The sequence below is a fragment of the Mesorhizobium sp. P2_A8 genome, from assembly GCF_056404935.1.
Genome location: NZ_JBFUDB010000015.1, coordinates 1 through 57,671, shown reverse-complemented (window position 1 = coordinate 57,671; position 57,671 = coordinate 1). Strand labels below are relative to the sequence as shown.

Annotated in this window: 49 protein-coding genes and 2 pseudogenes (1 of these 51 running past the window's edge); 16 read left to right on the top strand and 35 right to left on the bottom strand. The window is 59.9% G+C overall.

Annotation, left to right across the window (positions count from 1 at the left end):
* The 6 genes from AC1D10_RS33765 to AC1D10_RS33740 form a co-directional block, all read right to left on the bottom strand.
* Positions 1-630, bottom strand: the 5' portion of a protein-coding gene (locus AC1D10_RS33765; protein WP_477279395.1) for an ABC transporter permease. 369 nt of this gene lie to the left of the window's left edge; 630 of the gene's 999 nt are visible here — the first part of the coding sequence; it begins with the start codon at positions 628-630; its stop codon lies beyond the left edge, outside the window.
* 2 nt (positions 631-632) lie between these two features.
* Positions 633-2,531, bottom strand: a complete 1,899-nt coding sequence (locus tag AC1D10_RS33760; protein WP_477279393.1) for an ABC transporter substrate-binding protein — start codon at positions 2,529-2,531, stop codon at positions 633-635.
* Positions 2,528-4,423: an ABC transporter ATP-binding protein gene (locus tag AC1D10_RS33755; RefSeq protein WP_477279391.1), complete on the bottom strand. Its 1,896-nt coding sequence runs from the start codon at positions 4,421-4,423 to the stop codon at positions 2,528-2,530. The genes AC1D10_RS33760 and AC1D10_RS33755 overlap by 4 nt, the downstream gene beginning before the upstream one ends.
* A gap of 145 nt (positions 4,424-4,568) precedes the next feature.
* Positions 4,569-5,909 carry an adenylate/guanylate cyclase domain-containing protein gene (locus AC1D10_RS33750; RefSeq protein WP_477279389.1) on the bottom strand — a complete coding sequence of 447 codons (1,341 nt, stop codon included), beginning with the start codon at positions 5,907-5,909 and terminating at the stop codon, positions 4,569-4,571.
* A gap of 253 nt (positions 5,910-6,162) precedes the next feature.
* Positions 6,163-7,506 carry a nucleotide sugar dehydrogenase gene (locus tag AC1D10_RS33745; protein WP_477279387.1) on the bottom strand — a complete coding sequence of 448 codons (1,344 nt, stop codon included), beginning with the start codon at positions 7,504-7,506 and terminating at the stop codon, positions 6,163-6,165.
* A gap of 114 nt (positions 7,507-7,620) precedes the next feature.
* A complete protein-coding gene (locus tag AC1D10_RS33740) occupies positions 7,621-8,799 on the bottom strand; it encodes a DUF3095 domain-containing protein (RefSeq protein WP_477279385.1) in 1,179 nt (392 codons plus the stop codon).
* Positions 8,800-8,868: 69 nt separating this feature from the next.
* Here AC1D10_RS33740 and AC1D10_RS33735 point away from each other — a divergent pair, with 69 nt between their 5' ends.
* Both AC1D10_RS33735 and AC1D10_RS33730 read left to right on the top strand, forming a co-directional pair.
* On the top strand, positions 8,869-9,957 hold the full coding sequence (locus tag AC1D10_RS33735) for a glycosyltransferase family 4 protein (protein ID WP_477279383.1): 1,089 nt from the start codon (positions 8,869-8,871) through the stop codon (positions 9,955-9,957).
* Complete coding sequence (locus tag AC1D10_RS33730) at positions 9,954-10,718, top strand: polysaccharide deacetylase family protein (RefSeq protein ID WP_477279381.1); 765 nt, start codon at positions 9,954-9,956, stop codon at positions 10,716-10,718. Before AC1D10_RS33735 ends, AC1D10_RS33730 begins: the two co-directional genes overlap by 4 nt.
* Before the next feature lies 1 nt (position 10,719).
* On the opposite strand, the gene AC1D10_RS33725 is transcribed toward AC1D10_RS33730, so the two are convergent.
* The 4 genes from AC1D10_RS33725 to AC1D10_RS33710 form a co-directional block, all read right to left on the bottom strand.
* Positions 10,720-11,574, bottom strand: a complete 855-nt coding sequence (locus tag AC1D10_RS33725; protein WP_477279379.1) for an MBL fold metallo-hydrolase — start codon at positions 11,572-11,574, stop codon at positions 10,720-10,722.
* Positions 11,575-11,697: 123 nt separating this feature from the next.
* Positions 11,698-12,147: a cyclic nucleotide-binding domain-containing protein gene (locus AC1D10_RS33720; RefSeq protein WP_477279377.1), complete on the bottom strand. Its 450-nt coding sequence runs from the start codon at positions 12,145-12,147 to the stop codon at positions 11,698-11,700.
* A gap of 302 nt (positions 12,148-12,449) precedes the next feature.
* Positions 12,450-15,164 (bottom strand): ABC transporter transmembrane domain-containing protein, encoded by a 2,715-nt coding sequence (locus AC1D10_RS33715; RefSeq protein ID WP_477279375.1) that lies wholly within the window; start codon positions 15,162-15,164, stop codon positions 12,450-12,452.
* Between the two features lie 17 nt (positions 15,165-15,181).
* Positions 15,182-15,409, bottom strand: a complete 228-nt coding sequence (locus AC1D10_RS33710) for a hypothetical protein (RefSeq protein WP_477279373.1) — start codon at positions 15,407-15,409, stop codon at positions 15,182-15,184.
* A gap of 80 nt (positions 15,410-15,489) precedes the next feature.
* Between AC1D10_RS33710 and AC1D10_RS33705 the strand changes: the two genes are divergently transcribed.
* Entirely contained in the window at positions 15,490-16,164 is a 675-nt protein-coding gene (locus tag AC1D10_RS33705) for a class I SAM-dependent methyltransferase (protein ID WP_477279371.1), read from the top strand.
* Between the two features lie 91 nt (positions 16,165-16,255).
* Here AC1D10_RS33705 and AC1D10_RS33700 read toward each other — a convergent pair whose 3' ends face one another.
* From AC1D10_RS33700 to AC1D10_RS33655, 10 genes are all read right to left on the bottom strand, one after another.
* The gene (locus AC1D10_RS33700; RefSeq protein ID WP_477279369.1) at positions 16,256-17,452 is read right to left on the bottom strand and encodes a glycosyltransferase family protein; all 1,197 of its coding nucleotides are present in this window, start codon (positions 17,450-17,452) and stop codon (positions 16,256-16,258) included.
* Positions 17,449-18,693, bottom strand: a complete 1,245-nt coding sequence (locus tag AC1D10_RS33695; protein ID WP_477279367.1) for a glycosyltransferase — start codon at positions 18,691-18,693, stop codon at positions 17,449-17,451. The genes AC1D10_RS33700 and AC1D10_RS33695 overlap by 4 nt, the downstream gene beginning before the upstream one ends.
* 1 nt (position 18,694) lies before the next feature.
* Positions 18,695-19,909, bottom strand: a complete 1,215-nt coding sequence (locus AC1D10_RS33690) for a glycosyltransferase family protein (protein WP_477279365.1) — start codon at positions 19,907-19,909, stop codon at positions 18,695-18,697.
* Between the two features lie 128 nt (positions 19,910-20,037).
* The gene (locus AC1D10_RS33685; RefSeq protein WP_477279363.1) at positions 20,038-20,265 is read right to left on the bottom strand and encodes an Arm DNA-binding domain-containing protein; all 228 of its coding nucleotides are present in this window, start codon (positions 20,263-20,265) and stop codon (positions 20,038-20,040) included.
* 534 nt (positions 20,266-20,799) lie between these two features.
* Positions 20,800-21,663 (bottom strand): DUF2182 domain-containing protein, encoded by an 864-nt coding sequence (locus AC1D10_RS33680; protein ID WP_477279361.1) that lies wholly within the window; start codon positions 21,661-21,663, stop codon positions 20,800-20,802.
* Positions 21,664-21,672: 9 nt separating this feature from the next.
* A complete protein-coding gene (locus AC1D10_RS33675) occupies positions 21,673-22,311 on the bottom strand; it encodes a DUF1326 domain-containing protein (RefSeq protein WP_477279359.1) in 639 nt (212 codons plus the stop codon).
* 285 nt (positions 22,312-22,596) lie between these two features.
* On the bottom strand, positions 22,597-23,601 hold the full coding sequence (locus tag AC1D10_RS33670) for a YihY/virulence factor BrkB family protein (protein WP_477279357.1): 1,005 nt from the start codon (positions 23,599-23,601) through the stop codon (positions 22,597-22,599).
* A gap of 228 nt (positions 23,602-23,829) precedes the next feature.
* Positions 23,830-24,501 carry a hypothetical protein gene (locus AC1D10_RS33665; RefSeq protein ID WP_477279355.1) on the bottom strand — a complete coding sequence of 224 codons (672 nt, stop codon included), beginning with the start codon at positions 24,499-24,501 and terminating at the stop codon, positions 23,830-23,832.
* On the bottom strand, positions 24,482-24,895 hold the full coding sequence (locus tag AC1D10_RS33660) for a phage holin family protein (protein WP_477279353.1): 414 nt from the start codon (positions 24,893-24,895) through the stop codon (positions 24,482-24,484). Before AC1D10_RS33660 ends, AC1D10_RS33665 begins: the two co-directional genes overlap by 20 nt.
* Before the next feature lie 15 nt (positions 24,896-24,910).
* Positions 24,911-25,429, bottom strand: a complete 519-nt coding sequence (locus tag AC1D10_RS33655) for a hypothetical protein (RefSeq protein WP_477279351.1) — start codon at positions 25,427-25,429, stop codon at positions 24,911-24,913.
* Between the two features lie 363 nt (positions 25,430-25,792).
* On the opposite strand from AC1D10_RS33655, the gene AC1D10_RS33650 reads away from it, so the two are divergent.
* The gene (locus AC1D10_RS33650; protein WP_477279349.1) at positions 25,793-26,275 is read left to right on the top strand and encodes a pyridoxamine 5'-phosphate oxidase family protein; all 483 of its coding nucleotides are present in this window, start codon (positions 25,793-25,795) and stop codon (positions 26,273-26,275) included.
* A 93-nt stretch (positions 26,276-26,368) separates the two neighbouring features.
* Here AC1D10_RS33650 and AC1D10_RS33645 read toward each other — a convergent pair whose 3' ends face one another.
* Both AC1D10_RS33645 and AC1D10_RS33640 read right to left on the bottom strand, forming a co-directional pair.
* On the bottom strand, positions 26,369-27,769 hold the full coding sequence (locus AC1D10_RS33645; protein ID WP_477279347.1) for a phospholipase D-like domain-containing protein: 1,401 nt from the start codon (positions 27,767-27,769) through the stop codon (positions 26,369-26,371).
* Between the two features lie 730 nt (positions 27,770-28,499).
* A pseudogene (locus AC1D10_RS33640) lies at positions 28,500-29,099 on the bottom strand (cysteine hydrolase family protein); the annotation flags it as partial.
* Positions 29,100-29,271: 172 nt separating this feature from the next.
* Here AC1D10_RS33640 and AC1D10_RS33635 point away from each other — a divergent pair.
* Positions 29,272-29,481, top strand: coding sequence for a hypothetical protein (locus AC1D10_RS33635; protein ID WP_477279345.1), 210 nt, complete (start codon positions 29,272-29,274; stop codon positions 29,479-29,481).
* A 586-nt stretch (positions 29,482-30,067) separates the two neighbouring features.
* Here the strand turns inward: AC1D10_RS33635 and AC1D10_RS33630 are convergent.
* From AC1D10_RS33630 to AC1D10_RS33615, 4 genes are all read right to left on the bottom strand, one after another.
* Complete coding sequence (locus AC1D10_RS33630; RefSeq protein ID WP_477279343.1) at positions 30,068-30,430, bottom strand: hypothetical protein; 363 nt, start codon at positions 30,428-30,430, stop codon at positions 30,068-30,070.
* A 944-nt stretch (positions 30,431-31,374) separates the two neighbouring features.
* Positions 31,375-31,545, bottom strand: coding sequence for a hypothetical protein (locus tag AC1D10_RS33625; protein WP_477279341.1), 171 nt, complete (start codon positions 31,543-31,545; stop codon positions 31,375-31,377).
* Positions 31,546-31,950: 405 nt separating this feature from the next.
* Complete coding sequence (locus AC1D10_RS33620; protein ID WP_477279487.1) at positions 31,951-32,934, bottom strand: SMI1/KNR4 family protein; 984 nt, start codon at positions 32,932-32,934, stop codon at positions 31,951-31,953.
* 1,036 nt (positions 32,935-33,970) lie between these two features.
* The gene (locus tag AC1D10_RS33615; RefSeq protein WP_477279339.1) at positions 33,971-35,113 is read right to left on the bottom strand and encodes an extracellular catalytic domain type 1 short-chain-length polyhydroxyalkanoate depolymerase; all 1,143 of its coding nucleotides are present in this window, start codon (positions 35,111-35,113) and stop codon (positions 33,971-33,973) included.
* Between the two features lie 975 nt (positions 35,114-36,088).
* Here AC1D10_RS33615 and AC1D10_RS33610 point away from each other — a divergent pair.
* On the top strand, positions 36,089-37,099 hold the full coding sequence (locus AC1D10_RS33610; RefSeq protein ID WP_477279337.1) for an AI-2E family transporter: 1,011 nt from the start codon (positions 36,089-36,091) through the stop codon (positions 37,097-37,099).
* Positions 37,100-37,149: 50 nt separating this feature from the next.
* On the opposite strand, the gene AC1D10_RS33605 is transcribed toward AC1D10_RS33610, so the two are convergent.
* The 5 genes from AC1D10_RS33605 to AC1D10_RS33585 form a co-directional block, all read right to left on the bottom strand.
* The gene (locus tag AC1D10_RS33605) at positions 37,150-38,349 is read right to left on the bottom strand and encodes a mandelate racemase/muconate lactonizing enzyme family protein (RefSeq protein WP_477279335.1); all 1,200 of its coding nucleotides are present in this window, start codon (positions 38,347-38,349) and stop codon (positions 37,150-37,152) included.
* 9 nt (positions 38,350-38,358) lie between these two features.
* Positions 38,359-38,685 carry an NIPSNAP family protein gene (locus AC1D10_RS33600; RefSeq protein WP_477279333.1) on the bottom strand — a complete coding sequence of 109 codons (327 nt, stop codon included), beginning with the start codon at positions 38,683-38,685 and terminating at the stop codon, positions 38,359-38,361.
* Positions 38,686-38,790: 105 nt separating this feature from the next.
* Positions 38,791-40,149 carry a mandelate racemase/muconate lactonizing enzyme family protein gene (locus AC1D10_RS33595; RefSeq protein ID WP_477279331.1) on the bottom strand — a complete coding sequence of 453 codons (1,359 nt, stop codon included), beginning with the start codon at positions 40,147-40,149 and terminating at the stop codon, positions 38,791-38,793.
* Positions 40,150-40,198: 49 nt separating this feature from the next.
* Positions 40,199-41,365, bottom strand: coding sequence for a mandelate racemase/muconate lactonizing enzyme family protein (locus AC1D10_RS33590; protein ID WP_477279329.1), 1,167 nt, complete (start codon positions 41,363-41,365; stop codon positions 40,199-40,201).
* Positions 41,366-41,419: 54 nt separating this feature from the next.
* Positions 41,420-42,130, bottom strand: a complete 711-nt coding sequence (locus AC1D10_RS33585; protein WP_477279327.1) for a GntR family transcriptional regulator — start codon at positions 42,128-42,130, stop codon at positions 41,420-41,422.
* 215 nt (positions 42,131-42,345) lie between these two features.
* Here AC1D10_RS33585 and AC1D10_RS33580 point away from each other — a divergent pair, with 215 nt between their 5' ends.
* The 6 genes from AC1D10_RS33580 to AC1D10_RS33555 all read left to right on the top strand — a co-directional run bounded on the left by AC1D10_RS33580 (position 42,346) and on the right by AC1D10_RS33555 (position 48,818).
* Positions 42,346-43,824, top strand: coding sequence for an ABC transporter substrate-binding protein (locus tag AC1D10_RS33580; protein ID WP_477279485.1), 1,479 nt, complete (start codon positions 42,346-42,348; stop codon positions 43,822-43,824).
* A gap of 79 nt (positions 43,825-43,903) precedes the next feature.
* Positions 43,904-44,863, top strand: a complete 960-nt coding sequence (locus tag AC1D10_RS33575; RefSeq protein WP_477279325.1) for a carbohydrate ABC transporter permease — start codon at positions 43,904-43,906, stop codon at positions 44,861-44,863.
* Entirely contained in the window at positions 44,860-45,750 is an 891-nt protein-coding gene (locus AC1D10_RS33570; RefSeq protein ID WP_477279323.1) for a carbohydrate ABC transporter permease, read from the top strand. Before AC1D10_RS33575 ends, AC1D10_RS33570 begins: the two co-directional genes overlap by 4 nt.
* 10 nt (positions 45,751-45,760) lie before the next feature.
* Positions 45,761-46,858, top strand: coding sequence for an ABC transporter ATP-binding protein (locus tag AC1D10_RS33565; protein WP_477279321.1), 1,098 nt, complete (start codon positions 45,761-45,763; stop codon positions 46,856-46,858).
* A gap of 32 nt (positions 46,859-46,890) precedes the next feature.
* Entirely contained in the window at positions 46,891-48,054 is a 1,164-nt protein-coding gene (locus tag AC1D10_RS33560; RefSeq protein WP_477279319.1) for a mandelate racemase/muconate lactonizing enzyme family protein, read from the top strand.
* 23 nt (positions 48,055-48,077) lie between these two features.
* A complete protein-coding gene (locus tag AC1D10_RS33555) occupies positions 48,078-48,818 on the top strand; it encodes a ribonuclease activity regulator RraA (RefSeq protein WP_477279317.1) in 741 nt (246 codons plus the stop codon).
* A 383-nt stretch (positions 48,819-49,201) separates the two neighbouring features.
* Here AC1D10_RS33555 and AC1D10_RS33550 read toward each other — a convergent pair whose 3' ends face one another.
* The 4 genes and pseudogenes from AC1D10_RS33550 to AC1D10_RS33535 all read right to left on the bottom strand — a co-directional run bounded on the left by AC1D10_RS33550 (position 49,202) and on the right by AC1D10_RS33535 (position 52,062).
* Entirely contained in the window at positions 49,202-50,098 is an 897-nt protein-coding gene (locus AC1D10_RS33550) for an aminoglycoside phosphotransferase family protein (RefSeq protein WP_477279315.1), read from the bottom strand.
* 257 nt (positions 50,099-50,355) lie between these two features.
* Positions 50,356-50,536, bottom strand: a pseudogene (locus AC1D10_RS33545) (dehydrogenase); the annotation flags it as partial.
* A 68-nt stretch (positions 50,537-50,604) separates the two neighbouring features.
* The gene (locus AC1D10_RS33540) at positions 50,605-51,198 is read right to left on the bottom strand and encodes a DJ-1/PfpI family protein (protein WP_477279313.1); all 594 of its coding nucleotides are present in this window, start codon (positions 51,196-51,198) and stop codon (positions 50,605-50,607) included.
* A 165-nt stretch (positions 51,199-51,363) separates the two neighbouring features.
* On the bottom strand, positions 51,364-52,062 hold the full coding sequence (locus AC1D10_RS33535; RefSeq protein ID WP_477279311.1) for a GntR family transcriptional regulator: 699 nt from the start codon (positions 52,060-52,062) through the stop codon (positions 51,364-51,366).
* A gap of 171 nt (positions 52,063-52,233) precedes the next feature.
* On the opposite strand from AC1D10_RS33535, the gene AC1D10_RS33530 reads away from it, so the two are divergent.
* From AC1D10_RS33530 to AC1D10_RS33515, 4 genes are all read left to right on the top strand, one after another.
* A complete protein-coding gene (locus AC1D10_RS33530; RefSeq protein ID WP_477279309.1) occupies positions 52,234-53,463 on the top strand; it encodes an iron-containing alcohol dehydrogenase in 1,230 nt (409 codons plus the stop codon).
* A 25-nt stretch (positions 53,464-53,488) separates the two neighbouring features.
* Positions 53,489-54,970 carry an NAD-dependent succinate-semialdehyde dehydrogenase gene (locus tag AC1D10_RS33525; protein ID WP_477279483.1) on the top strand — a complete coding sequence of 494 codons (1,482 nt, stop codon included), beginning with the start codon at positions 53,489-53,491 and terminating at the stop codon, positions 54,968-54,970.
* Positions 54,967-55,791 (top strand): alpha/beta hydrolase, encoded by an 825-nt coding sequence (locus AC1D10_RS33520; protein ID WP_477279307.1) that lies wholly within the window; start codon positions 54,967-54,969, stop codon positions 55,789-55,791. The genes AC1D10_RS33525 and AC1D10_RS33520 overlap by 4 nt, the downstream gene beginning before the upstream one ends.
* Positions 55,792-56,481: 690 nt before the next feature.
* Positions 56,482-57,671, top strand: a 1,190-nt coding sequence (locus AC1D10_RS33515) for a VCBS domain-containing protein (RefSeq protein ID WP_477279305.1), incomplete at its 3' end; no start/stop codon positions are given.

Here is a 57,671-nt window from a genome sequence, read left to right as displayed (position 1 = left end):
GATCATGCTTGCCGTGCCCCCGGTGCCGATGATCAAGACCGGGATCCAGAGATGGGCGAGGATCGACTTCGCCTTGGCCCAGCTCATCGCCTCGCCGAGATATTGCTGGTCCATGAGATGGCCGATGGACGTGCCGAACCAGATGTTGGCGAAATACATCAGGATCAGCGCCAGCATGAAGTTCGGAATGGCAAGGCCGAGAAGGCCGAAGAAAGTCAGGCCGTAGTCGCCCCAGCTGTATTGATGCGTTGCGGAGTACATGCCGATTGGAAAGGCGATGAGCCAGGTGAAGATGATCGTGACGAAGGAAACCAGCACGGTCAGCCACATTCGGTCCCCGACGACGTCGCGAACGGGCAGCTCATATTCGAAGGAATAGCCGAAATCGCCGTGCAGCATCCCGCCGACCCAGTAGAAGTAGCGAACGACCGGCGGCTTGTCGAAACCATATTCCTTGCGCATCATCTCGATGCGATCCGAATCCACCCCCTCGCCCTGCGCCCGCAGCTCGGCGACATAGCTGTCGAAATAGTCGCCTGGGGGAAGTTCGATGATCGTGAACACCAGCGCCGATATGATCAGCAGCGTTGGAACCATCACGGCGATGCGCCAGACAAGATATCGAAGCACGCTCAGGACTCTCCAAGCCAGAATGTATCCGGCATATAGACGCCGAAATAGGCAGTCGGGTCGTAGCCGTAGAGCGCCTTGTCAGGCAGATTGCGGAGCCGCGAGGACGCCAGAACCGGCTGATGAGTTCCATTCACCGTGCCGATCGAAAATACCTGATCGGTGTAGATCGACAGCATTGAATTCCAGATTTCGGCGCGCTCCGTGGCTTCGGTCGATGCGTTCCAGCGCTTGAGCAAAGCCATCAACTCGACCACAGGGGGGAGATCGGGCGCCTCACCGAGCTTGCCACGAGACAAGTAGTGAGCACCCCAGAGCGGCCATTGCAGCTGGTCGTCGATGGTGGGGGCCAGCTGGTTCGGGTTCATGTCGGCGGTCGGCACGCCATTGTCGATACCCGACCACATCGACATCATGATCTGGCCGCCAACCGCACGGCTGCGGAAGATGTCGCGCTGCGACGTCCGGATGAACAGGGCGACGCCGATCTTGCGCCAGTGATCGGTGATGAGTTCGAGAGCGTCGGTTTCCAGCGTGCTTTCGCCGGCCGTCTCCACTATGATCTGCGCCGGGCGTCCATCGGGAAGTATCCGCAGGCCGTCATCGTCACGCGCCTGAAGCCCGACCTCGTCGAGCAGGGCATTGGCCTGGTCGGGATCATGGGCGACCCAGGCTTTCGCGAATTCCGGCCGATAGAGCGGGCTCTCGGGCAGGACCGTATCGGCACTTTCCTGCGCCAATCCGTAGAACACAGCCATATTGATCTCGCGCCTGTCCACGGCGAGCGAAAGTGCGCGGCGCACGCGCACGTCGCGAAAAAGGCCGCGCCACACCTGGTCGGCACAATTCAGATTGGGCAGGAGTGCCAGCCGCGAACCCTGTGTGCGTTTCCAGAGATGAATCTTCACCGGGTATCGCTTCTCCGCATCCTTCAGGAAGGAGTAATCGGTGAAGTCAATTCCCATGCATTGCAGGTCGCTCTCGCCCGCACCGGTCTTGGCGGAAATGATCGCCGACGAGCTGACGTTCATGATAATCCGGTCAACATAGGGCAGTTGCCGGCCATTCTCGTCTATTCGATGAAAGAACGGGTTGCGCTCGAAGACGAACTGCTCAGCCGGCGGCTTGGTCCGGTTCTGCCAGGGATCGAGCGTCGGCAGCTCAGGATTCTCCGGGCGATACTGCCGCGACATGCGGATATGCAGGAGCGTCCATTTCTTGGCCCGGTTCTCCTTCATTAGGCCGGCGAGCCGGAATGGATCCTGGTATTTCTTGTGGAACTGCTTGAGATAGGCGGCTGGCAGAACAAGCGATAGCGGCGAAGCAGCAGCGAGCTTGGGCAGGAAGTCGGGATTGGGCGCATCCCAACTATAGCGGACCGTCAACGGATCGACGATCTCGAAGCGTGGCGGCTTGCCGTCCGCCAGCAGGGTCGGGGCAAGCCCACCTTGCGAAAGCTCATCGTTCAGCCAGACATCTTCCCAGCAATAGCGAAAATCCTCCGGCGTCAGCAGGCTACCGTCAGACCATTTATGCCCTTCCCGTATCTTGAAAGTGAAGACGCGATCATCCGCTACGTCGAAACTTTCGAGAATGTCGGCTTGCATGTTGAGCTTTTCGTCATAGCCGACCAGGCGAGCATATCCATAGATCGTCATCATCCGGATATCTTTCTGGCTGCCGATGATCGTACGCAGCGTGCCGCCATACTGGCCGGGCTGCCGACCCATCGCAGCGAGATTCACCGCGCGCGGGCTCTTGGGCAGGCGTTCGGCGAGTGCCGGCAGCGCCCTGGCCTTCAGCTGCGGCTGAAGAAATTCCGGCTCCAGATCGCCGGCGTGCAACGTGCCCGGTAGAAATGTCGATGCCATGAGGCCAAGGACGGTGCGCCGGCTGATCAATGGCGTAGCTCGCTGACATCTGCCGAACGTCGGGCCAGCACGAGGTGGCCACCGCCAAGATCGAGCGGCGACAGCATATCCTCGTCGCCTTCGTCGCGGAATTGCGGTCCCCATGCGCTGGTGTCGGAAGCGCCGCTGAGATTCAGGGTCTTGAAATCCATCGGCCTGTCGAGATCGGGGAAAGGTACTGCGGCGACCAGTGAGCGCGTATAGGGGTGCACCGGTTTCCTAAGCAGAATTTCGCGCGGCGCAAGCTCGACGATCCGCCCGCCGCACATCACCGCGATGCGGTCTGCCATGTAGTCCACCACCGCCAGGTTGTGGGATATGAACAGGTAGGTCAGGCCCAGTTCCTTCTGCAGGTCCTTCAGAAGGTTCAGGATCTGCGCCTGGACAGAGACATCGAGTGCTGAAACCGGCTCGTCGCAGATCAGGAGTTCAGGCCCCAGCGCCAACGCGCGCGCGATGCCGATACGCTGACGCTGCCCGCCGGAGAAACTGTGCGGATAACGCTTGATGAAGCGCGGATCGAGCCCGATTGCCTGCATCAGGCTCTTGACCGTGGCGAGTCGGGACGCGGCATTGCCACGTTGATGGATTTCCAGCGGCTCGCTCAAGATGTTCTCCACCGTCATGCGAGGGGAAAGCGACGAAACCGGATCCTGGAAGACCATCTGGATTTTCGCACGCAGCATGCGCAGGGCGTGTCCCTCGGCTTCCAAGACGTCGATCGGTCCATCGCGGCCGTTGAAGATCACAGAGCCGCCGCTAGGGGTGACAGCCCGCATGAGGATCTTGCTGACTGTGGTTTTGCCGGAGCCGCTTTCGCCGACCAGACCCAGGCACTCACCCCGCCTGATATCGAAGCTCACGCCGTCCACGGCGCGAACAGAGGTTTGATGATCCCCGCCGAACCATCCGGACTTGCGGGTGGTGAAGGTCTTTTCCAGATCCCTGACCGACAGCAGGATGTCATCCGGCCCTTTCGATGCCGGCGCCGTCTGCTTGCCGAGCAGGTTCCCGACATTCACCGGCACCTCTCGGAGCGCCTTTAGCCTTTCGCCAGGTTTCAGGTCGAAATGCGGAACGGCTGCCATCAGGCCCTTCAGGTAGGGGTGACCTGGCCGGCGGAATATCGCCTCGACAGGTCCCGCTTCCATGATCTCGCCATGGTAGATGACCACCACCTCGTCGGCGACATTGGCGACCACGCCGAGGTCGTGCGTGATCAGCAGCATCGCCATGTTCAGCTTGGTCTGAAGCTCGCGCAGCAATTGCAGGATTTGCGCCTGGATGGTGACGTCCAACGCCGTCGTCGGCTCGTCGGCGATCAACAGGGCGGGCCGGCAGATAAGCGCCATGGCGATCATGGCGCGTTGACGCAATCCTCCGGAAAGTTCAAAGGGATACATGTCATAGGCGCGCTTGGGATTGGGAAAACCGACAAGTCCAAGCATTTCCTCGGTCCGAGCTTTGCGCTCCGCCCGAGCCATGGACGCATGAATCTGCAGGGATTCGCTGACTTGGTTGCCGATCGTGTGCAGCGGCGACAGCGATGTCATCGGCTCCTGAAAGATCTTGCCGATGCGGCTGCCTCTCAACGCCCGGATTTCGGGTCCGTCACGCGACATCTGCAGGATATCCTGCGTCGTGCCGGGCTTTTCAGGATCGGAAAACAGGATACGGCCGCGGACATGGGCTGTCTTCGGCAAAATGCCCATCACTGCCTGGCTGAGAACCGATTTTCCGGAACCGGACTCGCCCACAAGCGCGGTAACCTTGCCGGGCAGGACGCGAAGATTTGCACGCCTGACGGCATGCAACGGTCCCCCGATAATGGCAAAAGAGATGCCAACATCTTCGATCCGCAGCAGATCAACACCCGAATTCATTCTCGCACCAGCCCCACTCTGGCAGCCTGCCGGGCGGCAGTCCCAGAAAGCGAGACTAGCGCATTGCCAGCCTAGAGCAACTTGGATTCGAAACGGCCGCCAGTTCGCTGGCGGATACCAAGGTGTTCGGATCAGATCGTGGCGGTTACTGGAGCTTCCTCGGGTCGCCCGCCGATAGCCGCGCGGCATCGCGATGAAGCAGCATGACCTGCTCGGCGTCCGATATTCGGTCGTGTATCGGCTCCAGCGCACCGTCCTCATCGAGTGCGAGAGCACCCGACAGATCGGGGGAAAGCACCGTCAGCTTCTGCTTGATGCCCGCCAGTTCCTCGTTGCCTAGCGTCAGCCAGCTGTTGGCGCCGCAATAGCTGGCGAAGTCTTTGCTGGCGAGAACGCCGTGCGGATATTTCTTGGTCAGGGTCTGGAGGCGCTGGACCTCGTTTACGGCCGAGCCGAAGACAGAGAATGTGAGCCGGTCGGTAAGTCCGACATTGCCGAACATCACATTGCCGACATGCAGGCCGATACCAAAGTTTATGTCGCTCAACCCCTGCTTCTTTCTGCGCAGATTGAGATCCATTATGCGCGCGGTGGCCTTGTGCGCTGCCGCAAGAGCAGCCTGGCAGGCGATCTCGGACTGCGAGCGGTGCCTTTCGCAAGGATAGACGGCAATGAAGCCATCCCCTATGAAACTCATGATCTGCCCGCCTTTGCGATTGAAAGGTGCAGCAACGGCATCGAAAAACTGGTTCAGCGTATCGATATAGATTTCGCGGCCGGAGGTTTCGGCAAGCCTTGACGACCCGCGCATATCGGCCATGACCAGTGCGGCCCGGATTGTATCGCCCTCGCCGCGCTTGATCTGGCCGTCCAGCACGCGCCTGCCGGCGTCGCCGCCGAGATACGTGGTCATCATGTTGTCGGCGAGCTTGGTGAGCACCGCCATCTTGGTTGCGATAGCGAGATGGTTCTGGATGCGCAGCAGCGCCGAAATCATGCTGTCGCTGAAGCCTGCAGCACTGTCGGTGGCCCAAGACCCCATCATGCCCTGACTGGCATTGCCGCTGAAGGGATGGACAAAAGCCATGTAATCGGTGACGCCCATCAGCCTGAGTTCATCGAAAACGGGAAACTCCGACGGCACCGACGGGTCGAACCGGCGCCGCAGATGGTCGAGCTTGTTGCTGAGCAGATGGTAGTATGGGCTAGTCAGGAACCTGTCCGACGGCACACCGCCCTCATTGCGGAAGCCTTCCACTTCCATGCCCTGGCCGCGAAACCAGGTGAAGCCAAGCGCGTCATAAAGCGGATGAAGCATCGAAAAACTCAAATGCACCCGCTTCAGCGGCAGGCCGGCAGCAGCCAGCCGTTCACAAAAGCCTTTTACCAATGTTTCCAGGTCGTTGCCTGCCAGCGCCGATTGGGCCAGCCAATCGGCAACCTTATCCATGAGAGTGGTGGAAATTTCTGCTTGCGCTGTGCTCATGCTATCTCGAAACCCGTCGAAGACGAGCCATTCTCCTTTGATCCGCTCCAACGCAGTCCGCCAACGACCCAAACATAGGGCCCTCGAAGTCAATGAAGCCTGCTTCGGCGGCAAAAGCCGGCGAAGGATTTCCCGAATGACTGTCCTTGCAGGCGTAGCTGCATCTATCTCCTGGCGCACTATGTGGCGAGGCTGCGGGCGGAGTGCAACACCGATCCTGACATCGGGCAAAAATTCGCTGGCTCAGGCGCCGTCAGGCCTTCACCACCGTCTCTCGGGCTAGCCCGAGACGGCCAAAAACATTGCGTGTGTCGATGATCAGAAGAGCGTGATCAGCGATCGCCCGATAGTCGATCGCGTCGTGGTCGGTTGCAACGACGACAGCATCGAAATCCCTCAAGGCCGCCTCGGTCAATTCGACCGAGCGACGCCCCTTGATCGCCATATGCTCCCGTGTGGTCGGGATCTCGGTAACATGCGGATCGTGGAATTCCGCCTTGCCGCCCCATTCCTCGATGAGTTCAATGAGCCGCAATGAGGGGCTTTCGCGGATGTCGGGCACATTCTTCTTATAGGCGAGCCCGATGATGAGAATGCGCGAGCGGCTGAGCGCCTTGCCGCAGCGCCGGTCCAGTGCCTTAGCCAGTTCATCGACCACATGACGCGGCATGGCTGTGTTGATCTCTGCCGCCAGCTCGATGAAGCGGGTCGGCAGTTCGAATTCGCGCGCCTTCCACGTCAGGTAGAAGGGATCGATCGGAACGCAATGCCCGCCAAGTCCGGGGCCAGGATAGAAAGGCATGTAGCCGAAGGGCTTGGTCTTTGCCGCCTCGATCACCTCCCAGATGTCGATGCCCATCGCACCGAGCACGACCTTCAACTCGTTGACGAGGGCTATGTTGACCGAGCGGAAGATGTTTTCCGTCAGCTTGACCGCCTCGGCGGTCGCCGTGGTGGAAACCGGAACGACGGTCTCGACCACGCCCTGGTAGAAAGCCTGCACGAGCGTCGCCGCTTCAATGCCGTCGCCTGCCACGACCTTGGGGATCGTCGCGACTTCAAAGCTGCGGTTGCCGGGATCCTCGCGTTCGGGCGAGAAGCCGAGGAAGAAGTCTATCTTCGACTGCAAGCCGGTTGCTTCCAGTATGGGCTTGATCACGTCGTCGGTGGTGCCGGGATAAGTGGTCGATTCCAGCACGATCAGCTGGCCGAGACGCAGATGCTTCGCGATGGTGCCTGCCGTGTTCCTGATGAAGGAGAGGTCCGGCTCACGGTGTTTCGTCAGCGGTGTCGGAACGCAGATGATGATGACATCGCAGACGCCCAGTTGGGCAAAATCCGCAGTGGCGCGGAACCGTCCGCTCGCCACCTGGCCAGCAAGGGCTGTCGACGTCACCGCCTCAATGTAGGATTGGCCGTTGTTCAGGCCCTCGACCTTCTGGGCTTCGATGTCGAAGCCGGAAACCGGGAAGCCGGCGCGTGCGATCGCAATCGCCAGCGGCAACCCGACATAGCCCAGTCCGATCACGCCGACTTGCGCGGCGCGCGTCGAAATCCGGTTCAGAAGACGGTCATATGTCGATAGTGAGGCGTCCAAAAATCTGCTTTCCCGTCAATTCGGACAGGCTGTCCGCTCCCGTGGCGAGGCTCACCTGGTGCCAAGAACCATGGCCGAGGCATATTGCGGAAGATCGATTTCCGCAAGCCGTCATCAGACCGGCACCTTCGCCTTCAGGCTGGCGGCAGCCATCGCATAGCCGCCAGCGGCGCCATCGATGAAATGAACGTGATCGCGCTGCAGCGGCGAGGCGACGAGGCATGTCATCAGGGCCGATTTCTGGCGGTGCAGGCCATAGTTGCAGATGCCCGCCTCTTCCGCCTGTTTCAGCCGGCTCTCGATCCGTCGCAACACATCCACGTCAACGTCGATGGTCATCTTCAAGCCGTCGTCGAACTTCCGAAAATCCGAATTGCTGGCCACATCGCGTTTGTAGATCTTCGGATCGAAACGGCCGATCGTCCAGCCATATCTATCGGTGACAGCCGTAAGCGTCATCAGGAACACTATCCACAGCTTCGATAGCCACCGCCATCCTGCCGGCGCCACGGCCCGCGCCTCGATATCGAGGCCGGCGGGCAAAAGACTGTAGGCCGGCCCGTCCACCGGAACCGGGTGGCCATCGCGTTCCTGCCTGCCGGCAAGGGCGATGATGTCGGAAGCCAGAAACTGAAAACCACGCAAGTCGCGCGACGCCCCCGGTATGGCTATGATCGAGACGATGTCGCCATGCCGGGCTTCGATCGGGTTCCAGCGGCAGGAGAGGCCTGTCAGATCCGGCCGCGCGCCGGCCGGTGCAGGATCGATCCGGTACCGCCCCGCTTTCATCTCGGCTTCCGCCCAACTGCCGCCACCGCCGGCGAACATGGCATAGAAGACCGCTTCGGAGGCCTGGAACCTCGCCACGCGAACGTCGAGGCCTTGCGCCCTTATATCCTTTATCGGCACGATCGCGGCACGCAAGGTCAGGTCCAGTTCGTCCGCCACCCATCTCTGGACAGCCGCCAGCGCGTTGCGGGCGATCTCCAGCGCCGAGCCGGGAAACGCCACGAGCGCGCCGTCGCCGCCGAAGACAAAGGGAAGATCTTGCCGACCCAGCGCATTGAGCAGCGCCGAAATGACGCTGGCGCCGGCCATATTGACGGTTTTATAGCGCCCAGCCTCGATCGCCTTGGTCGAGCCGACGATGTCGGCGGTGGCCAGCGCCCAGCCACCCGGGAGAGGCCGATAGTTGTCGATATCGGCAACGCTTTCGAACTTGGCGAAGACCGGCAAAGAAGCGATAAACGGGTCGGGCGCGGCAGCTGTTTCCATGAGCATCAGATAGCACATTCCACTGCTTGAAGGTCGATCATGCTTCGAAATTGACTTGCGCAGGCTTTCCGATGATAGGGTCCGGCAATGCGAATTGCCTTCTACGCGCCGCTGAAGTCACCCAATCATCCCGTTGCCTCCGGCGACCGCCAGATGGCACGGATGCTGATCAAGGCGATGGAGCATGGAGGGCATAGCGTCGAACTAGCATCCGAACTACGCATCTATCTACGCGAACCCGACTCGAAAAGTTTCGATGCGCTCAAGATTGAGGCCCGAGAGGAAGCCGCACGGCTGACCAAGCTTTGGGATCGTGACGGCAAGCCCGATCTCTGGTTCTCCTATCATCCCTATTACAAGGCGCCCGACCTGATCGGGCCCGAGCTGGCGTCGGCCTTCGCTGTCCCCTACGTGACAGCGGAAGCTTCCTATTCGAGGCGGCGCAACGCCGGTTTGTGGGCCGATACCCAAGCGATCGTGGTGCGAGCCATCGAACAGGCGGCGCTGAACATCTGCTTCACACAAAGAGATTGTCAGGGACTGACAGATGCGATTCCCGACGCTGCTCTCGGCATGCTTTCGCCCTTCATCGACACATCTGTATTCCGGGAAATGCCGGCACGGGGTTGTCCGACGCGCCTCATTACCGTCGCCATGATGCGCTCGGGCGACAAAGTCGAAAGCTATCGCATGCTGGCGCAAGCGCTCGGTTCGATCGGCCACCTGCCCTGGACCATGTCGGTCGTCGGGGACGGGCCTGCCCGTGACGAGGTCAAAGCGCAATTCGCCGGCTTACGCGCCGACCGTATCGAATGGCTTGGCGCGATTGAGCCGGCCGCCGTGCCGGATGTCCTCTTCGGTGGGGGAATTTACGTCTGGCCGGGTTGCGGCGAGGCCTATGGCGTTGCCTATCTAGAAGCACAGGCCGCCGGCCTTCCCGTGGTGGCTCAGGACATCGCCGGCGTGCCGGAGGTCGTGCGGAATGGCCAGACCGGTTTTCTCACCCCGCCGGGCAATGTGGCGGCGTTCGCATCTGCCATTGAAAGGCTTCTGGCCCGTAACGATGAAAGAACCATCATGGCCGCAGAAGCCCGACGTTTCGTCCTGGAAGAACGCTCCCTCGGTGTTGCAACGGCGCGTCTGGCCGAACTTCTTTCGAAGATCCCCGTCTCATGACATCCGATCAGATCTGGCAGCCCTTGGTTGAAGAACTGGCGCGACGGCAACGGGCGGACCGTAAGGCAGAGTTCTGGCTGCGCGACGATGACGCCGTGGATCCGACGCCTGCGCTTGATCGGCTGCTCGACCTCACCGGAGAATTCGCGGTTCCGGTCACTCTGGCCGTCATTCCGGCCCTGACTGATGAGAAGCTTGTCGCCCGGCTTGACGAGGCACCGCATGCCACGGTCGCCATCCATGGCTGGGCGCACCGAAATCATGCGCCCGAGGACCAGAAAAAGCAGGAACTCGGCGCGCATCGGCCACGCGAGACGGTGCTCGATGATCTGGCTCGCGGGCTGTCGCATGTAACCGGCCTGCACGGCGCACGTGCCGTTCCGATGCTGGTGCCACCCTGGAACAGGATCGACGCCGGCTTGGTAACCGACCTTGGATCGATAGGATTTGCGGCATTGTCGGTCTATGGGCCGCCTAGGCCGGCTTCACTGGCGGTCATCAACAGCAATGTCGACATCATGGATTGGCATGGCACGCGCGGCTGCCGCGATCATGGCCTGTTGGTTCAGGCTATCATCGCGCAATTGCAGCAAGCATTCGACGGCGGCGAACCGGTCGGCCTGCTCACCCACCATCTCGTACATGATGAATCGGCCTGGCTTTTCCTCGAACGGCTGTTCACCATCACCGCGCAGACCGAGGCCTGCACATGGCTTCCGATCAGGACATTGATCGGGCGCGGCGCCGGTAGAGGAAAATAGCTCAGCGCTTTTTGCGCAATGAGACTGGAAATTTGAGCGTCTGGCCATCCCGCGCGGCAAAAGCGCCGGCAAACCTGTCTTTGGCCAATTTCTCGATCTCGTCCAGTTCCTCGTCGGTGCGTGTCGGATCGTGGTGAAACAGCGCAAGCCCCCGCGCACCGGCCGCCTCACAGAGCTTGACGCCCTGTTGCCATGTCGAGTGCCCGTGACCGCGGCGGCGTTCCATTTCCTCCTCGGTGTAGGTGCAATCGTAAATGACGAGGTCGGCATCTCCGATCAGGCCGAGTACCGCCTGATCGAGTTTGTCCGGCTCGTGCTCAGTGTCTGTGATCACCGCCACGACGCGGCCGCCCCATTCGACCCGGTAGCCTATGCAGCCGCCCGGATGAACAAGACTGCCGGTTCGCACCACAACCCCTTCGCGCGGCCGAAGCACGTCTCCGGATACGAAATCGCGGCAGTCGAGGCTTGCCTTGCAGATCTCCAGTGTCACCGGAAACCACGGTGGACGCATGAACTCATCGACTATCTGCCGGGTTGTCATGCGTCCTGCAAGATGCCCGGACCAAAGCGTAACCTTGACGCTCCGGTCATAGATCGGCGCAAAAGACGGCAGTCCGATGATGTGATCGTAATGGCAATGGGTGAAAAGCAGGTCGAAATCGGTCACGCCCGACGCCAGAAGCGCCCCGCCGGCAGGTCGTAGGCCAGAGCCCGCGTCGAACAGAAGCGTATGCTTGCCGCATCGCATCTCAATGCAGATTGTGTTGCCGCCATAGCGAGAGAATTCTGGCCCCGATACCGAAATGCTGCCGCGTACGCCCCAAAACCTGACCAGGAAAACGTCGTCGTCCATGCTACCCTTCGCTGTCCCCGCCGCCCATCGTAGCCAAACAACTGCTGCTAGGCGAGACAGGTTTTCTCCGGGTGACCTTCCGAGGTGCCATCACGACAGCGAGGATTGAGCTCACCTCATTCGTTATTTGGCGCTTCGTGCGTCGATCAGATCCGCGGTCGTATGGCTTAGGCGGTCGGCAAGAACCCGCAATATCTCGATGGTCATTTCCGGGTACTCCTTCATAAGCCTCAGGAAATGATCCTTGCGGATTCTCAAGGCTTCCAGCGGACTTGCCGCTCTGACGGTGGCAGTGCGAGAGCTGTTACACAATATGGCGATCTCGCCAACAATCGAATTTGGCACCAGTTCGGCAACTTTTATCGGTCCGCTGTCGGAATCGACCAGAATATCCGCCCTGCCTGAAAGGATGACATAGGCGGCGTCTCCCTCGTCGCCCTGCCGGAAAAGGATCTGGCCGGCGCTGTAGCTCACGCGATCGGATGTGAACGCAAGGAGCTTGAGCTTTGTCGACTCGATGCCGGAAAACAAGGGAATGCGTTGCAGCATTCCAACTTCATCCTTGAGCAGCATTGTCGCAAACCCTCCCAAACTCGCGTTTGCCAGACTAGAGCAACGGACGCCCAGATGGAATCAATTCTGTTTCCGTGATGGCGTAGGCGAACCACGCGGTGGCGAGCCCGATGTCGTGCGATCGGGCGATGCTGCCTGACAAAGTGGGCGTCCGCCAGCCGGAACCTGAAGAGCCGGATGAATTTGCGGCAAATCCTTCGGGTTTCGGCGCGGATGTAGTCCCGCTACGCCCTTCTCCGAATTCCTTGACCCTGCAGCAAATTCCCACCGGCACAATGATCCCATCTGAAAAGTCCGTTGCTCTATGACAGCAGTTCCTTGAAGATACCGTTCCCTGCCAAAAGTGTCTCGTGTGTTCCGTCTTCCACCAGTTGACCCGAGTCGAAGACGACAACGCGATCGAACATCATCGCCATTGCCGGATTCGTCACGACCCACACAATTGCCGGCGAATTGCCGTCGCGCCTGGCTTCATCGAGCACGTTTCGCAGCACCTTATCCTGCATGCGCTGGTCGAGCGCCGACAGCGGCCGGTTGAGAATGAGAAAATCGGGACGCTTGAGCAGGGCCCGGGCAACATCGAGCTTCTGTCGCTGTCCACCGGTCAGCCGCCTGCCACCGGAGCCGACGTTGAAGTCCAGGCCGACATCCAGAAGTTCGGCATAAAGCCCCAGTTCGTCAAGAATGTCATAGACGATGGAGCGTATGCGGTCCGGCGCATCGGGATGGTTGTTGCCCACACGCCCGAACAGGACATTGTCCATGACGGTGGCCGCGGCGATGTATTTGGCAGGATCATACCGTTCGATTGCATTTTGCAGCTCGGGCGGCAGGTTTTCATAGAACCGGTTTCGTGCAGCGACGATCTTGCTCATCAGCTCGTCGCTCAGCAGGCCGAAGCGGTGCCGGGGCTCGATATAGGCAAAGCTCAAGGTGACGATCATGGCGCGGTCGTTCTCCGAAACCGCCTCGTGGGGACGGTTCTTGAGCCGTTGCAGCAAGGTTTCGTAGGCGGGTATCTCCTCGGCGCTCATGAAGGCGAGTTGCTGGAAGAACTGGTGATCGGGCGGCAGGTCGGCAAACAGCTCGATCGCCTGTTTGGCGATCTCCATGCCCATTTCGTAGAGCGTGCGGTCGAGGCCGGCTTGTTTCAGCACAGAAGCAAAATAGGGATTGGCCGCCAGAGCCCTGTCGGCCAGTTCGGGGCCGGCGGCGGCGCCGAAGAGCAGGTTTTGGCCGATCGTTGCTTCCTTGTTGTAGGCGCCCGGTTCGAAAGGAACCACCAGTCCGCTCAACCCTTCGTGTTCCAGCCGGGTTCGCAGCGCCGCACGCAGTTCGACGATCCGCCTGGCAAGCTCCGTGTGACGCGTGAGGTCGGCCGAAGAGCGCAAGCCAAGGTCCAGAATATCGCGCGACAGAACAACCGCGTCGAGCACCCGGCGCACGGCTTCAAAGAGGTCGTGCGGACCGGCAGCGCCGGCGGAAGCGTAGTCGACCCAGTCGCTGCGGATATCAAGCTCCGGATTGCCCGATCGGCGCGCTTCGTGCACGTTCCAGCGGCGCTGGTCTGCCGCAGCACCGTCATAAGTCACCGATGTCAGCGGCGCATGCTTCAACCCGTAAAGCAGGTTATCGCGAAGGCTTGCCTGGAACAGGAAAACATCCGACGAGGCATATGACATGCGCCGGCCGGTCACTGCTTCAGGGAGTTCAAGCAGGTCGTCGGCGCCCGAAGTGACCCTTCCGCTGTCCGGCCAGTTCAGCCGCGCGAAGGCTTCTGCAAGCGCCTCCGCTCCACCTGTTGCGGTACTGACCAGCGCCACCGTCTCACCCGGCTTGACCTGGAGGGAGATACGGTCGAGGAGCATGGCGCCGCCATCGTCTGCTATGGACAGACTGATCGCCGACAGCGGGTTGGTCATCGGATCGGGATTGTCGATCGTCAATGCCCCGATTCTCGGCGCAATGAGATCGTCTACGGTGAACTGTTCAACGACCTGCTGATATTTGACCTGGACATCCTGCCGCGCCTGATCCCAGTCGATCAGTTCCTTCATCGGTCCGGGCAAGTCCTTGTAGGCGCTGATCACGGCCACGAGCTGGCCGACGTCCAGCCGCCCCTGGATGACCAGATACCCGCCGATCATGTAGAACAGAAAGGGCGTGAGCTGCGCGAGAAAATTGTTGAGGAACTTCACCATGAATTTCCATTGGTAAAGATCGAAACGTATCTTGAAGATGAGCCCGAGCCGGGCAGCTATGTCGGCGCGCTCATAGTTTGATGTATCGTGGACGTGAACCGTGCCGATGCCGTCGACGATTTCGCCAACCCGGCCCGAAAGCGCGCGCGCCGTCAACTGCCGCTCGCGGCCGAGCACGATCAGTCGCCGCCGCATTCGCGGGATGAGCACGATCTGGATCACCACGATCACGACCGCTATCATTCCGAGCCAGACGTTCTGGACCATGATGAACAGCATGGCCGTCAGCGCCTGGCCGCCGAGCAGTACCGGCTGCAGGAATGCATCGCCGATGAAGCCGCCCATCGGCTCCACCTCGTCCTTCACCATAGTCGCCACTTCGGCGGATTTCACCCGCTTGAAGTAAACCGGCGGAAACCGCAGCACACGATCGACCAGATCGAAGCGGATACGCCGCAGCATGCGTTCGCCGAGGCGGCCCTTGTAGGTGTTGATGTAGAGTTTGAACAGGCCGTTGATGATGACTAGCAAGAGGAACACAACGCTCAGGGCAAACAGCGTCTCCTTGCGATCGAGCTGAAAACCGGAGAAGACCTGGACCTCCCCAATGAACGGCAGGTTATAGTGTAGCCTCATAAATGGCCGGGTCGCGCCCGGTTGCTCGAAGCCGCTACCTTGGATCGGGCCGTTGACGATCAGCTTCGGCAGGTCGAAGGACATGAAATACGGGATCATCGAAAGCACGACGATCATCAATATCCAGAGCTGCTGCTTCTTGGTGTGCGTCCAGATATAGCGGGCTAGGCTGGGTTCCATATGCGACTGTGGACCCTTCAGTTGGAACGATGCAGGATGTAAAAGCACCCGCTGGCGAATGGCATATCGGCGATTTCTTCGTCGGCAGCGACAAGCTCGAAGCCAAGCGGTTCGCGGCTCCCATAGGGTTTTGACAGCACGAGGCCGCAGCTGCGCGGCTGGTGCTGGCGGATGAACGCCGTCGGTCCGGACAGATGCACCAGACTGTCTCCGGCACCGGCCAATGGCGAAGCGGCTTGCAGCATAATCACGTCCGCCAATCGAACAGCGTTGCAGGAACCAAGATTGCGTTGTGTCGCCCGAAATCCCAACATACAAGACGAATATGATGGATGTCACGCAACCACGCAATGCCGGCACGGACTGGCACGAGCAAACCTTGGACCTTACGCGGGGGATTGCTGCCTATGTCAACTGCCCTCTCGTGGCAGGGCTGGCGCGCGTCATCAGCAAGCATCCGAAGGCCGATATCGCCAACGCCTTCAACCACAAGCAGGTCGCCTGCAAGATGTGGGCGCTCGACAGGCTGTTCGAAAGCTGCGGCGGCCGGTTCGGGCGCATATGGGTTCTGGGTGGATGGTACGGTGTATTGCCGGCAATGCTTTTCAACGACGCCCGCTTCGACATCGCGGCCGTCGATAGCATCGACATCGATCCCGAAGTCGCGCCGGTCGCCCGGACCCTCAACCGGGAAGCCGGCGACCGGTTCCAGGCTCTGACGGCAGATATGTACGCACTCGACTATGCGGCCGGGCAGCCCGACGTGGTTGTCAACACGAGTTGCGAACACATAGCCGATCTGCGCGCCTGGCTTGCTCTGCTTCCGCGGGGCATGAATGTACTGCTGCAATCGAACGATTATTTCAGCGAGCCGACGCACATCAACTGCGTGGCTTCACTTGCAGCCTTCGAAGCAATGGCGGCGCTAAGGGAGGTGCGGTTCTCCGGCGAACTGCCGACAAAAAATTATACGCGCTTCATGCTGATTGGAACTGTTTAATGCATTTCGCCCAAAAGTGCGTGGCGGTTTTGGGACAACGACATGGATAAACAAGGACGTGCGGCGCGTCGCACGAATCTCGCGACGCGTGTTAGGATCTATCGTCTGTATGATCATGAACTTTTCCGAAATCCGGCCCCACTTTTAGGGACCATGTTCGATACCGCTCGCGCAGGATTTGCGCCGAGCGACGCGCGCCTTCCAGATCGAGACGGTGCGCGGATGGCGTCGGTCCCACAAGCGCCTGTTCGATCGCTTGCGCCAAGCCTTCGGGCGTTAGGTCCTTTTCCATCAGCACCGTTGCAAGACCGAGTTCTTCGAGCATCAAGGCGCGGACCGTCTGTTCGGTTTCCCCGCCGGCTGCAAATGGAACGAGCAGGGAGCGACAACCGGCGCGCAGGACATCGCAGACCGTGTTGTAACCCGCCTGCGAGACCGACAGGCGGGCGCCGGTCAGCAGGCTGGCGAAATCCTCGCGGAACCGGAAGATGGATAAACCCGGCGTGGCATCGCGTGCGATCGCGTCAAATTCGTCTTTCGGCAGGTTTGGGCCGGTGATCAAGCACCATTTCCAACCGTTGTTGGCATTCCGCGCCGCTGCGATGGTGGAGTTGACAAGGCTCTTTCCGGCAGCCCCGCCGCCAACCGACACCAGAACGTCGAAGCGCTCGGAGGTCGCAGGCGATGGCGGCGCGGCAACGAGCCCCGTGTAGGTGACCTCGGCCGTGATCGCCCCGGCCAGTGGAAATGTCTTGTCGATGGTTGCGAAAGCCGGATCGCCGTGGACCATAACAAGGTCGAAATGCCGGTTGACGAGTTCGACCGTTTCCTCGTTTCGGCCCGGCTTGACCCGCTCCTGAAGGATATCCCGGACGGACGTCGCCAGCAGCGGTCTGGGCGACGTCGAGTCGATGGCCTCGATCAGCGGCAAGAGTTCGAAACGCATCTGCCGGCGTCCAAATGGAAACGCCTCGACAATGACGATATCAGGCCTGCAATCCCGGAATGCCTGCAGCAGCATCTCTGAACGCCATTTCTTGAAATCATCGTCGATGGGTTTGCCCTGCAGGTCGACAAGTCCGGAAAATCCGTCATCACCGGAGGTGACAGGTGGCAGGGCTACAGATTTTACACCCGGTCCCGGAAACCCCGCGATCGGCGCTCCGCCGGTCACGACGGTTACGTCAAATCCGTCATCAACCAGAGCCGCCGCAATGCGGCTGGCGCGCGCGAGATGGCCGATACCGAGCAAGTGCTGGACATAGAAGAAGGCGCGCAGCCGCTTCATTCGGCGGCCCGCCACTCCCGCTCGAACAGTTCCTTGAGCTGTCCAATGCTTGCCATATGATCGAAATTGCCGCGCACGCGCCGCTCTGCGGCGTCGCCGAGGCTGGCACGCAACACGGGATCACGGATCAGGCGCTCCAGCGCCTGTGCGAGCGCAACTGGGTTTTCCGTGGGAACCAGCAGACCTGTTTCATCCGGCGATAAAAGCTCCGGCACGCCGGAAATAGCGGTCGACACGCAGGCAAGCCGCTGGCTAGCCGCCTCCACCAGAACATTCGGAAGACCGTCCCGGTCGCCATTTGCGGTGATCCTGCAGGCTAGGGCGAAGATGTCGGCGCAGCGATAGTGCTCAAGCACCTCCTCCTGTGCAAGCGCGCCTTTCCAAGAGACGCGACCATCCAGTCCGAGCTTTTGCGCCAGCGCCTTGAGCCGTTCCAGTTCCTCGCCGCCGCCGATATGCTCGAAACGCCACGCCAAATCACCTGGCAAGAGGGCAAGGGCCTCCAGCAAGGTATCGTAACCTTTCTTTTCAACGGCGCGCCCGACACTCAGAACGATAACCGGTTCGTTCGGTGCCGAGCCGTCATGCTGTTTTCGCGCCTCGCCGAAACTGCCGAAGCGATCAAGGTCGAGCCCATGATAGCTCAGATGCACAGACGAGTTGCCGTTAGCGAGTGTTTTCAGACGGTCGAAACCGGTTTTCGTGCAAGTGACCGTCCAGCGCGCCGAGGCGAGCTTGCCAGCCAGATCCCAGTCCGCCGAAGTCCAGATGTCCTTGGCATGGGCCGAGCAGCTCCAGGGCAGGCCACGAAGCTGGCTGGCATAGCGCGTCACCGATGCCGGCGTGTGCGCGAAATGTGCATGCAGCCAGCCCGCGTCTTCCGGCCATTCGGCCGCCAGCACGAGCGCTTGCCCGAAGCGACGCACGCGATTGCGCGTAAAGTCGCGGGGAATATCGGCCGCCAGCGATCTGAGCGCGCGCCAGAAGCCCGGCCGCAGCAGATAAGCGAACAGCGAGCGAACCACGCGCAGCGGCTCTTTATGCAGATATTCCGGCAGATAATGGACGGGCGCTTTGATCTCGTCATGCACGGGGTGGCGTTTCGCGTCGGTCGGCCGCCTGAGCGCGAAGAGTATCAGATCGAACCCCGCACGCTCCAGACCGAGCAGTTCCTGCGCGATGAAGGTTTCCGACAGCCGCGGATAGCCCTTCAGAACCACGACTATCTTGCGCTGTTGCAACTCAGTTCATGCCTTCAATGACCGAAAGGTGATGGCCGGCCCGCCGGTCGAGCAGTTCCGCGACAATTTCGGAAATATGAGGCAGCCCTTCCATCGTCAGATGCGGATTGCTCTGCGATGGGCGGGGCCGGTCCGGCAGCACCTTCAATGCATCGGCAAACCGCTGGGAATCTTCGGCTTCTTCCGGTAAAAGCATCTCGATGAGGCCGAGTTCGGCTGCGCGCCGTGCTCGGATCAGTTGTTCCTCGCGGGGCTTGACGCGCGGCACGATCAGCGCCGGCTTGTCGAAAGACAGTATCTCGCAATAGGTGTTGTAACCGCCCATCGCCACGACCGCCTTGGCGCCGGCAATCAGCTCTTCCATGCGGTTGTCGAACTCGATGATCTTGACATAGGGGATCTTGGCCCCCTTCTTGAGCAGCTTGTTGCGTTTGCGCGCCGGCATGTAAGGCCCAAGCACGATTAGCGCCCTATGCTGCAATTGCGGATCCTGCTGATAGGCATCGATGACGTCGTGGATCAGTTCGGCGCCGTCACCGCCGCCACCGGTGGTAACGAGGATATAGTCGCCCTCGGGCCGGTGGCCAGGCAACTCGTTCTTCTGCAGGCTCCGTTGCAGGAAACCGACAAACTTCATCTTCGCCCTGACAGCCGGCGGCACATCCAGGCCGGTCAACGGATCGTAGAAATCCGGCGGACCATAGGCCCAGACCTTGTCGTAGAACAGGCCTATCTTGCGCATCACATCCCTGCGTGCCCACTCTGCTTCGAGCAGATGCGGCGCGTCCATCACTTCGCGCAGACCAAGCACGAGCGTGGTGCCCCGCGTCTTGAGGTAGGACAGCGTGTCCTCGATCTCACCGCGCAAGCCGAGCGGTTCCTTGTCGACGATGAAGATATCCGGCCGGAAGGTCTCGGCTGTGTGGCGGATGATCGACTGGCGCATCCTTAGCGTCTCATGCAGATCGATATCCTTTTCCAGCGAGGTGTATTCGCCGTTGCGCAACTTGATGACGCTGGGGATCTTCACGAAGTCGACACGGGCGCGATAGTCGAAGGCGCCAGCGATAGTCGCACCCGAAATGATAAGCACTTGAAGTCCGCGGAAATCCTCGACCAGCGAATGCGCGATCGTCCGGCAGCGTTGCAAGTGGCCGAGCCCGAACGTGTCGTGGCTGTACATGAGAATTCGAGCGTTTTGTGCGTGCTGGGTCATTGTTGAACGTCTTCTAGAATTCTCGCCTTGAGGGCCGTGGGCAAAAACCATCCTCGCGGGTCTACCGACCTGTTTTGAAACATGAGGGCGCAATTTTCAATTTGTATTACACAAGCGCGTCGATATGCTCAGACAACAAGCTCACGGATACACTTCTCTCGGGTCAGGGCAAGTGGGATTCCGTCCCGTCCATACCTGCCTAGATAGACCGTCTCACGGCGTCCGTTGAGCCCGTAATCGAGCCGAAACGAGATCGCGCCACTGGGCATGACGCGAACATACATGCCGTAACGGTCCGCATTTTTGAAGATTTTCTCTTTTGGTTTCATTGCCTTAAGTGCGGAGTCCGTCAACATGCCTACTACCTTCTGAAAAGTAGCCCGTCAGTACAATTCCGAGGCGCCTTGGCAGGAAATATCTTCTACTTTCAACGCCTTAAGGCAAAAAATACCATCATGGGCCTCGTTGTTCGTGACTTGCCCCCGAGTACCGTTGCCGCTCCAACCTAGGGCATTTTTTTCGTTGCAGGGTCCAATTGGTGAGCCCGGACGAACGTCGTCTTTGCAACAAAAACAATCAGTGGATCTTCAAACTTTCGGACGCCTGCCCTGGTGGTGAAATGGCCGAAATCTGAGATTCAGTCTGAAGAGTCGAGTGTCAGCTTTTGGCCAGAAGCTGCCGTTGGCAAATGTCAGGTCCCGCCCCAATGGCGACTTCTCGCGCCTGCTCCACCTTGGTCATCTTGCCTTCGAGAAGACGATCGTCGACTACCGTCAGACCGGATCCTCGAGCTTGCCTCGCGACAGCATACTAAAAAACCAGCGCGATGCGAATGGATTGCCGTCGAAAGCGTCTGCCGGCACAGCAGAGATGCTTATGCTCCTGCTCGTCTAGCCGCCCATCCAAGGCATTTCGATCGCCCCGAGCGATACAACGATCCCGAGGGCCACTAGCGCAACGCCCAAACTACCTTCGAAGCGGCGGCCACGGGGCAGCAGCTTCTCGACGAAGACGGCCAGCGTCAAAAGCAGCATCCAGGCGACGCTCATGACGCCGGCCGCGACCAGCACGGCGAACAGCGCCCAGCAGCAGCCGAAGCAATACAGCCCGTGGCGCAGCCCCATCTTGACCGCGCCAACCCACCCGTCCCGCCAGTGCTGCGCAACGAAAGCGAGCGGCGAACGACAATGGCTGAGGCAAATGTGCTTGAGGGTCGTGAATTGGTAGAGTCCGGCGACACCGAGCGTGACACCGAGCGCGAGCGGCGCCCATTTCGAACGCTGAGGCGGATCGAGGCTCGTCGCAAACTCGCTGCCGAACTGGACCAGGATATACACAACAAGGCCCGCCATCGCCCAGACGAGCATGTAGCCCGCGACGAAGATCCATGTCGGGACGGCCACCTGCTGTCCGCGCCTAGCCTGCGCCGCCGCGAACATAAAGATCATGGGCGCTGCAGCAGGCAGCATCATAGCCGCCATCATCACAGTCCATACAGCGAGAAAGGTGGCGACGCCGGCGAGTGACCAGCCGTCGGCCGCAATTCCGGCCATCGCCATGCCGGACATGCCTTCCATACCCTCCATCCCGCCGCGCACCGCAATGCCCATGGGCATATCCATGCTGAAGGTCTGGTAGAAGGTGAGCGCCCACGCCGCTGCTGTCAGAACGACGAGCGATGCGAGAAGGCCGAGCGGCGTGCCACGCAGATTCCGGGTGAACCGCCGCGATTTCCTGAGGAACGCGTCAGCCATTGTCATGCCCTAGTTCGGGCCGGTCCAGTCGAACGGAATATGCTTGCTCGAGCGGGCCGTGCCAGTCCAGTCGAGCCCGAAGCCTTTGGTGCTCACCTCGACGGAACGCCCCCAGGTGACAACCTGGCCCGGGCCGACCTCCGAGCCGGGCGGGTTGATCGTCTGCACCCGTTTGCCGGGTGGTGTGGTGGGACCGGAAAGCGCTTCCGCGCGCCCAACGACGAGGCCAGGAATATCGACCCGCCAGGTGGCCAGGTCGCCCGCCACCTCGAAGGTGATCGGAACGAACTCCATGCCACGCATCTCGCCGACATTGGCGGCAAAGCCCGCCGGCCAGCCGCCGGCGTGGCCGCCGAAGATCACCTGCAGGGCTTCGCGCTGCGGCTCATTCGCCTTCTCGTCGAGATACATGCCCATCACGGCCCTTGCCTCGCCGGCCCATAGATTGCCTTCGAACTCGCCGAGCGCCACCAGCGTCAGGCCGTCGAGCTTCACGTCGCCATACTGACCCTCGCGCACATGCCAGGCGAGCACGCCCTGGCAGTGATTGCCGGTTGGCGGCTGGGCGAACTCGCAAGGGCAAGGGATGTCGCAGCTGCAGATGTCGAACCAGTCGCCTGCGATCCGCCATTGAGGCACTGCATTCATGGCCCTTCCTCACCAAAATTTAGGAGCCATTTATACGTCTAAGGCTGAGCGCACTCCAGTAGTTCGTGCGTCGCTCGCTGATCTTGATGGACGGGTCCCACATTGGTGGTCGAGCAGTGCACACCAAGCCTGCAGGGGCCACTTCAGGTCCAGGTATCGACGACGACCGTTCCGGAGACAGGATCGGTGACGCCGCTTGTCCGGAGAGGAATCGTTCCGCGAGTCATATGGCAGGCTACGCCTGCCAACCGGACTTTGCCTGCTTGGGCTTCGACAGAACACACATTACGGGCGTCGAAGACCCAGCATCAGGGTCGTCAACGTTGCGCTTGCGCATGCCACCGCTAAGAGCGCGACCACGCCACCGGAGTTGGACTTTTTCTCTGCACGAAATGGAACGAGGCGTTGGGCAGGGGAAGCACTATGAACCAGTGCATTCAGATCGGACCTGCTGCCATTTCGAACGGAATAGGCGCGGGTGAATTCGGCGCCGAGAAGGAAGATCTCCGATGAGTAGTACACCCACAGGAGTATGACGAGCAGTCCACCGGCGGCCCCATATGACGACGCGATCGCACTGGTGCCGATATACCAGCCGATAAGTGATTTTCCCAGGGTGAACAGTGCAGCGGTCGCCACAGCACCGATCCCTACGTCGCGCCATTCGAGGGTTCGATCTGGCAAAACTTTGTAGATTGCCGCGAACATAACAGAGATCAGGACAAACGAGACGACCACGTTGATCATGCCGAGGACGATTGTGCCAAACGGCAGGTGAGCGTTGATGATGTTTCCCAGTGCCGCGATCGCCGCGCTCGCAACGAGAGACACGAGCAACATGAAACCCAGCGCAGCGACCAGACCCAGACTTGCTGCACGGGCCTGGACTAGACGCGACAACGAACTCCCCCGAGGCTCGACCTTCCAAATCGAATTCAGCGATTGCTGCATTTCGCCAAAGACGCCCGATGCGGCCACCAACAACGCCACTATTCCGATGACCGCGGCCCAGGTTCCGGACAACTTGCTCGAGGCGCTCTCCAGCGCGGTCTGAAGAAGATCTGCGCTTTCTGGCCCCATCAGCCCCGAGATTTGCGCAGACAAAGCCAATTGGGCTGCATCGTGACCGAAGACGAGGCCTGCAATAGCGACCACAATTAGCAGGATTGGGGCTAGCGACGTGGTGGCGTAAAAAGCCATTGCCGCGCCATGGCTAAGAGCATTGTCGTTGACGAACCCGACTACGCTTTCTCTCACCAAGTCCCATACATTTGTGATCGAGGGTCGCATTTTGAGTCCGTAGGCAGATGGCGTCCATCAGCAATGCGCCAGAACTTTGGATGTTCCGATTTTGCCGCGCCCGCGGGTTCAGGAATATTGTAGAGAAACGTCTTCCGTGGGTCTGAGGCTCGAAGGGCTGAGCACTCACCCGATTTCGAACCTGAGCGCTCGGCATTGACGGTGGAACCAGCGGGCGCAACACCGGCGCGTGGTTTGCCACACGCCGCCCACCATCAATCAGTGAGTGGGCGGATCGCCGGTACCCTCAGAGCGACCGAAATGATCGCTAACCGCCGCCATTATCGCCAGGAACGCGGCAGTGTATCTCGCGAAACCGAACGCCTGGGCCGCCACAAGCTTTGCGCCATGCAAATGCTGACTGACAAATTCGGAGGCCACTTCCTGGACTTCGCCCGACGCTTTGCCAAACAGCTGACGTTCTGTTGGGGTTGGATCAAACGACCGGCCAATCACATGGCCAATCAACAGCCCTCCAACTGATCCGGCGAGCACTTTGGTCCGAGCCGCGTTGGTGACAGCCTGACGCGGGGGTTGCACCCTCGGATTGGTCGCACTGGGGCCCTTCCCTCCCACATGTGTTTCGCTCGCCCAAGGGAATCCATTGGGGTTCGTTGGCACTGTGCGGCCGTCCGCACTTCTTCTGCCGGCATCAAATAGCGCCACCGCGCCAAGTGCTACCACAGCAGCTGTGCCGCCGTTTTCCTTGATGGCATCTGAGACGCCACCCACGACCCCGGCAACCTTGTCCTTGCCATACCGCGTGGTCACGTCGACCAAATACCCGGGCTGCAGGCGGCGGCTTATTTCACTGACAGGCCCGAACAGGGCCTGACGTTCGAACCTGCTCTGAGCCATTATCTCGCGGAGATCATCGTTGCGTGGTGCCATAGCGTATCCCCTGCTTCAATGCAGCTAGATCGCTGCGCACCTGGTTTACGGTCTGGATGGGAGTGATAGTCCATCCGACCAGCGCCCGCTTCGCCAGGTAAAGGGAAAGCAAGCCTCCGCCAAACAAGACCACGCCAACAATCAGGCAGGCCAATATGGCGCTGATGCCAAGATAGATCATCACCAGGATCAGGAATTGGACCATTGCGAACGATGCCAGAACAAACAGGGCAACGGCCGCCATCCCGCATGTGCCGGACGAGACGATTGTCGAAGTCTTGCTCTTCATTTCCGCCTTAAGCATGCGCACATCCAAGCGCATCAACGAGGCGAATTTTTCGAGCGCCTCGTTGACGATGCTGCCGAAGGGCCGGCGATCGATACCATCATCCATCTAAGCAAGCCTCTCTCAGGAACGATCCGAGCTGCGCATGATGCGAGTGAGCATCACGCCGGCGAGGATCCCGACCCCAAAGAACGCCGCTGGTTGGCGCTGCCCGAATTTCGTAACGGAGTCGAGCAGTTCACCGACGTTGCGATCTCTGACGTCGGTGGAGATCCGTTCCACACCTTCGGCCGCACTGCGCACCATGCTCGCCACCTGAGGCGATTGTTTTTCGATCCCGTCAGCGGCCTCCTTGACGGAGTGCGCGATGTTGGCAATCGCATCGGCGCCGGCGGTCTTGTTCGTCTCGACCGCTTCCTTGAACGCACCCGTAGCATCGGCAGCAACTGAGCCGGCATAATCCTTGGCATCGGTCGATACCGAGGCCGCAGCGCTTTTGAAGTGAGTCGCGGTCTCGGCCGCGCTTGTCTTCAATTTGCCGAGCGCTTCCTTGCTTTTGCCGGCACGCGTGGCGGCGGCCGGCCATTCATTCTCGTTGGTTGGCACCGATCCGGTGAAGTCGTTTGTGTCTGACGTGTTCACGATATTTCACTCCTGTTGTTTCGAGTTGAACTTCGCCATTCGCGTACGGTTCCTGCCTTCGCAGAATATTCCTGTTTGTGCCTGCCCTCCTGGGAAGCCGGCACCTAGACAGCGTCGCCCCTGCCCGTTCGAAGGCCTCGCCCCTTCGCAGTCAGGGAGGCGCACTGGCCGGTCTATTCTTGAGCTGCAGCCCGTCGATCTCATCCGGGATTCAGCAATCGGCGGCCGAGTAATGGTTGCGGCGATGTTGCGGCGAACGGCGTCAGAGGCGGGCCAAACGTTTTTGCACTAATCGTCCGCGTCTGGCGGAACTGACATGCTCAACGGTCGTTTGTCCCCTTTCGCCAACCGAAAGGAACGCCTATGCCAACCGCCGCCGAACTCAAAACCAAATTCTGGGCATCCTTGAAGTCCGATATGACGATGATGATCGGACTCGATAACTCCAAGGTCATTCCTCGTCCGATGACGGCACAGACACAGACTGAGGGAAGTGGTCCGATCTGGTTCTTTACGGCGAACGATACCGAGCTCGTTCAGGGTCTGACTGGTGGCGGCAAAGCGACCGCGACCTTCACATCGAAGGGTCACGATCTGTTCGCCACAGTGCAGGGGACTCTGAGGCTGGACAACGACCGCGCGACGATCGATCGGCTTTGGAATCGCTTTGTGGCCGCATGGTTTGAGGGCGGTAAAGAGGATCCTAGGTTGGCCCTGCTGCGGTTCGATCCGCACGAGGCAGAGATTTGGCTGGACGGGTCGAGCGTAATGGCAGGGATCAAGATGTTGCTCGGGTTCGATCCCAAAGACGAGTACAAGGACAACGTTGCCAAAGTCGAGCTTTGACTCTGACGACCGCGCTGTGGGCGCCTAGCCCGATCGTTGCGGGGCGCGTTGACATTGACCTGACACCGCAGGCGCCGAGGCTCGCTTTGCGGCCTAAAGCTGGGACTCGATGGGAAGGTGGCGGACCAAAGCGGCAAGGATACGGCGAAAAAAACCTGCTTCGGGTTCGTGAGTATAATGTTGGAATCTGCCTTCGTCGCACCCGTGCCAGTGGAGCGCATTGTTTTTCAGTTCGAGCCGATAGCTCGCTTCCGGTGATATCTCTGCGTGAAACCGATGCCGCAGTTGAGCGACCAATTTCTCGTCCTCAAAAAGCACTCCCATTTCCGAGTTCAAAGACACAGACCGCGGGTCGAAATTGAAGGAGCCGACGAAACCCGTCTTGTCGTCGACGCTGAAAGCCTTTGTGTGCAGACTGGCGCCCTTGGAACCAAATACCGAGATCGCCGGCTGCCGGCTGAAGGGCTGAAGCTCAAAAAGTTTGACGCCATTCCGCAGCAATCGCTTGCGATAGTTTGCATAGGCCCCGTGAACCGCAGCGACATCCGTGGCTGCCAGGGAATTGGTCAGAACCGAGACCTCCACCCCGTTGCTGACAAGGTCGGACAAGATCGCACAACCCCTTTTGCCTGGAATGAAATAGGGAGACGCAATTTCCAGACAATTGCGCGCCGACTGAATGATGGGAAGCAACTCCTTCAACAGCCAACTGCGCCGTCTCCAACCGCGCACCTTCTCCGGCGGGTCGGAAATTACGCGAACACGTTCCACCCAATGGACGTCGTTGCTGGCCGCGATAAACTCCGCGATGGTCCCATGGTAACCGATCCCGTCTAAAAGCTTTGACTCGGTCTCAGCATCGCTTCCTTCAAATAAATGGGCATGCGTAGTCGCAGCGGCTGGACCGAGCGCGCCAATTTCTTTTGCGTCCTGGCACGCCCAGAAGGTCTCAAAAATCTGGGCGGTTTGCTGCACGGCGGGACCGAGGAGCAGCACGTCGAGGTCGCGGAAGTTGGTTTCTGCTGCATCAAAATAGGCATCGCCGACGTTGCGCCCGCCGACGATGGCGATGTTGTCGTCGGCGATCCACGCCTTGTTGTGCATCCTGCGGGTCAATGCAAAAAGCCGAAGGAGAACTTCCATAGTGCGCACAATGCCGCGTGCTCTGACGCCGCTCGGGTTAAACAACTTCAGCTCGATATTTGGATGGCTGCTCAGCTCCAGATATGCAGAATCGCTTTTGCGCGGATTGACATCGTCAAGCAGCATCCGCACGCGCACGCCCCGCTCAGCGGCCCGGAAAACTTCCTGCAAAAGCAAGCGGCCGGTGTGGTCGTCATGCCAGAGGTAGTACATCAGATCGAGAGTGCGAACTGCGCTTCTCGCCGCAAGAACGCGCGCGGCGAAGGCATCACAATTGTCTGAAATGAGCAGCAGGCCGTTCTTACCCGCTTTGATATTGTCCTGCGTTGTTCGGGCGATGCAGACGTCCATGAATTGGCTACCTTTTGACGGTGAAGCCGCCCCTGCTCAAATCATAGCAAGAACCTTTCAGGGGTAATCTGGTTGCATGACAGGCTGTCTAATTCCTGGAGGTCCGACGCGTGACGTTGCTGGCGGCGATCAAACGCACTTCTGTGCTTGGCCCGGCGTCTCTAACCCCAAGAGTCTACCTGCGTTTTCCCAGGATCTGCCCGCCGCTCCATTCACGGCAGCGGCGGGCCGTCCCTAGGGATAGCGGGACTTGCTGGGGTGTTGGTTTGCCCCTGCTGACTTTAGAACCATTAGCTGTCTCTAAAGTTCCATTGTATCGCCTGCCGGGTATGTAGCGTTCCTCAACACCTTGTCGCTGAACATGAAACTGCCCGCCTCGGTTTGTTTTGCCCCACCCCGAGACGGGCTGTGGAAGCTGTAGAGGCAACTTCCGCACCTTGGCCACGGGGAGTAAACCAAGGCACAGTCAGAACTTCACCGCAATAAGAATGTTCCGGGCATATATTAGCAATCTCTGACAGCCAAGCCCGCCGCTTCAGAGCGCTATCCGTGGCGTGGAAGATCAATATCGGGACAAGGTGGCGATCCTTGCCATTGTGGGTAAGCGCATCGAGGGTTGTGCCACCCTGCCCATCCCGACAGCCAGTTCCCCTATTCGTTCGTCGATCCGAAAACGAAGCCGGGTGACAGAATTGTTCCCATGGCCGCCGCCAAGCGACATATCAAGACAGCTTGAGAGAACCGTCTCCATGTCGACCGTCTCCACCTGCTGTGCGAAGCGTTGGTGATAGACCGTCAGCAGTGCATCATGCGTTGCGTCGGACGAGCTGCACAATGCATCGGTGACGAGAACCACCCGATACCCGAAATCGATCGCCGCGAGAACCGTGGCCAGAACACACACGTCGGTTTCGCCGCCGGTGATGATCAGCGTGTCGACCTCGTTTTCCATCAGAAAGGCTCTGAGGCGACCTTCGAGCCAAGGCGAGTAGATATGCTTGTCGATTGTCGCGGCCGGCGGACAGTAGCCGGCGAGTGTCGGCAACAGTTCGACCATTTCGGGACCGATGTTTTCGATCGTCATGGAGGCCCAGCGCTCATAATAGCGTTTCCATGTTCCCATGCCTTGCCCCGCCTTGCGGGCAGGAAGGAAGCGCGTGAAAATCGTCTGCGGCGCGCGCTTTTCGACAAGCCGCTCTATCTGGGGAAGGACGACGCTGATCCAGGGCGTCGCCCATTGTGATGGCTCGGCAAACAGCCGCTGCATGTCCACACAGATATGCATGCATCGATTGCCCAGCGGACCATACTCCAGACCGTGCATGGAAATCGGTTCCTCCCGACCGGGCTTGGTGCGCCGTTTCGGATGGAACTTCAGCACCCGAAGAATGTTCCGCGCCAATGGAGATGCCAGCCGCCTGCACATGGAACGGAGTCTAGTTCACCGGCTTATTAGCTAGTTAGAACATAACGAGATACTGAAGGAAGGGTGCGAAGCGCCCATGAAAAAGGATGATAGGCCTGCCCGCATTTCGGTAGTGGATTTTGGCGGTCAGTGGATCGTCCAAATCATTGAGCACGGAAAACTCATCAAGCGTGAATTCGAGCTCGAACAAGATGCTAAGGATTTTGCAGCTGGCCAGCGGCTACGCTTACTCGATCCGCCTCAAACATTAGGGGCCCCGTCTAGAACTCGCCGGCGCAAACTCTAACATTGGAATCGTTCGCTCTCGCCGTTGCGGGAGGCCAGCGAGTGCTGCACCTTCAGTTCGAAAAGGTTGTGCGGCTGTAAGCGCCCACTGTACGAAATTAGCCAATCTTTGCCAGCCGGGAACGTCACTGAACGAGCGCGTCATTTTGGTTCAGTGACCGAAACTTTCGCCCAACCTCGTCCGGTCGACTGTGAGGTCCGCTGCTTTGCAATGATGGCGGGCCTGAGCGTTCGCGTTATGGGCCAGCATTTCAATCGCATCTGTCTTAGCACTCACGATATGGCTATTTGCCAACGCACTCACGATATGGCTATTTGCCAACGCGTGTTCGATCAGGTTTGCGCAGACGAACACCTCGACCCTTAAGCCGAGAAGCTCAAATAATCGCGTCGATGGTTGTGGGGATTTTTCGAAACGCTCATACCAATGAACGGCAACTGCTTGAGGCCGTCAGGTCTCGTTGTCCTTCAAAGATTGCAGAAAGGGTCCGCTAGCTTTCTTTCCTGAAATCTTGCAGCGAGGCGTGCCGAAGCTTTGGCTCGCGGCCGTCAAGCCGCCCAGTTGTATGGGGCTTCGTTCGAGCCATCTAGCGATATGTGCGGGGGAGGCTTGCTTTTGTTACCGGAAGCGACTTGGTTTTGGCGGCAGCCAAGCTTTTCTCTCTTGCCCTCTCTCGTTCCAACAAGCTGATGTACTCCGTATCAAAGGCCTCACTGTTCTTCCGCTCCTTTCTCCGGAGATAGAAATACGGCAGCGCAAATGCCAAAATCATGCTTATGCAGATCGCACCTGCCATGTGACTGCCGCCGCCAAGCCAACAACAAACAGCAACCACGCTGCCGGCTATCGCCGCCTCCGTCGCACTTGCCCAGAAAGGATTAAATCTGGGCGGCGGCGCAACCGAGTCTGCCCGTCGCCTGGCCTCGAAGCTAATGCGTGCAGCATCCAATCTGACAATTCCCGATATCGACGCTGAAATGGCCGGTGCGATCGGATGCTTGGGTGAAGCTCGCCGCACCGGCCACTCGGCGGGAAAAACCCCCGCGCTGATAAGCCTATATATTATATTAGCAATCATGCAATTAAGACTGAAGTCCTTGGTTGCCGGCCCTAAAGCGCGCTTTCGCGGTATGCGGACTTCGCGCGGAAAGCGACCTGCCTTGTCTGACGCCGGTCGGCGCTCCACCTTTTGCTGCTTCCATCGTTCATAAGGATAAGTGCCCCTTATATTAGCAGAAGCATATATATATTCGCCAGCCGGCGCCGCTCTCAACCCGCCCCGCCGGTCAGGCCCAGCGCTTAGTTGCCGGTCACCCCTGGCAATGATGCTGCTGGGCCGCCCCGCCCCGCGCGTCCTGGTGCTTTGTCGCCGAGCCGGAATCGGGTGGAAATACTCAAGAGCGCCGTTGCTGGGTTCGATTCCTTTTCAGCCTGACCGGTAGGGATCGAGCTTTGTCACCAGCCGCACTGTGGTGTTGTTGCGTTGAACTCGTCGACTCCGGGATCACCGCCCGAAACAGAAGGGCGAAACGATAGACCCTTGGGGGAACGGGTCGGTAGAGCGCGCGCCTAAATGCGTCCGCAGTGCGCTGACCAAGTTCAAGCATGACGTTGTCGTATGTGTCGGAAACCCGGCAATTGGGGCAAGTTAAGAGGTCGGATCCTTGCGGATCACGGAGGCCGCTGAGGGGCACTTTGCATCGATTGCAGCCGATCTTAGGAGCACTTTCGACCATATAGAGGGGAATCCCGCTGTTCTAATGAAACAGAGCAATTACGGTGCCAAGCGCAATTGATCCGTTGCGGGACATCTAAACTCGCTAACGATGCCGCGTGGTGCGCCTAACGCTCGCGCCACGGATGGCGCATCTTGCGTGCCGCTGGCGGCACGAGCTATCGTTTTCTGGTTAGGAAGCGTGCTTCCCGCATAAGCGAAGGCCAATCGTATCCCAAAACGGCGATAAGATCGCGCGCTTGCTGTTCGGTGATATGCGCCTCTTTAATCAGGCGCCTGACCACGGGGTTGTCAGGCACACTGGGTGTTCTGTCCTGTTCGTCAGCCATAGGAGAAACTCCTTGACTGTCTAACTCCACCGTCCGGCGCTTGTTCCCTGAATTACCTTTGTTCGAAAGTCGCTTCCGGTCGCGGTCGCGGTACCTATGCAAACCTTCGCAGTCGGGGATGACAGTGAAAAACACCGGCCGGCGATCCCGGCCTGCGGCCTTGCAATACTGGCAAACGATGTGGAGTTTGCCATGCCTAATCCCGCTTCGTACGGACTTTGACGCGGCCAATGTGAGGGGCAGCGGGACGCGCACGGAGCCGGCTCGGATCGGCGGCGTGACGCTTCAGATTGTGCGGGACTGGGTATTGAAGTTCAACGCGAATGGCCCGCCGCAAGGCGCCGGCGCGCAGCTCGGGGTTAAGTAAACTGTCACGGAATACGTGGTTCACCGAAATGCGGGCCGTCATAGGAAGGCGCCCGGTGCGCCCAGAAGGCTTCGTGCGCCTTCGTGGAAGTCGTTTGATGGAGGGGCTTTCAGCCGGAACCGGCGCAGCACTGGCTCTTCCGCCGCTTCCAATCTGAAATTGCCGCTTTCCAGCAGGCCGGCGATCCACTCGAGGAACTTGCCAAGGGATTCCGCAAGCACTGCCTTCACATCTTCGTCGCGCCCAAAGAGGATGACCTGGCCGACGCGACCGCTGGGCCAGGGATCGAAATCGAGACCGATATGATTGCCTGAGCCATCATGGGTCAGCGGTATCCAGCGCGGATTGAGATAGGCCGGGTCAACCGCGTGTTCAGGCCACGCCCCCCCGGGAATTTCATAGCGATTGCCGCCGAAACCGGCGAGCACATCGACCCAGGCTTTCCATTCCGCCCCTGCCTGATGCAGCGGCAGCAGCGGAAGTCCATAGATATGGCCCCAACGGTCGTCGTTTTCGCCGTCGTGCCATCGGTATAGGTCGCGGTAGGCGCGCGGCATCTTGAGGCCGATCAGGCGCTCGAACGCATCCAGTTGCGCGTCCGTGGCCGGCGGATTGAACACATATCTGTCTGGCGGCAGATGGGCAGCATACCAGGCATCAAGGCGCGCAAGCACCGGCGCGATATCTTCCTCCAGCAACGGCTTGGCCTGTCCCGGCGGCCGTTTGGGATGGCTGGCTTCGGCCATGGGGGATTTTGTCCGGATTTGCCGCATTGCGCACATGGTAGGAAGCAGCCCCGCAAGGCTCAGGGCTCCGAAGATAGACGCACCGATCAGCACATTGCGCCTGCTCCGATCCATCACGGACATTCCGGCGCGATTGATCGGCGCCGCCACACAAGCCCAGAAGGCATCGCAGGTCGCGGCCCGGATTCGTTTGCCACCATTCAGAAGAAATCCGAGTCTGGCTGGTAACGGTTGTCCATGATTACCTTCATAGCAGACACCTATACCAGAGATCACCAATAGCGACTCATAGCCCCTTCCCTGATTTGGTATAAGCAGTTAGCGCAACCCGGTCTGGGTACGAGATATCGACCAAATCACTCCGTGCTGGCGGTGCTGGCGGTGCTGATCCTGGTCGGCATTTATCTGACTATGCAAGCGGACGCGCCCGACTGGGCATCGCGGCTTTGAGCCTACCCAGCCGAGGACCAAAGTCTTGCGGGCCACACGCAATGGTCTGACGTAACCGTTTTGGTTCTGTCCTTGTCTGTTGGACGTTCCATATTTTGCCCGCTCACTGAAGTCCGACAGGCCGGCATCGTTTAGCACGATGATCTCGCCCTCGACGATGGCGCTTTCGGCGCCAAGCTTTTGGCCTCGCTAGATCGCGATACGTGGCCGAATTCGACCTCGTGAATGCAGTGGTCACCCTCGGGAGGCTTCTCCACCAAGGTCGGCATCAAAGGCGGGAAGAACTTCAAACGCATGAACTGACTCGCAAGCCCGCGGTTGAATTAGCATTCGCCAAAATGGTTCCGGAACCTTTTTCGGCAGTAGCTGTTCCAACGACATGACGAAGCCATCCAACGTTGGACCGCCTATTCCTGGTAAGCGTCACGACGCCGACGATTCCGACGAACAGGACAATTTCTATTCCTGTCCAATTTGCGGCCAAATGGTCGACATGCGCGAACTGCGACAGGTCATTTGGCACGAACGGCCGAAGCACAAGCCGTTCATCGTGCTCGTTGATTAGACGCAGCGCTTCAGGAAACGAGCCCGCATTACCCAAGTCCGAAAAAAGCCGCCACCACCTTTCGGCGGCCGGCCCACGGAGTAACGGACGCACGCCATAACGAAATGGCGCTTCTAAGCACGCCACTTCGCGATACAGCGTTGGCTGCGGCCTAGTTCGCGCCGCCGAGCTGCTTGGTCATTTTGCAAAAATTGTCGTGCAGTTTGGCAATGGCTTCGTCGCCGCATTCCTTCATCATCGCCGGGAAGTCGTCTCGCATCCAATGTGTCGTTGTGGGCCAGCCAAAGAGCTTCTCAGCTAACGCATCAACCCGGCCGAGCGCAGAGCGTCCTCAATCACCTTGGCAATGCCTGCGGCCGAACCGCTTCGAGGCTCCTCAGCAGCACCGGCGCGTACTGCTCGCGGATGTTCCGCGGGTGTATAAGCTCTCACTGCTTTGCCCATCTGCCTTCCCGGAGCCTCCTCCGCTGTGGCTTCACTTCGGTTTGTCAGGCCCCAGAAGCCCGCAATGTGGCGTGTTGACGATATGCCGACGTCCAGCATGAATGGCGCAGCAACGCCCAAACCATCCGCACCGACCGTCTGCAACGGGGTGCCATGGCCCATGCCGGCAATGGTGCATTTCTCGATCAACTCGTTGCCGTCTGCATCGCACCACACCTGCCGTATCTGTCGATCGACGGTTTCTTTCCGGTTGGGGTCGGCGCCCACGCCATGAACCCCCTGCCATTGGGCGAGAATGGAGTCCGCGTTGGACGACACCACCGTAGTGTCGTCCGAGCCCTGCCAGATTGAAATCTTCGGCCAAGCCCCGGTGTGCGAGGAGGCTTCCGCCAGGCGCCTTTGAAGTTCAGCCTTCGATGGGCTCCCATGGCCACGCATGCGATCGAAGGCTTCCGGGATTGTCGACGCGCTGCCGTAGGCCAGTCCCGCAATGATAGCGCCGCCCGCGAACACTTCAGGGTAGGTTGCCAGCATTGCGTTTGCCATTGCCCCACCGGCAGAGAGCCCGGTAATGAAAATACGCCGGCGGTCGAGCCGATGTTCCACTACCATAGCTTCGATCATCTGGCGGATGGAGAGCACTTCGCCGCGACCGCGGGTGACATCTTCGGGCACGAACCAGTTGAAGCAAAGATTGGGATTGTTCACGCGCCGCTGCTCCGGGAACAGGACTGCAAACCCTTGCTCGGTCGCCAGCTGCGACCACCCGGACCCATAATCGTAGCCCGCCGCGGTCTGCGTGCAGCCGTGCAGGACGATGACCAGTGCGGCCCCTTTCGGTAGATTCTCGGGAATGTAGAAGCGTGCCTGCAAGGCGCCGGGGTTAGACCCAAACTCTGCCATGTCCGAGAGATGATCGCTATGACGGTGCGTAGATAGACCGGGCCGGCTCCGCATCGCGGCCAGACGAGCGATGGTATCTGAGATGTTTCGCAAATCGGTATCCTCGCTGAGCGTCTCAAAAAATGGTCCCTGAAAGATCGTTGCTGCAGTGCACAATAGCAAGCTTACGTCAGGTCATAGCCGGCCGCACAAGACATTGGCAGTGCACGCTGTGCGAAGGAACCAAAGTCTTGGGAGGAGCTTCATGCATAGAGCGCCTCGATGGCGCGGATCGGACTGTAGGAGGACGAAATGGGTTTTTTCGGCAAGATGTTCTCGGGCCTGACCGGCAGGAGAGCGGATGACAAAAAGGAGACAGGGGACATGCGCAAGGCGACAGGCGCTGGACCCGCTCTAGCGGCGCATTCGAAGGATGCGAGAACCTCCGCTGCCACTGGGCAAAACCGGCAAGCCGCCGGGAAAACAGTGCATAAGTGACGATGGAAACGAGTCCATGATACCGACCATCGTCCTTGCCGAATGTTGATGAGGTTAGCTGGAACCGATCTGCAATGTGGTGAGTCGGTCGCGCCCACGGCACCTCAGCGCGTGAAAGAACTGTTCGATTTCGCGCCGCAAATCACCGGGAACATGATCAGCCTGCACCGGCTCGTCCTATTGCCGATGCAGTTGTGCATCCAAATCGAACGATGCCGAATCCAATCGCGGCGTTTGAGTAAGGCCTAAATCATTCCCACTCGATTGTTCAGACAGCATATAACCCATTGAAATAAGTGGAAAATATTTCATGCGGATTAGAAAAATCCGATACTGAGGCCGTCAAAAAGTTACGCTTTTGATTTTAAAGGGAAAATCGCCGCAAAAATCCTTTGGTTCCACCAACTATCGGGACCAATCGGACGATTTTTGCTCTTTGCGGCGTTTAACGGCGCGCCAAACCCGCCTCGAAAAGTACCGTCACCGATCCAACCGGTTAATCTCCATCGACAAATTCACGGTTTTGCAGTTCCTTCAGATTGACGGAGTGAACGGAGCTCGTGGGAATGATGACATTGTCTGGAAGTGACGTTGGTTGATCGCTCAATCCTCGGCACGGTCTCGCTTGTCCTGACACTCTTGACGCTTTGCGCCGTGATCACGCTCGATCTTCTTTCAGCCCTGCTTGCGGGGCTGCTCATCGCCCAAATGGTCAATTCGACGGCACCGCTTATGAAGCGTGCAGGTATTGCCGATCACCGGCTGGGCAAGGCTGTAGCGTTGACCCTTGTGGCTGCGGTAATTGCGATTGCGTTGATATTGATTATCCTTGAAGTGTCGTCATGGCTAACGGCCGGCCCGGAGAACCTGTTCTTCCTGCTGCAAAGGATGGCGGGGGCGGTCGAGACAGCACGCGCCCATCTCCCTGGGTGGGTTAGCGCTTATTTTCCCGCCAACGTCGAGGAATTCGAGAACGCCGCATCCAAATGGCTGCGCGAAAACGCCTGGCAACTTCGCTTTGTTGGTCGCGATGTCGGCGTCTTCCTCACACACACCATTGCCGGCATGATTATCGGCGGAATGATCGCCTACAGCCGGGGGACCCGTAGCAGCGAGCCGGGACCATTGGCCGCTGCGCTTGAAGAACGTGTTGTGATCTTGGGCAACGCGTTTCGCAGCATTGTCTTCTCGCAGGTGAGGATCTCGGCGCTCAACACGCTGTTGACTGCGATCTACCTGGCGTTGGCACTGCCAGTTTTCGGCGTTCACATGCCATTCCTGAAAACGATAATCGCAATCACTTTCATCGTGGGGCTTTTGCCCGTAATCGGCAACCTCATCTCCAACACGGTGATCGTGCTGGTGAGTTTCAGCTTGTCGCCCGCCATGGCGCTCGGATCGCTTTTGTTTCTCGTCTTCATTCACAAGCTGGAGTATTTCGTGAACGCTCGGATCATTGGCGTACGAATCCATGCCCGGGCCTGGGAGCTTTTGCTCGCCATGCTCGTCATGGATGCCGCCTTTGGCATTCCTGGCCTGATCGCGGCTCCAATCTACTATGCATACGTCAAAGAGGAATTGGCACTGCGCCAGCTAATCTGAACGCAAGGTCGTCCGAACTTTCCAATCTTATTTGGCTTGCAAGGATGGTTTCAGTCGAAGAAGCCCGTATCCTCTTCCCTGAGATATTTCCTGGCCGCTTCGGCGTCGATATCGAGGCCCAACCCCGGCGCTTCGAGCAGATCCACCATGCTGTCCTTCACGATCTGCGGCGGCAAGCCGATTACCAGATCCTCCCACCAAGGGTCGGAGGCGCTCGGATACTCGAACGCGATGTAATTTGCGGGCAATGTGGCGCAGACGTTAATCAGCGCGCCAAGGCCGAGCAGGCCGTTTGCGGTACCGTGCGGGGCCATCAGGATCGAGTGCATATAGGCGTGCTCGGCTACCCATTTGAGCTCGGCGATGCCTCCGATGTCGGCCGGGTCCGGACCGATGACGCGCACCGCCTGCGTTTCGATCAGCTCCTTGAAATTGTGCCGGAGGTAAATCTGCTCGCCGGTATGGATCGGCGTCGAGGTGGAGGTCGTCAGCTCCCGATAGGCCTGCGGATTGACCCAGGGCACGTAGTCACCGGTCAGCATGTCCTCGAGCCACATCAAATTGTACTTCTCGACCGCACGGGCGAACTTGATCGCATCGGGCAGCATCCAGCCCGGGCCACAGTCGAGCGCCAGGCTGACCGTGTCGCCCAGCACTTCCTTCATCGCGATCACGCAGTCCAGCATGTGATTGAAACCACGCTCGCTGATCACGCCCTGATCCATGGCACCGTGATAGCCGGCCTTCTTCTGCGTCACGCCGTAATGGAAGCCCTCGATGCTGTCCTTCATGTTGGAGTGGAATGAGATTCCCTGCTTGACCATGAAGAAGTTCTGCGGCTGTTCCATCATCCATTTGACATCAGCGGCATAATCCTCCGGCCGATCTCCCGAGCGCTTCTGGCGGATCGAGCCGTTATAGACGCGCACCTTGTCGCGCACCTTGCCGCCGAGCAGTTTGTAGGCCGGCACGCCCGCGGCCTTGCCGGCGATGTCCCACAGCGCATGCTCGATAGCGCTCACCGCGGCGCCATAGGGCTTGAACGAACCGCGCTGGCGGATCTTCAGCATCACCCGCTCGACGTCGGTCGGATCCTCGCCGATCAGCGCCTCGCGGAAATGCAGCACAAAGGGCTTGAGATAGCTTTTGGTATACTCGACTTCACCCAGCCCATAGAGGCCCTCATCGGTGACGACGCGAACGATCGGATGCTTGCCGATAACAGCGCAGCGCAGGTCAATGATCTTCATGGCGCAGTTCTATTTCACAGACGAGAAAGCTGTCGGCGTGAGCAGTTGGCTGCTGATATTGGCAACGATCTGCCCGTCGCGCTCAGACTCGTCCCGGGCCCTGTGCCATGCCGGATCGGTGACGAAAGCCGCCCATTTCGCCTCACGCTCGGCCAGCGATTCCCAGGCGATGAAATAGGTGAGGCGATTGTTGTTTTCGCCGATCGCCGTGGTGAAAAACCCGGCTTGGCGGATGCCATGCCTCTCCCAGATGGCCAGCGTTTGGTCGGAAAAGCGCTTGAGCAAAGCCGGCAGCCTGCCCGGCAGGCAGTCATAGATACGCAGTTCGTAGATCATGGTTTCGTCCGTTTCTTTCTTTGCCTCTCCCTTGGGAGAGGTCGACACGAATGGTCGGTCGTTGGCCCTGTGAGCCCTGGGGGGAATGAAGGCAGGGGGTCTAGGCTAACTCCAGGTGCGGTCCCAGGAATACTCATCGTCCCAGTGATGCGTGGGCTGCCAGATGCCGGTGACACCAGGCTGCAGGTGCTGGGCGATCACCTCGTCGACGACGTCGTCGATCCCCAGACCCGGCTTGTCCGGAACGGTGATGAAGCCGCCCTGGACGAGGGGCTTGGGAAGGCCTGTTACGATGTCGTCCCACCACTCGACATCGGCGGAGTGGTATTCGAGCGCCATGAAGTTTTCGGTCGCGGTTGCGACATGCGCGGCGGCCATTGCGGCGATCGGACTTTCGGCCATATGGATCGCCATGGCGACACCGTGATCCTGCGCCATATCGCCGATCTTCTTGGTCTCCAGGATGCCTCCGCTGGTGAGCAGGTCCGGGTGGATAACGGAGAGGCCGCCGCTCTTGAGCAGGGGCCCGAAGCCCTCCTTGAGGTAGATGTCCTCGCCGGTGCAGATCGGCACCGTGGTAGCCTGCTGCAGCTGCCGGTACTGTTCGGTGTATTGCCATGGAATCACGTCCTCTAGCCAGGCGGGAACATATTTCTCGATACGGCGCGACAGGCGTATGCCGTCCTGCAGCGAGATGTGGCCGACGTGGTCAATGGCGAGCGGGATCTCGTATCCGATCACCTCGCGAACCTCGTGGATATACTGCTCGAGCAGGTCGATCCCCTTTTCGGTGAAATGCAGGCCCGTGAACGGGTGCTGCACGTTCTGCGCATCGTAGGCGAGATTGCGCGCCTTGCGCTCCTCGAGCGCCCCGCCACGGCCGCGCGGATTGGCCTGAAACCCTTCGAGTGCGCCTGCGGGCGCGGTCACGGCGCCGGCGACATGGGCGATCTGCATCAAGCCCAGATCCATCTTGAGGAAGGTGAACCCGCGGTTCATGCGCTCCTTGAGGCGCTTTCCGGTTTCGGTGCCGCTCGGTTTCTCTGCGTCGGTATCGCAATAGACGCGCACCTTGTCGCGGAACTTGCCGCCGAGCATCTGGTAGATCGGGACGCCATAGGCCTTGCCTGCGAGGTCCCACAGTGCGATCTCGACCGCCGAGACTCCGCCGGCTTGCCGACCGTGCCCGCCGAACTGCTTGATGCGGCGAAACAGCCGATCTATGTCGCAAGGGTTCTCGCCAAGCAGCCGGCTTTTGAGCATCAGCGCGTAGGTGGCGCTGGCGCCGTCACGCACCTCGCCAAGCCCGACGAGACCCTGGTTGGTGTAAATCTTGAGCAGCGCCGAGGTGAATGGCGCACCGACGATTTCGGCCACCCGCATGTCGGTGATGCGAAGGTCGGATGGTTTGGAGTTCGTGTTGACCCGATTGAGAGCCTCGCCGGCTCCACCCGTCTTTGGCATGACTTGTCCTCGTTCTGATCGGGAGGTTGTCGCCCCAAATGGAGCGTTGCTAACTCAGCTCAATCTCATGGGCTTGCAGGTAGTCTCGGTTCATCTCGACACCGAGACCAGGCTTCGACGTCAGCTTGAGGCTGCCATTCGAAACATCAAGCGGTCTGTCGATGAGGTGATCGTATTTGCCCAGGTTCCACTCGGATGTTTCGAGCTTGTAGAAGTTGGGAACGGTCATCATCACCTGCGCTCCCGCGACCACGTTGATCGGCCCTGCGGCATCATGCGGCGAGACCGGGATGTAATAGGCTTCGCACAGGGCGGAGATCTTCTTCAGTTCGGTAATGCCGCCGGTCCAGGTGACGTCAGGCATGATGTAGTCAGCGAGCTTGTTCTCGAGCACCGGCACGAAATCCCACTTTGTGTGGCCGCGCTCGCCCCACGAGATGGCAGCACTGACCTTCTCACGCACCTGCTTGAGGGCGTTGAGGCTCTCTGGCGGGCAAGGCTCCTCAAACCAGTCGATCTGGCCGGCTTCCTCGAGGCTACGGCACAGGCGAATGGCGGTGGGAACGTCGAAGCGGCCATGCGCGTCGATCAGGATGTCGACATCTGGCCCCGCCGTTTCGCGGATCAGCGCCGTGAGTTCGGCCGCTTCTCGCTCGTCCTTGCGGGTCATGCTGCCATCGAGGTAGCCGTCCCGCTGTTCGCGGGACGGGCCATCTGCGGTGCGACCCTGGTGGGGGAAAGGGTCAAACTTGAGCCCGGTGTGTCCGGACTCGACGATGTCTCGAATTTCGCGGACCACAGCCTCCTTGCTGGTAAATTTGGCCTGGTTGGGATGGGTGTAGAGCGCGATTTCATCGCGTACCGGTCCGCCCAGCAGTTCGTAAATCGGCTTGCCAAGGACTTTGCCCCTGATGTCCCAGAGGGCGATGTCGATTGCGCTCACGCATTCGACCGCTGCGCCGCGGCTGCCCATATAGGTGAAGCTGCGGAAAATCTTGTGCCAGAGGTGCTCGATCCGCGCTGGATCCGCGCCGGTCACGGCGATGCCGATCTGCCGAAGGATCGTGCAGAGAGCGCGGTTGGCGAGCCTGGTGGTGGTTGTGATCTCTCCCCAACCACTCACCCCCTCATCGGTCGTCACTTCGACAAACAGGTACTCTCCCCAATATGAAGCATCGGACTTGATCAGCCACGGCCGAACGCTCGTGATTTTCATCTCTCAACTACCTTTATCTGATGGTCACGCTAACGACGTTCCAGATTGGAGATTCTATCCGGCCCGTGCGGCGTTGCGCGCACGCATCTGTTCGAGAACATGCCGGCCGGAACCCTCGACATGGCGGGCAATGAGGTCGGCGGCCTTGTCTGCCTCTCCCGCCTTCACGAGTGCGATGAGTTCGCGATGCTCGCGAAGGATTGCGGCACGCCGTGCGAGCGTGAAATTGAAACGCCGGCTCACGGCTCGCAGCACTTCGCGATGCTTCCACCAAAGCTCGGCGGCATGACGGTTGTAGTGCCGCTGGTACATCACGGTGTGGAAGGCGGTATCCAGCTCACTGTGCCTGAACGTGTCGGCAAAGTTGTTCTCTTCAATCAGGCCCTGGATGCGTTCGAGTTCGGCAATGTCCTCGCTGGTGGCCATATTCACAAACCATCGCGTCAGGGCTGGCTCGATCAGGACTCCGATCTCGTAGATATCCCGGACAAAATCCTGATCTATGGGCCGGACTCGAGCCCCGCGGTTGGCGACAAAGGTGACGAAGCCCTCCCCGCGCAACAGCTGCAGAGCCTCGCGCACGGGGTTGGTCGAGGTGCCGTGACGCCGCGCGAGATCGGTCACCACTAGCCGCTCGTTGGCGGCGAGCCGCCCCTCAATGATGTCTTCCCTGATCAGCTCATAAAGCGAGGCGCCCTCGCTGGAGGCCCCTATGGGGTCAATCCCCGCGGGTGGCTCTGCTTTAAAATCGCTTGTTTCGGCCAAGGCCGGCTCCCCATATCAATACACAGTTTAATCGATATCACGCACGGTTTGCATAAACAATGTACGATTTATACGCGTTGACAGACAATCCGCGATCTGAAAACGTACAAATTGCTCGAAAGGATACACAGAACAGCAAGGCGTTCCGCGATCGAACGAGCAAAGACCGCTTGCCTCGACGCAAAGCGGCATGGGAGAGAACCTGGAGGATACCTATGACGAGGATTACACTCGGTGGTGCCGTCCTGCGCGGCACCGTCTCCACTGCTTTAGTGGTATCGCTGTCCGCGTCGGCGCTGGGTGCGCCGCCGGTCGATTTGAGCAAGTGGTCGCCGGAGTATGTGCGCTCCATTGCGGGCACACAGGATTTTGATACGGCGGCCGATTGCGGCAAAGTCACCCCGCTCGACTACAAGGGGCGACTGACCTTCTGGTATCAGGGCGTGTTCGAGGGCGACCCCGACCTCTTGCGTCAGTACTACAAGGATTTCTTCGAGACCTTCCGCAAGACCTATCCGAACATCCAGCTCGAGGAACAGGCCCTCACCTACAACGACCTCCTCGACAAGTTCCGCACGGCGCTCCTTGGCAATGCTGCGCCGATGGCGGTCCGCCTGCAAATCCTGGGTGGTACCGAGTTCGCCGCAAAGGGCTATCTGCAGCCGCTCAAGCCCGAGGATGTGGGGTATTCGACCGAGGATTTCTGGCCCGGCGCCATGAAGGCGGTGACCTGGGACGGGGTGACCTACGGTATTCCAACCAACAACGAGACGATGGCGTTCATCTGGAACGCCGACATCTTCAAGCGAGCCGGCCTCGATCCGGACAAGGCTCCGGCGACCTGGGACGACGTGGTCAAGTATTCCAAGCAAATTCACGATAAGCTCGGCATTTCCGGCTACGGCCTCGTGGCTCGCAAGAATGCCGGCAACACGCCGTACCGATTCATGCCACAGCTGTGGGCCTATGGCGGCGGCGTCTTCGACGAAGCCAAAGCAAACCCGACCTATAAGGAGGTCGAACTCAACAGTCCGCAGAGCAAGGCGGCGCTGCAAGCCTCGTACGATATGTATGTTCGCGACAAGTCGGTCCCGGTGTCAGCACTCACCAATCAGCAGGCCGATAACCAGCCGCTGTTCTTAGCCGGCCAACTCGGCATGATGGTCTCGCACCCGTCCGACTACAACGTCATGCTAGACCTGCAGAAAAAGGCGACGGGCACCGACAAGGACAAGGCGCAGACCGTCATCGACAACATGCGCTACGGCCTTATACCGACTGGCCCAGACGGCAAGCGCGCCGTCGTCTTCGGTGGCTCGAACATTCACATCCTGAAGCCCGAATATGTCGAGGGCGGCAAGGTGGACGAGCCGGCTGCAAAGGCCATCATCTGCATGTGGACGAGCCCTGAATGGTCGCTGAAGATGGCCTACGCCGGCTCGAATCCGGGCAACCTCAACGGCTTCAAGACCAAATGGATGAAGGAACGTCTGGACAGCATCAAGTTCCTCGATGTCACGACGTCGATGCTGCCATACGGCATCCCGTTTCCAGCGCTGCCGCAGTCTCCCGAGATCATGAACATCATCGTCCCGGACATGTTGCAGAACGCCCTGACCGGAGCGATGACCGTCGACCAGGCAGCAGACGACGCGGCCGAAAAGGTAAAGAGCCTGGTGGAGGGCAAACTCTAGTTTGAACCCGACATACGATCCGACCGGCCGCACCGATGGTGCAGCCGGTTCGTTCCAAAGAAAATAAGGGCGCGCCACAGTGACGATCGTGACCGGTAAGGCCGAGGCTCGCCGAAGATTGCAATCCGGTTGGTCCGGCGTGCTGTGGAAGATATGGGAGCATCGCGCCGACTACGCGTACGTGCTCCCGGCGATCGCCGTGATGCTCATCGTCATCGCCTATCCGATCTATTACACAATCGAACTGTCATTTTTTAAGACGCCGCCTGGCCTACAGCTGCGCGACAAGATCTACGTCGGCTTCAACAACTACACGAACATCCTCACCAGTCCCGTGTTCTGGAAAGTCACCTGGAACACGATGATCTGGACACTGGCATCGACTTTCATCTCCTTCGTCCTGGGGTTTGGCTGCGCGCTGGCGCTCCACCGCGACTTTATCGGCCGTGGCGTCCTGCGCGCTATCCTGATCATTCCCTGGGTTATCAGCGCCGTCGCCGCCTCCTACATCTGGAAGTGGATCTACCATTCGGACTTCGGGGTCATCGGTGCGGTGCTGGTCGGCCTCGGATTGGCCGACCGACCGCCGAATTTCATCGACAACGTCAGCACGGTGCTGCCCTCCCTGATCGTCGTCAATATCTGGCGCGAGTTTCCGTTTGCCATGATCATGATGATGGCCGGCCTGCAGACGGTCCCCGAACAGCTGCTGAGCGCCGCAAAAGTCGACGGGGCCAGTGCGTGGCAGCGCTTCTGGCACGTAACCTTCCCGCATCTGAGCAGCGTCTCGACGGTGACCATCCTGCTGCTCGCAGTGGCCAACTTCAATTCCTTCATCATCCCCTGGATCATGACCGGCGGCGGGCCGTCCAACGCATCGCATATCTGGATCACCCACATTTATGAGCTCGCCTTCGGACGACAGCTCTGGGGCGTGGCATCGGCCTATTCGGTGCTCCTGTTCCTCATCCTGATGACGCTGGGCTACTTCTATGTCCGTGCGCTAAGCGGCAACGAACGGAAAGAGGGGAGCGCATGAGCACGATTGCCAAGACAGCCCCTCGGGTTCAGACCCGTCGCCGCATGCGCGTCGACGGATGGCGATGGGCCGGGCGCATCTTCCTTGTGTTCATGCTGCTTTACACCGCGTTGCCGATGATCTGGATGCTGATCACTTCGATCAAGTCCGGCTTCGCGGCGATGCAATTCCCGCCGCAATGGTGGCCAGACGAGCCTACCCTCGCCAGCTACCAGAAGCTGCTCGATCCGCAGAACAGCGTCGGCCAGGACTTCCTCCGCTTCTTCTGGAACAGCCTCTTCGTGTCCACGGTCACGACAGTCCTTTCGGTGATCGTGGCTGTCCCTGCCGCCTACGCGTTTTCGCGCTTCCGTTTCCCCGGCCGGAACTTCCTGTTCTTCGCCGTGCTGCTGCGCAACATGTTCCCGGCGGTGATCTTTCTCGTTCCGCTGTTCATACTGATGCGAATGCTCGGGCTGGTGAACACGCATGGCTCGCTGATCCTCACCTATCTCACTTTCGGCCTGCCGCTGGCGATTTGGCTACTCAAGGGCTTCTACGACAACATCCCGGTGCAGCTCGAGCAGGCGGCGCGCATTGACGGGGCAACGCGGTTCCAGGCCTTCATCCTGATCGTGATGCCGCTTTCGACGCCCGGAATCATCGCCACCGCGATCTATTCCTTCATCGGCGCGTGGAACGAGTACATCTACGCCTACACCTTCCTCTCCAAGAACGAGCAGTTGACCCTGCCGGTCGGCATCCAGCGCTTCTTCTCGGAAAACACGACGGACTTTCCGGGGCTGATGGCGGCCAGCTTCATGATGAGCGTGCCCGTCGTCGTGTTGTTCCTCGTCCTGCAGCGATACTTCGTACGCGCCCTTACAGAAGGCGCGGTCAAACACTAGGGAGTTGCCGATGGCCCACGTGGTCCTCAAAGATCTCGTCAAGACCTATGGCAGCTTCAAAGCTGTCAACAATGTTTCGCTGACGGTCAATGACGGCGAGTTCGTTGCGCTCGTCGGTCCTTCAGGCTGCGGCAAGACAACCACGCTCAATCTCGTCGCCGGGCTGATCCCGATCACGTCGGGCGACATCGTCATCGGCGACCGGGTGGTCAACGACCTCGACCCCAAGGACCGGGACATCGCGATGGTGTTCCAGAACTATGCGCTCTATCCGCAGAAGTCGGTCTACAAGAACCTGGCGTTCCCGCTGCAGATGCGAAAACTGCCCAGGGACGAAATCGACAAGAAGGTCAAGGACGCGGCGCGAGTGCTCGACATGACGCACCTGCTCGAGCGCAAGCCGCGCGAACTTTCCGGCGGGCAGCAGCAGCGTGTGGCCCTGGGCCGTGCCCTCGTCCGCGACCCGGCCGTGTTCCTCATGGACGAGCCGCTCTCCAACCTCGATGCCAAGCTGCGCGTGCAGATGCGGTCGGAGATCAAGCGCTTCCACCAGGACCTCAAGGCGACGATCATCTATGTGACGCACGACCAGCTCGAAGCCGTGACCATGGCCGACAAGATGGCGGTGATGAACGGCGGCTTCCTGCAGCAATACGATTCACCGGCGCAGGTCTTTGCCCATCCGATGAACATGTTCGTCGCAAGCTTCATCGGCAGCCCGGCGATGAGCCTTATTCCGCTGCAGGCATCGACAGCGAACGGCAACACCGTGTTGACCAGCGCGGAGGGCTGGAGCCTCGAGCTCTCGCCGCGCAACGCCCAGAAAGTCGCGGGGGCAACGACCAAGAAAGTCGTGCTCGGCGCACGTCACTCAACAATCAAGCTCCACAAGAGTGCGGTGCCAGGCAGCGTCCCGGCAAAGGCCTACACGGTGGAGCCGACCGGAGACGTCACCTTCGTGCAGGCGTTCCTGTCCGGCGCCATCGTCAACGTCAGCGTGCCGCCGACCATTGCCGTCGCGCCCGACGAGCAGATCTGGCTCGAGTTCGACCAGGAGCGCATGCATCTGTTCGACGGCGAGACTGAAATGGCACTCAAGACCGACTGACACCTATAGATGCTTTTGGAACGTGGGCGTGGATGACTACGAAGCTTAAGATCACCGCGATCAAGCCCTATCCGGTGTGGGTGGGAACGCGCAACCAGATGCTCGTCAAGGTCGAGACCGACCATGGCATTTTCGGCTGGGGCGAGAGTGGCTTGAGCGGTCGCGAGAGGGCCGTGGCCGGCGCGGTCGAGCACTATCGCGAGTTTCTCATCGGCCGCGATCCCATGCAGATCGGGCGGATCTGGCAGGAAGTCTATCGCAGCCAGTACTTCGAAGGCGGGCGCGTTCTGCAGGCGGCGATTTCCGCCATCGACATCGCCCTTCACGACATCAAGGGCAAGGCGCTGGGAGTGCCGGTCTACCAACTGCTCGGCGGCAAGCAGCGCGACCGCATCCCCACCTTCGCCTCGACCGGAGACGAGGCCGAGGGCGATGTTGCCATCGAACGAGCCCGCGAACTGCGCGCACAGGGATGGCAGGCGATCCGCTTCTTCCCCGTCGGGCAAAGCAGCAAGGACATCTTCGAGCCTCGCGAGTCGATTGGCGTTACCGCGACCATGCTGAACAAGGCGCGCGCGGCGCTGGGCGACGACGTCGTGCTTGGCATCGACTATCATCATCGGCTGTCGGTGGCAGAGGCGGCGAGCTTCTGCAACAAGCTCGGCCGCGGCGTGCTCGATTTCCTCGAGGAGCCGATACGCGACGAGACACCGGAGGCCTACGAATCCCTACGTACGATGACCGACATCCCCTTTGCCATCGGCGAGGAATTTGCCAGCAAGTGGCAGTTCCTTCCCTACATCGAGCGCGGCATCCATCAGTTCAACCGGCTCGATATTTGCAATGTCGGCGGGTTCACCGAGGCGATGAAGGTCGCTGGCTGGAGCGAGGCGCACTATGTGGACCTGATGCCGCACAATCCCCTTGGTCCAGTGTGCACGGCCGCGACCGTGCATCTCGCCGCCGCGGTACCCAACTTCGCGTGGCTCGAGACCAGAGCGCCGGAAAGAAAGCTGGGCTTTGATAATTCCGAGTTCTTCCCGGTGCAACCACAACTCGACGGCCCCGACTATCCGGTCAGCGACCTGCCGGGCCTGGGCGTTGAGGTCAATGAGGAGGCGATCCAGGCGGAGAGTTTCCGTTTCTGGGAAGCGCCTCACCTCAAGCGCCGCGATGGTTCTGTTACGAACTGGTAGCTTCCTTTCAACCGGAGTCCACAATGACGCATACCCCCGACATCACGCGGCCGCCCAAAGATCTGATCGATGCGCTCAGGGAGATCGGCGCCGCGACGGTTGCCGGCACGCTTGGGCATATGGGCTTCCGCAATCCGCACATGGTCGGTCCGGTGGCACAGAACCATGGGAAGTCGATCGTCGGGCCGGCGCTGACGCTGCAGTTCCTGCCGCAGCGGCCGGACCTCTTCAGCGAGGGAGAATACGCCGACCCGGAGACGCAGTTGCACCGGCACGTGCTCTATCACGCGCAGGAGGGCGATGTGGTCGTGGTCGACGCGCGCGGCGACATGAGCTCGGGTGTCTTCGGCGATATGATGTCGACCTATTTCAAAGGCAGAGGCGGCGCTGGCATCGTCATCGACGGGTGCATGCGCGACCGGCCCAATGTCGACAAGCTCGATCTGCCCCTATGGCTGCGCGGCTGGACGCCCAACTACCATGTGCAGACCAGCATCTATCCAAACGCCGTCAACGTTCCGATTGCCTGCGGCGGCGTCACGGTGATCCCTGGCGACGTTATCGTCGCCGACGATGACGGAGTGGTGGTTGTTCCAGTCGCGATGGCCTCAAAAGTGATTGAAGAATCGAAGAAGCATCACGATTGGGAAGAGTTCTCGCGAGAGAAGCTCATGCAGGGCGCCCCGTTGCAACGCTATTATCCGCTGCATGACGACGCCCGCGGAGAGTACGAGGAATGGCGAAAAGCCAACTCCAAATCTTAATAGACGGGACGATGGCCGTGTCTTCGTACACGTGTAATTCTTGGACGGACAGGTAAGCGGGGCTCATGTCCGTTCTTGCCAGCCTCGGTGTCAGATCGGAAGATTGCCGCGCTGCGGGCCAAAAACGGTAGCGAAGGCGATATCCTTGAACCGTCTCAGCGGCTCGCCTGAACGCTCCACTTTCATGCGCAGGATCGCGCCTTTCCCGGAGGCAAGAAGAAACTCCGCCAGATACGGGGGGTGAACGTGCTATCAATTTCCCCTGGGCCTGCGCGATGCACTCACTAAAGGGCTGAAGCCACACTCCCGGTATATCGTGATGAGATGTTGGCGCAGCGGCTCGCTCTCTTGGACCACTTCCAGGCTGGACGCCCAGGTTCGGATCAGATTTCCAGATCGTCGATAATGCGGCAGAGCGTGGAGCGGCCAAGAGCACTCATGGCGGGGTTGGTTATGCGGTAATACCAGACCAAGCCCATTGCCTGCTGGAAGGCCCATGCCGCTCCGCGCTGCCACTCGACTTCGCTTGATCCAAGATGGGTACGCACGGTTTCGCGCTGACTGCGATCAAAAAGATGCCATACGGCAACAAGATCCAAGGCCGGGTCGGCCGGTCCGAAGCTGCCGCTGTCGAGCACACCAACAAGGCGGTCCCCACGCACGAGGAGGTTGGCCGGAATAAGATCGCGGTGGCTCATAACCTCGATACCGGACGGCGGCAGTTCACGCAGCCGAGCCCAAATGCGACGGAGCCGAGATACGTCCAAGAGACCCTCGCTGTTCTTGAAACAGATCGACATCCAGTCGTCGTGGTCAGGAAGACTGCCGCCCCTCCCTTGCCCATCAAAACGGCGGCCATGTGTGTTCGCTGCACGTAGCGACGCAATCAGGTTGGCAATGTCGAGTGCGAAGGTCGTGGAAGCAGAAAGCCCATTGTGCGTGGCAACGTCACCTTCAATCCAACTCTGCATCGCCCAAGGCAACGGATAGAGCGGACCCGGCTGACCAAGCCCGATCGGTCGAGGACAGGCAAACGGAGAATACGCAGCAAACTCGGTCATGGCCGCGGCTTCGTTGCGTAGCATATTGGCGCACTCGGCTGGCTCCATTGCGCGCAGGGGGAATCTTGCCGCTACACTCGATCCAATCCTGAAGATTGCATTGACCGTACCGATCGCGCCAAGCTCTTCGATCCGCTCGTGGCGATACTCTGGGAACTGGTCGAAGATCATCTCGCGAACGATATCTGCATCGACATGGATCTGATCGCTGTGCATCATGCTACTGGGTGTCTCCCCGACCACCTCCCCGCCAAATAACGGATACAAGCGTCGATTGCACGACCGCTTCCGCGAAGCCACGCAGGGCCAGATGTCCGTCTTGGGTCGCCTCAGGCCTCTCGGCCGCTGCAATGGCCGCTCGACAGCCCGTGGGTTTCCACCAGCCCCGCGGAGAGTTCGAGGAGTGGCGAAATGCGAGGAACCAGCCATGCGATATCATGATCGTGTCCGAGCAAGTCAGCTTCGTCCCGCCCGTCGATAACGGCCTTGATCAGACCTGACTTCTGCCGCGCCACTAGCGCGATGTCGCGGGGGCTGTCACGCAGGGTCGTGCGGTGGGTGACGAGCTGATCGATTGGTATATTTCCAGCGCGCAATGACGTGCTGGAAATCGCTGTGCGTCGCGTTGCGGCTGCCGATCCGCATCATTTCCCGTTTGTCGACGGAAGTCGGTACCGCGTAGGGAAACCGACGCATACCCTCAGGAATGCGTCGGGGCAAAAGTCTCAGGCGTGGCGGATTTCCGTTCCCAGCACCTTCAGGCATTCGCGGATGAATGCCGCAAGCGCGGTCCAACCCTTGGCCGAAACCATCGTCCCATCCACATAGGCATCGGTGGGGGATAGATCGATGTAAGTGCCGCCAGCCAGCGTCACCTCTGGCTCGCAAGCCGCGAGCGCCGCCACCTTCTTGCCACGGACGACGCCGTCGACCGCAACCAGAATCTGGACGCCATGGCAGATCGTGAAGATCGGCTTTTTGGCCTCGTGAAAATGGCGCACCATCGCCTGCACGCGCTTGTCGGTGCGGATGTATTCGGGGCCACGACCGCCGGCGCAATAGACGGCGTCGTATTGGCTCAGCTGCTTCTCGGCGTCAGAAAAGGTCTTGTTGATCAGCACATTGTGACCGGGCTTTTCGGTGTAGGTCTGATCGCCCTCAAAATCGTGCAGCGATGTCTTGATGATGTCTCCGGCGCTTTTGTCGGGGCACACGACATGAACCGTGTGTCCCACCGCTTCCATCGCCTGCTGATAGACGAAGATTTCATATTCCTCGGTGAACTCACCGGTCAGCATCAGGATTTTTTTGCCTGGCATGGGTCTTCCTCTCGGCTTGTGGCTGGCGAGGCGCGCTTGGCGCCTCGCCAGCTAGGGATCGAAAAATCGGTCAGAACGGAGTCGGGGAAATAATGTTCGTTGTTGTTGGCCTTGGTGATCAGCGAGTCGAGTTTGACGGCCCCCGGACAAGCGACATCGCATTGGCTACTCGAACGCAGGCAGGAGCCGGTCTCGCGAATTCTCGATGTGCACACGCATGGCTTTTTCGGCGGCGTCCGGATCGCCCGCGGAGAAAGCAGCGAGAATGGCCTCGTGCTCGTCGAGCGCCTCTTCGGTCACCCGCGAGTGATACATCAAGCGGAAGATATGGAAGTGGGTATGCTGGTGATTCAGCGTCTCTCGAATGAGCTCGTTCTGGGCGAACTCGACGATCTTGTCGTGGAAGATCGCATCCTGCCGGGCGAAGTTCGAATAACGCAGGCGTTCGTCCTTGCCTACCCGTCGGGCCATGACGCCAGCCGCCTCCTGCAGCACGGTCAGCCGTTCGTCGTCCAGTGTGGCAGTGGCTTTGGCCGCGGCAGCAGGTTCAAGCAGAAGGCGCAGCTCGTAGAGCTCGTCAAAGCGCCGGCGGGTGATTTGCGGGGCCGCCCGATAGCCGATCAGGTGGGTCTTCACCACAAGGCCCTCACCCTCCAGCCGCCCAAGCGCTTCGCGAATGGGGGTATGCGAGACGTTGAATTCCTTCACGAGATTGTCGACGGTAATGCGCGACCCGGGAGCAATTCTCAATGACATCAGTTGCGCGAAGATTGCCTCGTAAACGTCGCCAGCCAGGCTGTTGGCGCGCTGAATATGGCCGGGCGGGCGGGCTTCATTGTCAACCGTCAGGTCCGGATGCTGCATTGCTTTGCCTCTTGACAGAAGCGCTCACTAACACGATGCTCCGACCAATTCAATCCTATATCCTATACGATTTTATAGAGGATATCGCATGAGAATGACCCGGAGCGTCGGGACCGGTCTCCTGGACTAAGCTAATTCTCTGGCCCAATCCGTCGTCGAAGGACCCTGTGCATGGCCTTGTTTGCAGCGGCGCGCCTGCCGCGCGAGATTCTGTTCGGCAAAGGCCAGCGCCACGTGCTGCCTGACGTCGCCGCCAAATTTGGGCGACGCGCGTTCGTCTGCACCGACGAGCGTTTCGCGGCGACATCGCAGTTCGCCGAAATTCTTGCTGGCTTGCACAAAGCTGCAATAGACACACTGGTCTACGATCGAACGTTGCCGGATGTGCCTCGCGACAGCGTCGCCGCCTGCATTGCTGAGGCGAAGGATTACAAGCCGGACATGGTGATCGGAATCGGCGGGGGCAGTTGCCTCGATATGGCCAAGAGCGCAGCACTTCTGCTCAGCCATGGCGGCAGGCTTCAGGACTACTATGGCGAGTTCAAGGTACCGGGCCCTACCCTTCCCGTGATCGCAGTGCCGACTACGGCGGGGACAGGCTCCGAGGTGACCCCCGTAGCCGTGATCTCCGACCCGGACCGGACGTTGAAAGTAGGCATAGCAAGTCCTCATCTCATCGCCGCTGTGGCGCTTTGCGACCCGGATCTGACGGCGACCTGTCCGCCGTCTCTGACGGCGATCGCCGGCGCCGACGCGCTGACACACGCAATCGAGGCCTTCACAGCGGGCAAACGCGGCGCTGATCCGAATTTGCCGCAGCAGCATGTCTTCATCGGCAAGAGCGCTTTGACCGACCATTTCGCGCTTCTGGCTATCAGGCTGCTCGGTCGCAGTCTGGAAAAGGCATATTGCGATGGATCGGATGAGAATGCGCGCGCCGACGTCATGATGGGAGCGATGGCCGCAGGCTGCGCATTCGGCACGGCGGGAACGGCCGCTGCGCATGCGGTGCAGTATCCCGTCGGAGCGCTTACCCATACTCCACATGGTCTGGGCGTCGCCACCATGCTGCCATATGTGATGACCTACAACCTTCCCGCCGTGGCTGCGGAGATTGCCGAAGTCGGAGCCGCGCTCGGACTTCCCCAGCAGAGCGGCGACGATGCCTATGTACTGGCGCATGCCACCATAAGTGAGGTGAGCCGGCTGTTTGGTGCCATCGGCATCACACCGACATTGGCTGAACTTGGTCTTCCGGAGGACAAGATCGACTGGACGGCTGAGCAGGCGCTCGGCATCGACCGGCTGATCAAGAACAATCCGCGTCCGTTTGACCTCGCCCAGATGCGACGGCTGGTCAGGTGTGCTTATGACGGCGACATGTCCGCCACGATGATGTGATCGATCAGGAGCTCATCCCATGAATATGGCCGCAGGCATATCCGACGAGGATCAAGACATGTTCGACTACGCCACGGCCTCGCACGGTCTCTACATTGGCGGACGCTGGCAGCCCTCGTCAGAGGGCCGTGTGATCGAAGTAGTCGATCCATCAACCGAAGCCGTGATCGCGGCGGTTCCCGATGCCACGCTTGCCGACGGGGCCTCAGCTGTAGACGCGGCCGCGAAGGCAGCGGACGGCTGGCGGGAGACTCCGCCACGCAGGCGTTCGGAAATCCTGCGGCGCTGCTTCGAACTGATGACCGAACGGGCGGAGATATTGGCTGCGCTGATCTCGCTGGAGAACGGCAAGGCGCTGCGCGATGCGCGCAGTGAAATAGCCTACGCGGCAGAGTTTTTTCGCTGGAATGCCGAGGAGGCGGTCCGCATCAGCGGCGAGTTCGGCCTTGCGCCCTCGGGTGCGAACCGGATCATTGTCGACTACCAGCCCATCGGCATTTGCGTGCTCATCACGCCATGGAACTTTCCGGCCGCCATGGCGACACGCAAAATCGCGCCGGCGCTGGCGGCCGGCTGCACAGTGATCCTGAAGCCCGCCAGCGAGACGCCGCTGACGGCCTACGCGCTTGCAGCGCTCTACGAGGAAGCCGGCGTGCCGCCCGGCGTCGTCAACGTCCTGACGACCTCGACCCCCGGGCCGGTCACGGCGGCAATGCTGGCCGATCCACGCGTGCGAAAGCTGTCCTTCACCGGCTCGACCGGCGTCGGCCGCGCGCTCCTTGCCGCAGCCGCAAAACACGTCATTTCCTGTTCCATGGAGCTTGGCGGCAACGCACCGTTCATTGTCTTCGACGACGCCGACCTGGAAGCAGCGCTCGACGGTGCGATGGTGGCCAAGATGCGCAACGCCGGCGAAGCCTGCACGGCCGCCAACAGGCTTTACGTGCAGGCCGGCATCCACGATGCCTTCACGGATGGGTTGAGCAAACGCATGGCCGCCCTCACCATGGGGCCCGGCACCGATTCGCAGACCGAGTGCGGTCCGATGATCACCAGGAAGGCGGTGCACAACATCGACCGGCTCGTCCAGGACGCGGTCGCCCGTGGCGCCAGGGTTCTGTGCGGAGGAGCGATCGCCGAAGGCAAAGGCTACTTTTACCCGCCGACGGTGCTTCGCGACGTGCCTTCCGACGCCGCAATGCTCCACGAGGAAATATTCGGTCCGGTGGCTCCGGTCATGCGCTTCGACTGCGAGGCAGACGCCATCGCCAGGGCCAATGACACCGAATACGGTCTCGCGGCCTACGTCTACACGCGTGACCTGGCCCGGGGGATGCGCGTGGCGTCGAAGATCGAGTCGGGGATGATCGCCCTGAACCGCGGCCTGATGTCGGATCCGGCGGCTCCTTTCGGCGGGGTCAAGCAGAGCGGGCTGGGCCGCGAAGGCGGTCAGAAGCATGGCGTTGCCGAGTTCATGGAGGCGAAGTACATCGCCGTAACCCTATGAGCGGGCACGCCAAGGATCCGTTTCGCATTCGCGACCACGTGGTCGAGTTCGACGACATCGTCGCCGAGATGGTGCGCAGAAGCGAGGATACCAGGGCGAATGTTTCAATGATCGCCGATGTCGCCTACGGAGATGACGCCACCGAAACCATCGATCTGTTCTTTCCCGAGGGCAAACGGGACCGCCTGCCGGTGCACATGTTCATCCATGGCGGCTACTGGCGCATGTTCTCCAAGCGTGATTATTCCCATGTCGCCGAGACCGTTACGAACGCAGGCGCGATCGCAATCATTGTCGACTATGCGCTGATGCCGGCAGTCAGGATGGCCAGGATCGTCGACCAGGTGCGCCGCGCCAAGCGATGGGTGCTTGACCATATCGCAGACCATGGCGGCGATCCCAACCTGTTGACCGTCAGCGGTCATTCCGCCGGCGCGCATCTGGCAACACTGCTTTTCGACGGCGACAACCGGCCTTCCGGCATCAAAGCTGCGCTGCTGCTCGGCGGCCTTTACGACCTGAAGCCATTGCAGATGTCGTTCCTTGCCGCCGAGATCGCGATCACCAACGAAGAAGCCCGCCGGTTCTCGCCGATCAACCACAGCTTCGATCCATCCGTGACCATAGAGATCTCGGTCGGCGCCGATGAAACGCCGCCCTTCCACAGCCAGGCCACGGTCTTCGCGAACCACCTGGAAAAACAAGGGCTGGCTGTTTCACGCACCACCCTTTCGGCGGCCAATCACATGAGCAGCGTCCGCGACCTTGGCGTGGCGGGCACCGATGCCGCGTCACTGTTGGCCCGCCTCGCGACCACCTGACCCCTGGCGACTGATCAACAAACGTCGCGCTTCCGCCAGCGGCTGGGATAAAACAGTTCAAGCTTGAAATAATTGGACTGCCATGCCGCCGTCAATTGGTCTGTCTGGCGGCGGGTGGAAACGGAGGACCATCGCGTCGGCACGGGCGTGATGGTCCACTCATCACGACGACAAGCCACCTAGCTCGAACCGCCTCCGTTCCTTCAAAGCCAAGTGATAGCGCATTTCACCTGAAGGAAGGGCGCGGGTCAGCCGATGAATGGCGTATCACCATTCCTCCAGCCGGTACGACCGCAGGGCTATTTTGGTCAGCCATTAACTGTTCCGCTAAGTTGGACGTTGACGCCCCCCCCAAGAGAGTTAATAATCCCCTAATATAAGCGTCGCACAAAACTACACTCGACATGCAACAACGAGTTAGACGACGCCATTGGGCTTGGGAAACACAGCGCGGCGAAGGGTATCGTCGTAGCCATCATCATTTGAGCCACCACTCGCCCGCGACCGGCCACGCAATGTGCTGGCTGTCGCAAGGCGACAGTGTTGGGGCTTTCGGGTGCGCTGACAGGATTGATGTCTGCCGGAATCTGCATGTCAGGCGCGCAATGATTTTTCGGTAGGAAGCGGCTGGTCTTTCAATACGGTCGACAGGCGCGGGGGCGTCTGTCGTTAAACAACAGGGGTAAAAAAATGGCTACTCAGATCACCGGAGCCGGTGGCACCACGACGTCGTTCTCCAACACGCCGCAGGCGAAGGACGACGTTCTCAACTACACCGAGGACACGGTTGTCATCGTCTCGGCAGCTCAGTCCATCATCCTGCTGGACGTGATGCAGAATGATCTGGGTGGAAACGCAAAGACCCTCTATTCGATTGACGACGGGACTTCCGCCTCGACTGCCACCAAGCAATACGCGCCGATCGACCTGACGACGGCGGACGCCCAAGTGAGCGGCGTCTCTGCCTGGGAGGACATTGGCGGGGGCGTCTTCATCCGCATCAACAATGGCAAGGTCGAGATGAACCTTAGCCAGTATCTGCAGCAACATGGCTTCGCCAGCCTGCAGGCCATGGGTGCTACTGACAGCATCCACGAGACGTTCACCTATGCGATCAAGCTCGGCAATGGAACGCTGAGCTGGGCCAGCGTGTCGGTCAACATTCAGGGCAGCAATGATGGCGCGACGATCACCGCGGCCGCAGGCGCTGACCAGACTGTGGTCGAAGCCGGCGGCGTCAGCAACGGAACGCTCAACGAGCCCAGCGCTCACGGACAGCTGATCCTGACGGATGTCGATATCAATCAGAACCATTTCCAGAACCCGGCAAGTCTCCAGGGCACCTATGGCACCTTCGCCTTCAATACGACGACCGGTGCGTGGACCTATGCGCTCAACCAGGCGCTTGCCGACCCGCTGACGCAAGACCAGCATGTCACCGACACTCTGACGGTGAAATCGGCGGACGGAACCGCCACCTACAATATTGTCGTCAATATCACAGGCACCAACGACGCTGCGGTGCTCTCGTCCGCTTCGGTCAACCTGACTGAAGGCAACACGGCGGCAGCAATCAGCACCAACGGCACGCTGACCATCTCGGATGTCGACAGCGATCCGCACTTCGTCGCCCAGGCCGCTACCGCCGGCAGCTTCGGTACCTTCTCGATCGATGCCGACGGCAACTGGTCTTATGCCGCGAGCTCGGCCCACAATGAGTTCGTCGACGGCCAGCATTACATCGAGGACTTCGATGTGGTCAGCGCCGACGGCACCCACACCTCGGTCCACATCGACATTCTCGGCACCAACGACGCCGCCGTCTTGTCCTCGGCATCTGTGAACCTCACAGAGACCAATGATGCGGCCGACATCTCGAC

What these genes read in the sequence shown, in the direction of transcription:
- AC1D10_RS33730 (WP_477279381.1), top strand. Translation starts at nt 9,954, where the DNA reads ATGACATCCGATCAGATCTGGCAGCCCTTGGTTGAAGAACTGGCGCGA.
- AC1D10_RS33725 (WP_477279379.1), bottom strand. Translation starts at nt 11,574, where the DNA reads ATGGACGACGACGTTTTCCTGGTCAGGTTTTGGGGCGTACGCGGCAGC.
- AC1D10_RS33670 (WP_477279357.1), bottom strand. Translation starts at nt 23,601, where the DNA reads ATGCGACCCTCGATCACAAATGTATGGGACTTGGTGAGAGAAAGCGTA.
- AC1D10_RS33570 (WP_477279323.1), top strand. Translation starts at nt 44,860, where the DNA reads ATGAGCACGATTGCCAAGACAGCCCCTCGGGTTCAGACCCGTCGCCGC.
- AC1D10_RS33590 (WP_477279329.1), bottom strand. Translation starts at nt 41,365, where the DNA reads ATGAAAATCACGAGCGTTCGGCCGTGGCTGATCAAGTCCGATGCTTCA.
- AC1D10_RS33550 (WP_477279315.1), bottom strand. Translation starts at nt 50,098, where the DNA reads ATGATGCACAGCGATCAGATCCATGTCGATGCAGATATCGTTCGCGAG.
- AC1D10_RS33705 (WP_477279371.1), top strand. Translation starts at nt 15,490, where the DNA reads ATGATGGATGTCACGCAACCACGCAATGCCGGCACGGACTGGCACGAG.
- AC1D10_RS33525 (WP_477279483.1), top strand. Translation starts at nt 53,489, where the DNA reads ATGGCCGCAGGCATATCCGACGAGGATCAAGACATGTTCGACTACGCC.
- AC1D10_RS33685 (WP_477279363.1), bottom strand. Translation starts at nt 20,265, where the DNA reads ATGTTGACGGACTCCGCACTTAAGGCAATGAAACCAAAAGAGAAAATC.
- AC1D10_RS33540 (WP_477279313.1), bottom strand. Translation starts at nt 51,198, where the DNA reads ATGCCAGGCAAAAAAATCCTGATGCTGACCGGTGAGTTCACCGAGGAA.
- AC1D10_RS33700 (WP_477279369.1), bottom strand. Translation starts at nt 17,452, where the DNA reads ATGAAGCGGCTGCGCGCCTTCTTCTATGTCCAGCACTTGCTCGGTATC.
- AC1D10_RS33595 (WP_477279331.1), bottom strand. Translation starts at nt 40,149, where the DNA reads ATGCCAAAGACGGGTGGAGCCGGCGAGGCTCTCAATCGGGTCAACACG.
- AC1D10_RS33720 (WP_477279377.1), bottom strand. Translation starts at nt 12,147, where the DNA reads ATGCTGCTCAAGGATGAAGTTGGAATGCTGCAACGCATTCCCTTGTTT.
- AC1D10_RS33665 (WP_477279355.1), bottom strand. Translation starts at nt 24,501, where the DNA reads ATGGCACCACGCAACGATGATCTCCGCGAGATAATGGCTCAGAGCAGG.
- AC1D10_RS33625 (WP_477279341.1), bottom strand. Translation starts at nt 31,545, where the DNA reads ATGGCTGACGAACAGGACAGAACACCCAGTGTGCCTGACAACCCCGTG.
- AC1D10_RS33520 (WP_477279307.1), top strand. Translation starts at nt 54,967, where the DNA reads ATGAGCGGGCACGCCAAGGATCCGTTTCGCATTCGCGACCACGTGGTC.
- AC1D10_RS33715 (WP_477279375.1), bottom strand. Translation starts at nt 15,164, where the DNA reads ATGGAACCCAGCCTAGCCCGCTATATCTGGACGCACACCAAGAAGCAG.
- AC1D10_RS33735 (WP_477279383.1), top strand. Translation starts at nt 8,869, where the DNA reads ATGCGAATTGCCTTCTACGCGCCGCTGAAGTCACCCAATCATCCCGTT.
- AC1D10_RS33755 (WP_477279391.1), bottom strand. Translation starts at nt 4,423, where the DNA reads ATGAATTCGGGTGTTGATCTGCTGCGGATCGAAGATGTTGGCATCTCT.
- AC1D10_RS33535 (WP_477279311.1), bottom strand. Translation starts at nt 52,062, where the DNA reads ATGCAGCATCCGGACCTGACGGTTGACAATGAAGCCCGCCCGCCCGGC.
- AC1D10_RS33580 (WP_477279485.1), top strand. Translation starts at nt 42,346, where the DNA reads ATGACGAGGATTACACTCGGTGGTGCCGTCCTGCGCGGCACCGTCTCC.
- AC1D10_RS33635 (WP_477279345.1), top strand. Translation starts at nt 29,272, where the DNA reads ATGAAAAAGGATGATAGGCCTGCCCGCATTTCGGTAGTGGATTTTGGC.
- AC1D10_RS33750 (WP_477279389.1), bottom strand. Translation starts at nt 5,909, where the DNA reads ATGAGCACAGCGCAAGCAGAAATTTCCACCACTCTCATGGATAAGGTT.
- AC1D10_RS33530 (WP_477279309.1), top strand. Translation starts at nt 52,234, where the DNA reads ATGGCCTTGTTTGCAGCGGCGCGCCTGCCGCGCGAGATTCTGTTCGGC.
- AC1D10_RS33565 (WP_477279321.1), top strand. Translation starts at nt 45,761, where the DNA reads ATGGCCCACGTGGTCCTCAAAGATCTCGTCAAGACCTATGGCAGCTTC.
- AC1D10_RS33650 (WP_477279349.1), top strand. Translation starts at nt 25,793, where the DNA reads ATGCCAACCGCCGCCGAACTCAAAACCAAATTCTGGGCATCCTTGAAG.
- AC1D10_RS33645 (WP_477279347.1), bottom strand. Translation starts at nt 27,769, where the DNA reads ATGGACGTCTGCATCGCCCGAACAACGCAGGACAATATCAAAGCGGGT.
- AC1D10_RS33560 (WP_477279319.1), top strand. Translation starts at nt 46,891, where the DNA reads ATGACTACGAAGCTTAAGATCACCGCGATCAAGCCCTATCCGGTGTGG.
- AC1D10_RS33690 (WP_477279365.1), bottom strand. Translation starts at nt 19,909, where the DNA reads ATGACCCAGCACGCACAAAACGCTCGAATTCTCATGTACAGCCACGAC.
- AC1D10_RS33555 (WP_477279317.1), top strand. Translation starts at nt 48,078, where the DNA reads ATGACGCATACCCCCGACATCACGCGGCCGCCCAAAGATCTGATCGAT.
- AC1D10_RS33710 (WP_477279373.1), bottom strand. Translation starts at nt 15,409, where the DNA reads ATGCTGCAAGCCGCTTCGCCATTGGCCGGTGCCGGAGACAGTCTGGTG.
- AC1D10_RS33675 (WP_477279359.1), bottom strand. Translation starts at nt 22,311, where the DNA reads ATGAATGCAGTGCCTCAATGGCGGATCGCAGGCGACTGGTTCGACATC.
- AC1D10_RS33605 (WP_477279335.1), bottom strand. Translation starts at nt 38,349, where the DNA reads ATGAAGATCATTGACCTGCGCTGCGCTGTTATCGGCAAGCATCCGATC.
- AC1D10_RS33600 (WP_477279333.1), bottom strand. Translation starts at nt 38,685, where the DNA reads ATGATCTACGAACTGCGTATCTATGACTGCCTGCCGGGCAGGCTGCCG.
- AC1D10_RS33680 (WP_477279361.1), bottom strand. Translation starts at nt 21,663, where the DNA reads ATGGCTGACGCGTTCCTCAGGAAATCGCGGCGGTTCACCCGGAATCTG.
- AC1D10_RS33740 (WP_477279385.1), bottom strand. Translation starts at nt 8,799, where the DNA reads ATGTGCTATCTGATGCTCATGGAAACAGCTGCCGCGCCCGACCCGTTT.
- AC1D10_RS33660 (WP_477279353.1), bottom strand. Translation starts at nt 24,895, where the DNA reads ATGGATGATGGTATCGATCGCCGGCCCTTCGGCAGCATCGTCAACGAG.